This is a genomic window from Sphingomonas sp. 28-62-20, from assembly GCF_002281505.1.
This window is the reverse complement of sequence record NZ_NCGH01000012.1, coordinates 1-56,299: the sequence shown is the minus strand read 5'-3', so window position 1 is coordinate 56,299 and position 56,299 is coordinate 1. Positions and strand designations below refer to the sequence as shown.

59 protein-coding genes, 2 tRNA genes and 1 pseudogene (1 of these 62 cut by a window edge) are annotated in these 56,299 nt (G+C 60.2%); 45 read left to right on the top strand and 17 right to left on the bottom strand.

The genetic code is table 11. The features are described from left to right. The 6 genes from thiD to B7Y43_RS11920 all read left to right on the top strand — a co-directional run. Positions 1-14, top strand: the final stretch of a protein-coding gene (thiD, locus tag B7Y43_RS11945) for a bifunctional hydroxymethylpyrimidine kinase/phosphomethylpyrimidine kinase (RefSeq protein ID WP_374131953.1). Its footprint begins 763 nt before the window's first position; only the last 14 of its 777 coding nucleotides appear in the window; the start codon falls outside the window, past its left edge; its stop codon occupies positions 12-14. Continuing rightward, complete coding sequence (locus B7Y43_RS11940; RefSeq protein WP_374131882.1) at positions 11-568, top strand: ribonuclease HII; 558 nt, start codon at positions 11-13, stop codon at positions 566-568. The genes thiD and B7Y43_RS11940 overlap by 4 nt, the downstream gene beginning before the upstream one ends. A gap of 183 nt (positions 569-751) precedes the next feature. Then, positions 752-1,876 carry a site-specific DNA-methyltransferase gene (locus B7Y43_RS11935; RefSeq protein WP_374131881.1) on the top strand — a complete coding sequence of 375 codons (1,125 nt, stop codon included), beginning with the start codon at positions 752-754 and terminating at the stop codon, positions 1,874-1,876. Between the two features lie 5 nt (positions 1,877-1,881). Continuing rightward, positions 1,882-2,937: a dihydropteroate synthase gene (gene folP / locus B7Y43_RS11930; protein WP_374131880.1), complete on the top strand. Its 1,056-nt coding sequence runs from the start codon at positions 1,882-1,884 to the stop codon at positions 2,935-2,937. Between the two features lie 2 nt (positions 2,938-2,939). After that, positions 2,940-3,251: a putative quinol monooxygenase gene (locus tag B7Y43_RS11925; protein ID WP_374131879.1), complete on the top strand. Its 312-nt coding sequence runs from the start codon at positions 2,940-2,942 to the stop codon at positions 3,249-3,251. A gap of 145 nt (positions 3,252-3,396) precedes the next feature. Next, on the top strand, positions 3,397-3,726 hold the full coding sequence (locus tag B7Y43_RS11920; protein WP_374131878.1) for a hypothetical protein: 330 nt from the start codon (positions 3,397-3,399) through the stop codon (positions 3,724-3,726). A 4-nt stretch (positions 3,727-3,730) separates the two neighbouring features. Here the strand turns inward: B7Y43_RS11920 and B7Y43_RS11915 are convergent, their stop codons facing one another. Further along, the gene (locus B7Y43_RS11915; protein ID WP_374131877.1) at positions 3,731-5,152 is read right to left on the bottom strand and encodes a sigma-54 dependent transcriptional regulator; all 1,422 of its coding nucleotides are present in this window, start codon (positions 5,150-5,152) and stop codon (positions 3,731-3,733) included. 141 nt (positions 5,153-5,293) lie between these two features. On the opposite strand from B7Y43_RS11915, the gene B7Y43_RS11910 reads away from it, so the two are divergent. The 6 genes from B7Y43_RS11910 to B7Y43_RS11885 all read left to right on the top strand — a co-directional run bounded on the left by B7Y43_RS11910 (position 5,294) and on the right by B7Y43_RS11885 (position 9,761). Then, the gene (locus B7Y43_RS11910; RefSeq protein ID WP_374131876.1) at positions 5,294-5,419 is read left to right on the top strand and encodes an aa3-type cytochrome c oxidase subunit IV; all 126 of its coding nucleotides are present in this window, start codon (positions 5,294-5,296) and stop codon (positions 5,417-5,419) included. Between the two features lie 7 nt (positions 5,420-5,426). Then, the gene (locus tag B7Y43_RS11905; protein WP_374131875.1) at positions 5,427-6,548 is read left to right on the top strand and encodes an NAD(P) transhydrogenase subunit alpha; all 1,122 of its coding nucleotides are present in this window, start codon (positions 5,427-5,429) and stop codon (positions 6,546-6,548) included. Positions 6,549-6,562: 14 nt separating this feature from the next. Then, entirely contained in the window at positions 6,563-6,871 is a 309-nt protein-coding gene (locus B7Y43_RS11900) for a proton-translocating transhydrogenase family protein (RefSeq protein ID WP_374131874.1), read from the top strand. A gap of 103 nt (positions 6,872-6,974) precedes the next feature. After that, positions 6,975-8,462, top strand: a complete 1,488-nt coding sequence (locus B7Y43_RS11895) for an NAD(P)(+) transhydrogenase (Re/Si-specific) subunit beta (protein WP_374131873.1) — start codon at positions 6,975-6,977, stop codon at positions 8,460-8,462. Positions 8,463-8,638: 176 nt separating this feature from the next. Next, entirely contained in the window at positions 8,639-9,583 is a 945-nt protein-coding gene (locus tag B7Y43_RS11890) for a MarR family winged helix-turn-helix transcriptional regulator (protein WP_374131872.1), read from the top strand. A gap of 102 nt (positions 9,584-9,685) precedes the next feature. After that, positions 9,686-9,761 (top strand) — tRNA-Val (locus tag B7Y43_RS11885). 17 nt (positions 9,762-9,778) lie between these two features. On the opposite strand, the gene B7Y43_RS11880 is transcribed toward B7Y43_RS11885, so the two are convergent. Beyond that, complete coding sequence (locus B7Y43_RS11880) at positions 9,779-10,363, bottom strand: helix-turn-helix domain-containing protein (protein ID WP_374131952.1); 585 nt, start codon at positions 10,361-10,363, stop codon at positions 9,779-9,781. 99 nt (positions 10,364-10,462) lie between these two features. On the opposite strand from B7Y43_RS11880, the gene B7Y43_RS11875 reads away from it, so the two are divergent. The 6 genes from B7Y43_RS11875 (at position 10,463) to B7Y43_RS11850 (ending at position 15,168) form a co-directional block, all read left to right on the top strand. Then, complete coding sequence (locus B7Y43_RS11875) at positions 10,463-10,945, top strand: DUF6456 domain-containing protein (RefSeq protein ID WP_374131871.1); 483 nt, start codon at positions 10,463-10,465, stop codon at positions 10,943-10,945. Between the two features lie 125 nt (positions 10,946-11,070). Continuing rightward, a complete protein-coding gene (locus B7Y43_RS11870) occupies positions 11,071-11,733 on the top strand; it encodes a glutathione S-transferase family protein (protein WP_374131870.1) in 663 nt (220 codons plus the stop codon). Between the two features lie 29 nt (positions 11,734-11,762). After that, a complete protein-coding gene (locus B7Y43_RS11865; protein WP_374131869.1) occupies positions 11,763-12,155 on the top strand; it encodes a VOC family protein in 393 nt (130 codons plus the stop codon). Between the two features lie 20 nt (positions 12,156-12,175). Continuing rightward, positions 12,176-13,120, top strand: coding sequence for a diaminopimelate epimerase (dapF, locus tag B7Y43_RS11860; RefSeq protein ID WP_374131868.1), 945 nt, complete (start codon positions 12,176-12,178; stop codon positions 13,118-13,120). A 120-nt stretch (positions 13,121-13,240) separates the two neighbouring features. Then, positions 13,241-13,987 carry a response regulator gene (locus B7Y43_RS11855; RefSeq protein ID WP_374131867.1) on the top strand — a complete coding sequence of 249 codons (747 nt, stop codon included), beginning with the start codon at positions 13,241-13,243 and terminating at the stop codon, positions 13,985-13,987. Next, the gene (locus tag B7Y43_RS11850; protein ID WP_374131866.1) at positions 13,984-15,168 is read left to right on the top strand and encodes an ATP-binding protein; all 1,185 of its coding nucleotides are present in this window, start codon (positions 13,984-13,986) and stop codon (positions 15,166-15,168) included. The genes B7Y43_RS11855 and B7Y43_RS11850 overlap by 4 nt, the downstream gene beginning before the upstream one ends. 213 nt (positions 15,169-15,381) lie before the next feature. On the opposite strand, the gene B7Y43_RS11845 is transcribed toward B7Y43_RS11850, so the two are convergent. Then, positions 15,382-16,278, bottom strand: a complete 897-nt coding sequence (locus tag B7Y43_RS11845) for a LysR family transcriptional regulator (protein WP_374131865.1) — start codon at positions 16,276-16,278, stop codon at positions 15,382-15,384. Between the two features lie 109 nt (positions 16,279-16,387). Between B7Y43_RS11845 and B7Y43_RS11840 the strand changes: the two genes are divergently transcribed. The 5 genes from B7Y43_RS11840 (at position 16,388) to B7Y43_RS11820 (ending at position 20,926) form a co-directional block, all read left to right on the top strand. Continuing rightward, positions 16,388-17,005 (top strand): FMN-dependent NADH-azoreductase, encoded by a 618-nt coding sequence (locus B7Y43_RS11840; protein WP_374131864.1) that lies wholly within the window; start codon positions 16,388-16,390, stop codon positions 17,003-17,005. Positions 17,006-17,029: 24 nt separating this feature from the next. Then, complete coding sequence (locus B7Y43_RS11835) at positions 17,030-17,797, top strand: SDR family oxidoreductase (protein ID WP_374131863.1); 768 nt, start codon at positions 17,030-17,032, stop codon at positions 17,795-17,797. Positions 17,798-18,259: 462 nt separating this feature from the next. Beyond that, positions 18,260-18,856: an outer membrane protein gene (locus tag B7Y43_RS11830; protein WP_374131862.1), complete on the top strand. Its 597-nt coding sequence runs from the start codon at positions 18,260-18,262 to the stop codon at positions 18,854-18,856. Positions 18,857-18,998: 142 nt separating this feature from the next. After that, positions 18,999-19,595 (top strand): hypothetical protein, encoded by a 597-nt coding sequence (locus B7Y43_RS11825; protein ID WP_374131861.1) that lies wholly within the window; start codon positions 18,999-19,001, stop codon positions 19,593-19,595. Then, positions 19,592-20,926: a DNA-packaging protein gene (locus B7Y43_RS11820; protein ID WP_374131860.1), complete on the top strand. Its 1,335-nt coding sequence runs from the start codon at positions 19,592-19,594 to the stop codon at positions 20,924-20,926. The genes B7Y43_RS11825 and B7Y43_RS11820 overlap by 4 nt, the downstream gene beginning before the upstream one ends. Here B7Y43_RS11820 and B7Y43_RS11815 read toward each other — a convergent pair. Then, the gene (locus B7Y43_RS11815) at positions 20,923-21,210 is read right to left on the bottom strand and encodes a hypothetical protein (RefSeq protein ID WP_374131859.1); all 288 of its coding nucleotides are present in this window, start codon (positions 21,208-21,210) and stop codon (positions 20,923-20,925) included. The two genes, B7Y43_RS11820 and B7Y43_RS11815, sit on opposite strands and share 4 nt — an antisense overlap. A gap of 89 nt (positions 21,211-21,299) precedes the next feature. Between B7Y43_RS11815 and B7Y43_RS11810 the strand changes: the two genes are divergently transcribed. The 7 genes from B7Y43_RS11810 (at position 21,300) to B7Y43_RS11780 (ending at position 25,257) form a co-directional block, all read left to right on the top strand. After that, complete coding sequence (locus tag B7Y43_RS11810) at positions 21,300-21,962, top strand: spermidine synthase (RefSeq protein ID WP_374131858.1); 663 nt, start codon at positions 21,300-21,302, stop codon at positions 21,960-21,962. A 50-nt stretch (positions 21,963-22,012) separates the two neighbouring features. Continuing rightward, the gene (locus B7Y43_RS11805; RefSeq protein ID WP_374131857.1) at positions 22,013-22,294 is read left to right on the top strand and encodes a hypothetical protein; all 282 of its coding nucleotides are present in this window, start codon (positions 22,013-22,015) and stop codon (positions 22,292-22,294) included. 91 nt (positions 22,295-22,385) lie between these two features. Beyond that, the gene (locus tag B7Y43_RS11800; protein ID WP_374131856.1) at positions 22,386-22,748 is read left to right on the top strand and encodes a hypothetical protein; all 363 of its coding nucleotides are present in this window, start codon (positions 22,386-22,388) and stop codon (positions 22,746-22,748) included. A 24-nt stretch (positions 22,749-22,772) separates the two neighbouring features. Next, positions 22,773-23,075, top strand: a complete 303-nt coding sequence (locus B7Y43_RS11795) for a hypothetical protein (protein ID WP_374131855.1) — start codon at positions 22,773-22,775, stop codon at positions 23,073-23,075. Beyond that, positions 23,072-23,491: a hypothetical protein gene (locus tag B7Y43_RS11790; protein WP_374131854.1), complete on the top strand. Its 420-nt coding sequence runs from the start codon at positions 23,072-23,074 to the stop codon at positions 23,489-23,491. The genes B7Y43_RS11795 and B7Y43_RS11790 overlap by 4 nt, the downstream gene beginning before the upstream one ends. A gap of 16 nt (positions 23,492-23,507) precedes the next feature. Continuing rightward, a complete protein-coding gene (locus B7Y43_RS11785; RefSeq protein WP_374131853.1) occupies positions 23,508-24,011 on the top strand; it encodes a DUF2793 domain-containing protein in 504 nt (167 codons plus the stop codon). Between the two features lie 124 nt (positions 24,012-24,135). Continuing rightward, positions 24,136-25,257, top strand: a complete 1,122-nt coding sequence (locus tag B7Y43_RS11780) for an OmpA family protein (RefSeq protein WP_374131951.1) — start codon at positions 24,136-24,138, stop codon at positions 25,255-25,257. Between the two features lie 243 nt (positions 25,258-25,500). Here B7Y43_RS11780 and B7Y43_RS11775 read toward each other — a convergent pair whose 3' ends face one another. After that, positions 25,501-26,214 carry a folate-binding protein YgfZ gene (locus B7Y43_RS11775; protein ID WP_374131852.1) on the bottom strand — a complete coding sequence of 238 codons (714 nt, stop codon included), beginning with the start codon at positions 26,212-26,214 and terminating at the stop codon, positions 25,501-25,503. 112 nt (positions 26,215-26,326) lie between these two features. After that, positions 26,327-27,058, bottom strand: a complete 732-nt coding sequence (locus B7Y43_RS11770) for a DUF1134 domain-containing protein (RefSeq protein ID WP_374131851.1) — start codon at positions 27,056-27,058, stop codon at positions 26,327-26,329. A gap of 193 nt (positions 27,059-27,251) precedes the next feature. On the opposite strand from B7Y43_RS11770, the gene B7Y43_RS11765 reads away from it, so the two are divergent. Further along, positions 27,252-27,344 (top strand) — tRNA-Ser (locus tag B7Y43_RS11765). A gap of 90 nt (positions 27,345-27,434) precedes the next feature. Here B7Y43_RS11765 and B7Y43_RS11760 read toward each other — a convergent pair. Beyond that, the gene (locus tag B7Y43_RS11760) at positions 27,435-28,577 is read right to left on the bottom strand and encodes a citrate synthase (RefSeq protein ID WP_374131850.1); all 1,143 of its coding nucleotides are present in this window, start codon (positions 28,575-28,577) and stop codon (positions 27,435-27,437) included. Positions 28,578-28,654: 77 nt separating this feature from the next. On the opposite strand from B7Y43_RS11760, the gene B7Y43_RS11755 reads away from it, so the two are divergent. Beyond that, the gene (locus tag B7Y43_RS11755; protein ID WP_374131849.1) at positions 28,655-30,028 is read left to right on the top strand and encodes a CoA transferase; all 1,374 of its coding nucleotides are present in this window, start codon (positions 28,655-28,657) and stop codon (positions 30,026-30,028) included. 100 nt (positions 30,029-30,128) lie between these two features. Here B7Y43_RS11755 and B7Y43_RS11750 read toward each other — a convergent pair whose 3' ends face one another. Together B7Y43_RS11750 and B7Y43_RS11745 are read right to left on the bottom strand one after the other, a co-directional pair. Further along, entirely contained in the window at positions 30,129-30,644 is a 516-nt protein-coding gene (locus tag B7Y43_RS11750) for a DUF1697 domain-containing protein (protein WP_374131848.1), read from the bottom strand. Between the two features lie 151 nt (positions 30,645-30,795). After that, complete coding sequence (locus B7Y43_RS11745; protein ID WP_374131847.1) at positions 30,796-31,440, bottom strand: CDP-alcohol phosphatidyltransferase family protein; 645 nt, start codon at positions 31,438-31,440, stop codon at positions 30,796-30,798. Positions 31,441-32,319: 879 nt separating this feature from the next. Between B7Y43_RS11745 and B7Y43_RS11740 the strand changes: the two genes are divergently transcribed. Next, complete coding sequence (locus B7Y43_RS11740; protein ID WP_374131846.1) at positions 32,320-33,267, top strand: glycosyltransferase family 4 protein; 948 nt, start codon at positions 32,320-32,322, stop codon at positions 33,265-33,267. Further along, positions 33,268-33,531: a hypothetical protein gene (locus B7Y43_RS11735; protein ID WP_374131845.1), complete on the top strand. Its 264-nt coding sequence runs from the start codon at positions 33,268-33,270 to the stop codon at positions 33,529-33,531. It begins immediately after the preceding gene. Here B7Y43_RS11735 and B7Y43_RS11730 read toward each other — a convergent pair. From B7Y43_RS11730 to B7Y43_RS11720, 3 genes are all read right to left on the bottom strand, one after another. Next, positions 33,512-34,813: a glycosyltransferase family 1 protein gene (locus B7Y43_RS11730; protein ID WP_374131844.1), complete on the bottom strand. Its 1,302-nt coding sequence runs from the start codon at positions 34,811-34,813 to the stop codon at positions 33,512-33,514. The genes B7Y43_RS11735 and B7Y43_RS11730 overlap by 20 nt on opposite strands. Positions 34,814-34,818: 5 nt before the next feature. Further along, a complete protein-coding gene (locus B7Y43_RS11725) occupies positions 34,819-36,024 on the bottom strand; it encodes a polysaccharide biosynthesis/export family protein (protein WP_374131843.1) in 1,206 nt (401 codons plus the stop codon). Positions 36,025-36,138: 114 nt separating this feature from the next. Further along, positions 36,139-36,831, bottom strand: a complete 693-nt coding sequence (locus B7Y43_RS11720) for an ABC transporter ATP-binding protein (RefSeq protein ID WP_374131842.1) — start codon at positions 36,829-36,831, stop codon at positions 36,139-36,141. Between the two features lie 214 nt (positions 36,832-37,045). Between B7Y43_RS11720 and B7Y43_RS11715 the strand changes: the two genes are divergently transcribed. From B7Y43_RS11715 to B7Y43_RS11700, 4 genes are read left to right on the top strand one after another with little or no spacing between them, the layout of a single operon-like run. Then, entirely contained in the window at positions 37,046-37,975 is a 930-nt protein-coding gene (locus tag B7Y43_RS11715) for a cyclopropane-fatty-acyl-phospholipid synthase family protein (protein WP_374131841.1), read from the top strand. A 41-nt stretch (positions 37,976-38,016) separates the two neighbouring features. After that, positions 38,017-39,117 (top strand): hypothetical protein, encoded by a 1,101-nt coding sequence (locus B7Y43_RS11710; RefSeq protein ID WP_374131840.1) that lies wholly within the window; start codon positions 38,017-38,019, stop codon positions 39,115-39,117. Then, positions 39,114-39,920 carry an ABC transporter permease gene (locus B7Y43_RS11705; RefSeq protein ID WP_374131839.1) on the top strand — a complete coding sequence of 269 codons (807 nt, stop codon included), beginning with the start codon at positions 39,114-39,116 and terminating at the stop codon, positions 39,918-39,920. Before B7Y43_RS11710 ends, B7Y43_RS11705 begins: the two co-directional genes overlap by 4 nt. A 37-nt stretch (positions 39,921-39,957) precedes the next feature. Next, on the top strand, positions 39,958-41,121 hold the full coding sequence (locus B7Y43_RS11700) for a lipopolysaccharide biosynthesis protein (protein WP_374131838.1): 1,164 nt from the start codon (positions 39,958-39,960) through the stop codon (positions 41,119-41,121). Between the two features lie 235 nt (positions 41,122-41,356). Here B7Y43_RS11700 and B7Y43_RS11695 read toward each other — a convergent pair whose 3' ends face one another. Next, the gene (locus B7Y43_RS11695) at positions 41,357-42,985 is read right to left on the bottom strand and encodes a hypothetical protein (RefSeq protein WP_374131837.1); all 1,629 of its coding nucleotides are present in this window, start codon (positions 42,983-42,985) and stop codon (positions 41,357-41,359) included. A gap of 176 nt (positions 42,986-43,161) precedes the next feature. Continuing rightward, positions 43,162-46,554, bottom strand: coding sequence for a glycosyltransferase family 4 protein (locus B7Y43_RS11690; protein ID WP_374131836.1), 3,393 nt, complete (start codon positions 46,552-46,554; stop codon positions 43,162-43,164). 610 nt (positions 46,555-47,164) lie between these two features. On the opposite strand from B7Y43_RS11690, the gene B7Y43_RS11685 reads away from it, so the two are divergent. Next, on the top strand, positions 47,165-47,839 hold the full coding sequence (locus B7Y43_RS11685) for a class I SAM-dependent methyltransferase (RefSeq protein WP_374131835.1): 675 nt from the start codon (positions 47,165-47,167) through the stop codon (positions 47,837-47,839). Positions 47,840-47,851: 12 nt separating this feature from the next. Here B7Y43_RS11685 and B7Y43_RS11680 read toward each other — a convergent pair whose 3' ends face one another. From B7Y43_RS11680 to B7Y43_RS11670, 3 genes are all read right to left on the bottom strand, one after another. After that, positions 47,852-48,289: a transposase gene (locus tag B7Y43_RS11680; protein WP_374131834.1), complete on the bottom strand. Its 438-nt coding sequence runs from the start codon at positions 48,287-48,289 to the stop codon at positions 47,852-47,854. Between the two features lie 46 nt (positions 48,290-48,335). Continuing rightward, positions 48,336-48,815 carry a transposase gene (locus B7Y43_RS11675; RefSeq protein WP_374131833.1) on the bottom strand — a complete coding sequence of 160 codons (480 nt, stop codon included), beginning with the start codon at positions 48,813-48,815 and terminating at the stop codon, positions 48,336-48,338. Positions 48,816-49,051: 236 nt separating this feature from the next. Next, positions 49,052-49,957 carry an FkbM family methyltransferase gene (locus B7Y43_RS11670; RefSeq protein WP_374131832.1) on the bottom strand — a complete coding sequence of 302 codons (906 nt, stop codon included), beginning with the start codon at positions 49,955-49,957 and terminating at the stop codon, positions 49,052-49,054. A gap of 280 nt (positions 49,958-50,237) precedes the next feature. Between B7Y43_RS11670 and B7Y43_RS11665 the strand changes: the two are divergent. The 6 genes and pseudogenes from B7Y43_RS11665 to B7Y43_RS11640 all read left to right on the top strand — a co-directional run bounded on the left by B7Y43_RS11665 (position 50,238) and on the right by B7Y43_RS11640 (position 56,282). Then, a pseudogene (locus B7Y43_RS11665) lies at positions 50,238-51,149 on the top strand (IS3 family transposase). A gap of 173 nt (positions 51,150-51,322) precedes the next feature. Further along, positions 51,323-51,991, top strand: a complete 669-nt coding sequence (locus tag B7Y43_RS11660) for a hypothetical protein (protein ID WP_374131831.1) — start codon at positions 51,323-51,325, stop codon at positions 51,989-51,991. Beyond that, complete coding sequence (locus B7Y43_RS11655; RefSeq protein ID WP_374131830.1) at positions 51,988-54,234, top strand: glycosyltransferase; 2,247 nt, start codon at positions 51,988-51,990, stop codon at positions 54,232-54,234. Before B7Y43_RS11660 ends, B7Y43_RS11655 begins: the two co-directional genes overlap by 4 nt. Then, positions 54,231-54,752, top strand: coding sequence for a hypothetical protein (locus B7Y43_RS11650; RefSeq protein ID WP_374131829.1), 522 nt, complete (start codon positions 54,231-54,233; stop codon positions 54,750-54,752). Before B7Y43_RS11655 ends, B7Y43_RS11650 begins: the two co-directional genes overlap by 4 nt. 300 nt (positions 54,753-55,052) lie before the next feature. Then, positions 55,053-55,667, top strand: coding sequence for an FkbM family methyltransferase (locus tag B7Y43_RS11645; RefSeq protein WP_374131828.1), 615 nt, complete (start codon positions 55,053-55,055; stop codon positions 55,665-55,667). 114 nt (positions 55,668-55,781) lie between these two features. Further along, the gene (locus B7Y43_RS11640) at positions 55,782-56,282 is read left to right on the top strand and encodes a class I SAM-dependent methyltransferase (RefSeq protein ID WP_374131827.1); all 501 of its coding nucleotides are present in this window, start codon (positions 55,782-55,784) and stop codon (positions 56,280-56,282) included. The last annotated feature ends 17 nt before the right edge of the window (positions 56,283-56,299 follow it).

Below are 56,299 nucleotides of genomic sequence, written 5' to 3'. Positions count from 1 at the left end.
AGGGCGATGCATGATCGCGGGTGTCGACGAAGCCGGTCGCGGGCCGCTGGCCGGGCCGGTGGTGGCCGCCGCTGTGATCCTGTGCCCCGGTGGCATTGCCGGGCTGAACGATAGCAAGAAGCTGAGTGCCGCGCAGCGGGAGCGGCTGTTCGCCACGATTGTCGCGCGCTGCACTATTGGTATCGGCATGGCCAGCGTCGAGGAGATTGATTCGCTCAACATCCTATGGGCGACGATGCTGGCGATGGAGCGCGCGGTTGCCGAGTTGGGGGTGGCGCCTGACGATGTGCTGGTCGATGGCAATCGTTGCCCGACATGGCAGTGGCGGTCGCGGGCGATCATTGGTGGTGATGCGATCGAGCCCTGTATCTCGGCGGCGTCGATTGTTGCGAAGGTCACGCGAGACCACATCATGGTTGCGGCTGATCGCGACTATCCCGGCTATGGTTGGGCGTCGAACAAGGGCTATGGCGCGCGGGTGCAACTCGACGCGCTCGCCCGTTTGGGGCCAACGCCGCTGCATCGACGCTCATTTGCGCCCGTCGCCCGGGCATATCTGGACCGGTGAGTCTTTTGAGTCACACCACCATTACTTGCGATGATGCGCGCTGACGGACTCAATATATCGTTTTGATCGTGAAATGTTCCGCCGCGTTAACGATTTACTCATTGGAATCGTTAACCATTGTTTTCTTGACGGGCGGCAAAAGTTTCGCCCCGATACAAGTCTGAACATTTGGGGGCGGAAATAATGGGCGTATTGGAAAAGGTCAGGACGCCAAGCGCGGCCCCTATCGATGCCGCCTTGCCGCTCGATACGATTATCATGGGTGATTGCATCGCGGCGATGCGCTCGCTGCCCGCCAAGTCGGTCGACATGATCTTTGCCGACCCGCCCTATAATCTGCAGCTCGGTGGCGATCTCAGCCGGCCGGATGGCAGCCATGTCGATGCGGTGACCGATGATTGGGACAAGTTTGACAGCCTGAGTGCCTATGACAAGTTCACGCGTGCCTGGCTGACCGAAGCGCGGCGCGTGCTCAAGGATAATGGCACGATCTGGGTGATCGGGAGCTATCACAATATCTTCAAGGTCGGCTCGGCGATCCAGGATTTGGATTTCTGGATCTTGAACGACATCATCTGGCGTAAATCGAACCCGATGCCCAATTTCAAGGGTACCCGCTTCACCAACGCGCATGAAACATTGATCTGGGCGTCGATGGGCGAAAAGGCGCGCTACACCTTTAACTATCGCAGCATGAAGACGCTGAACGACGAATTGCAGATGCGCAGCGATTGGGAGTTCCCGGTCTGCGGTGGGCAGGAGCGGTTGAAAAAGGGTGGGACGAAGGTTCACCCGACGCAAAAGCCTGAGGCGCTGATCTATCGCATTCTGCTCGCCTGCACCAAGCCGGGCGATGTTGTGCTCGATCCGTTTTTCGGCACCGGGACGACCGGCGCGGTCGCCAAAAGGCTGCGGCGACGCTGGATCGGCATCGAGCGCGAGCTTGGCTATTGCGATGCGGCGATCGAGCGGATCGAGGCGGCCTTGCCGCTCGACGAATCGGCGGTGGTGACGATGCAATCCCCGCGCGCCGCGCCCAAGGTGGCGTTCGGCCTGCTGGTCGAAAATGGGTATCTCGCCCCGGGTCGCGTGCTGAGCGATAGCAAGCGCCGCTATCGGGCGCTGGTCCGCGCGGATGGCAGCCTGGAAAGCGTGTGCGGTGCCGTGGGATCGATCCACAAACTCGGCGCGACGCTGCAAAACGCGCCGGCCTGCAATGGCTGGACCTTCTGGCATTATGACACGCCCGATGGGCTGAAGCCGATCGACATGCTGCGCCAGACCTATTTGCTCGCGACGCAGCCCTAGCGGCGATGCACCTTCGCCCGGTCCAGTTTGTCGACACGCCGGTTGGTCGCGATGGGCAGGTGGCGCGGTTGGCGGGCGGAATGCTGTGGTTCGCCGCTTATGAAGTGATCGACGCAGGGCAGCGCCGTACCGTTTCGATCGCCGACTTCGACACCCACTTCGCGCAAGACGAAACGGCGATGCGGCTTCACCGCGCGGTGATTGCCGCGCGTGCGCCGCTGATTCTTGGCGAGCGCGTGCTCCGGCTCGATCAACCGCATGTTGCCGGCATATTGAATGTCACGCCCGACAGCTTTTCTGACGGCGGCGCGCTGGAGGATGATCCGGTCGCTGCTGCCAATGCCGGGTTCGATATGGTCGCCAAGGGCGCGAGCGTGATCGATCTGGGTGGCGAATCGACCCGGCCTGGCGCGCAATTGGTGTGGGAAGGCGATGAAGTGAAGCGCGTCGTCCCGGTGGTGGAGCGGCTGGTGAAAAGTGGGGCGATCGTGTCGCTCGATACGCGCAAGGCGGCGGTGATGGAGGCTGGCCTGGCGGCAGGCGCCCATCTCATCAACGATGTGTCGGCGCTGCTTTGGGACGATCGCGCGCTGGCGGTGGTGGCGAAGGCTGATTGCCCGGTCATCCTGATGCATTCGCCCGACCCGGCAAAGGGGCCGCATGGCGGCAGCGGCTATGGGGACGTGCTGGTCGAGGTGTTCGACTGGTTGGAGGCGCGGATCGCGGCGGTGGTGGCAGCGGGCGTCGATCGCGCGCGGATTATCGCCGATCCAGGCATTGGCTTTGGCAAGGGGCTGGCAGAAAATCTGGCGCTGCTGAACGGGCTGGCGATGTTCCACGGGCTGGGTTGCCCGATCATGCTGGGCGCTAGCCGCAAACGGATGATCGGCGCGCTGTCGAATGAGGCACCGGTCGGCGAACGACTCGGCGGATCGCTGGCGCTGGCGCTGAAGGGGGCGGAAGCCGGGGTGCAATTGCTGCGCGTCCATGACGTGGCGGAAACGGTGCAGGCGCTCCGGGTGTGGCGCGGATGCAAGGATCAGGCGCTGGTGGGGCGGTAGCCATGGCTGCGATGGTGGTGGTCATCGGCACGATTCGCTTGGCCCCGGGCGCAGTCGACCGCGCGCGGCCAGCGATGGCGCAGATGGTTGCCGCAAGCCGGGCGGAGGATGACTGTATTGCCTATAGCTATGCCGAGGACATCCTTGATGCCGGCTTGATTCGCGTCACCGAGCTGTGGCGCGATCAGGCGGCACTCGATCGGCATTTCACCCTGCCGCACCTCGCGGCCTGGCGGGCGACATGGCCCGATCTCGGGATCAGCGATCGGGTTCTGCGTAGCTACAAAATCGATAGTGAGTTGAATGCTTTATAGATCTGTTAACGATCGGATACCTATAGTGGTTACTGAATAGTTGAGAGGATTTTTTCCGATGCGAGCATTACTTTCGGTTGTTGTTGGCGGAGCGCTTAGTGCCGCGTTGGCGACATCTGCAATCGCTGTTGGGCATGATACACCCATGTATTTGCTGTCGATGGAGATGTCGGATGGCAACCGTCTTGTCGCCAAGCCGACACTCACGTTCAAAGGCGACGAGCCAGCGCAGATCGAAATCGGCGAACAAGATGGCAGCCGCTATAGCATGCAGGTCACGCTTTCACCGCAAGCGGATGGCACCGTGAGCATGGCGTCGACGATTACCGTTGCGCCCGCTGGACGCGCGGCCCATCGGGTGATGCCGGTACTGCGGGTCGGGCTGGGAAAGCCAAGCACATTTGAATTCGGCACCGAAAGCCCGACCGAAAAGCCATTCCGGGTGAACTTTACGGTTGATCGCACGGGCGGGTGATTGCTCAGGCCGCGTTGTCGATCCCCAGTTCACCCAGCTTGCGATACAGCGTCGATCGGCCGATCCCCAGCCGCCGCGCGACTTCGGTCATGCGGCCGCGGTAATGGCCGATGGCGAGGCGGATGACATCGGCTTCGATTTCCTCAAGCGCGCGCATGTTGCCATCTGGGCGGAACAAGGTGACGCCGCCACTGGCGAGTGTGGCCGACGTGCTGGGTCCAGCCGCCCGCTTGGCGCTGAGCGCGGCGATTTGGGGGAAATCGTTGCGATTGAGGGCATTGGCTTCGCACAACACCGCTGCCCGAAACAGCGCATTTTGCAGCTGGCGAACATTGCCCGGCCAATCATAATTGACGAGCAATTGCAGCGCGTCGTCAGTGATGCCGATTGGCCGTAACCCTGGTTGTTGCGCGATTCGGGCGAGCAAATGCCGGGCAAGCGCCGGGATATCCCCGGTGCGTTCGCGCAACGGCGGGATCGTGACCTGGACGACGTTGAGCCGGTAATAAAGGTCCTCGCGGAATCGCCCGGCTTCGACTTCGTCGAGCAGCTTTTTGTTGGTTGCCGCGATCACGCGGACATCGACTTCGCGGGTATGGCGCGCGCCGATCGGCTGAATTTCGCCCGATTGCAGCACGCGGAGCAATTTAACCTGCGCGTCGAGCGGCATCTCGCCAACCTCATCGAGGAAGATCGTGCCGCCATCGGCTTCGACAAAGCGGCCGAGTTTGCGTTCAAAAGCGCCAGTGAACGCGCCCTTTTCATGGCCGAATAATTCCGATTCGACCAGATTGGCGGGGATCGCGCCGCAGTTAACCGTGATCATCGCCTTTTTGGCGCGCGGGCTGGCGGCATGGATTGCTTCTGCAACCACTTCCTTGCCGACGCCGCTTTCGCCCTCCAGCAGCACGGCGACGCGCGCCCGCGCTGCCTTGGCAGCAATGGCTAGCGCCGCGCGAAACATGGGTTCTGACCCGACAATTTCGTCAAAGGCGAGCAGGGCGGGAATTTTCTCCGTCAGCGGGCGCAGTTCGCCAGCGCTGTTGCTCGCCACGGCTGCCTCTAGCGCGCAGAGCAGGCGTTCGGGTGCCAGTGGTTTGACCAGGAAATCCGTGGCGCCTGCGCGCATTGCCGCTACTGCCTGCGCGACTGAGCCATTGGCCGTCAGCATCAGAATTGGCAGCGATGGGCGCCGCAGCCGTAATTCAGTGATGAGCCCGGCGGCATCTGCCTCTGGCGTCCAGTGGTCGATCAGGATCGCATCAAGCTGCATCCCGTCCTGTGTTCCAAGGGTTGCGATCGCCATTTCGCCGTCGCAGGCGAAGACGGAGCGCCATCCGCCACGGGCGGCAAGTGCTGCCACCAGCCGACGCTGGGCGGGCTCATCATCGATCAACATTAGCAGGCGCTGGCCATTGCGCGTCATATAGCCGTCCCCAATCGTCCCTGTTCGAGTGGGTAACCTTAACGACAGGGAGTAAAGGCGGGCTTAAAGCCAGGGCTTGAGGTGTGGGCAGCCCCCGGTTAAGGGCGAAGGGGAATGATTTTGGCTGTGGGGTGAAAGCACATGACCGGCAACGGGAACATCGAGACGCAGCAGGCGACCTATGGCAAGGTGATGGCGTGGCTGAAATGGGGGGCGCTGGGGTCCTTTGCGCTCGCCGCCTTCGTCGTCTGGCTGATTGCGGGCTGACCCGGCGGTGAAGATTGCCCTTTTGAAGGAGCAGGCCGCAGGCGAAAACCGCGTTGCCGGGACACCCGAAACGGTCAAGAAGTTCATCGCCTTAGGGGCGACCGTATCGGTCGAAGCCGGGGCCGGTGCTGGCGCAGCAATTGCCGATACGCAGTTCGCTGATGCCGGGGCGGTGCTGGGGTCGCGGGCTGAAACGCTTGCGGGCGCTGATATCGTGCTTGGCGTGCAGGGGCCTGATCCAGCGAGCCTGGCGGGTGCTGCGCAGGGCGCCTGGGTCGTCGCATCGCTCAATCCCTTTGGGGAGCGCGCGCGAGTCGATAGCTATGCGGCGGCGGGTTTTGAAGCGCTGGCGATGGAATTCATGCCGCGAATCACCCGCGCGCAATCGATGGATATTCTGTCGTCGCAGTCGAATCTCTCGGGCTATAAGGCGGTGCTTGATGCCGCAGCCGAATATGGCCGTGCGTTTCCGATGATGATGACGGCGGCGGGAACGGTGTCAGCCGCGCGCGTCTTCGTGATGGGTGTGGGCGTGGCCGGGCTGCAGGCAATTGCCACCGCGCGCCGCCTGGGCGCGCAGGTTTCTGCCACCGATGTGCGATCGGCGACCAAGGAGCAGATCCAGTCGCTGGGCGCCAAGCCCATTTTCGTTGAGAATGTGAAGGGCATCGAGGGCGAGGGCGCAGGCGGCTATGCTGGCGAGATGAGCCCGGAATACCAGGCGGCACAGGCCGAATTGGTGTCGAGCCACATCGCCAAGCAGGATATCGTCATCACGACGGCGCTGATCCCCGGTCGGCCAGCGCCACGCCTGATCAGCGACGCCCAGATCGCGACGATGCGGCCGGGCAGCGTGATCGTCGATCTGGCGGTCGAAGCCGGTGGCAATGTCGAGGGCGCGGTTGCGGGTGAAGTGGTGACCGTGCACGGCGTGAAGATCGTCGGGCACAAGAATGTCGCCGGGCGGTTGGCAGCGGATTCTTCCGCCCTGTTTGCGCGCAATCTTTTCAACTTTCTGTCGGCCTTTTGGGACAAGGAAAGCGGCAAGCCGGTGCTCGACGAAGAGATTGGCGACGCGATCCGGCTGACCAAGGATGGCAAGGTCGTCAACGCACGGCTGCTGGGCTGATCAAGGGGACGATCATGGATTTTGTTTCTACTCTGTCGGTCTTCGTGATGGCCTGTTTCGTCGGCTATTATGTCGTCTGGTCGGTCACGCCCGCGCTCCACACGCCGCTGATGGCGGTGACTAACGCGATTTCATCGGTGATCATCGTTGGCGCGTTGATTGCCAGCGCAGCTGCCGGGATTGGCTCGGGCGGGGCGATCTCGAAATGGCTGGGGCTGCTTGCGGTGGTCTTGGCCAGCGTCAACATCTTCGGCGGCTTTGCGGTCACCGCACGGATGCTGGCGATGTATAAGAAGAAGGATCGGCCGGCGGCCAAGCACTAACAACATCGTCATCCCGGCACATGTCGGGATCCACCAATCCACCAGCGCGGGCGGCGCGGTGGGCCCCGGTACAAGCCCGGGGCGACGCCAGGGGGTTTTGAGAATGGAACATATCGCGGTTAATCCCTGGGCATCGCTGGCCTATCTGGTGGCGGGGGTATGCTTCATCCTCGCGCTGCGCGGGCTATCGTCGCCGTCGACATCGCAGCGCGGCAACCGCATGGGCATTATCGGCATGACGATTGCCGTGGTAACGACGCTGGTCACGCATGTCCCGCAGGGTGATCTGGGCTTGCTGCCAAGCGATATCGCCGTTTCCTCCACCGTCATCGCGGTGTCCTCAACCTTTAACGCTTTGGGCATGGCGGAAATTGCCATCGCGCTCGCAATCGGTGCCGTGATCGGCATCGGGATGGCGCGCACGATCAAGATGACCGACATGCCGCAATTGGTTGCGGCCTTTCACTCGCTGGTGGGTTTGGCTGCGGTGCTCGTCGGCGCAGCCGCCTATCTCAATCCCGATGCGTTCGGCATTGCCGACGCCGGCGAGATTTTCACCCAGAGCCGGGTCGAACTTGGCCTCGGCGTCGCAATCGGTGCGATTACCTTTTCGGGCTCTGTCATCGCCTTCCTGAAACTCAACGGTAATATGAGCGGCAAGCCGATTATCCTGCCCGCGCGCCATATCATCAACCTGGGCACGCTGGCGGCGATCCTTGGGCTCGTGGCCTATTTCCTGACCGATCAGAGCCCCTGGGTGTTCTTCGCGATCACGGCGCTCAGCTTCGCGATCGGCTTCTTGCTGATTATCCCGATCGGCGGGGCGGATATGCCGGTCGTTGTGTCGATGCTGAACAGCTATTCGGGCTGGGCAGCAGCGGCGATGGGCTTCACGCTCCACAACACGGCGATGATCATCACCGGGGCGCTGGTCGGCTCATCGGGCGCGATTCTGTCGTACATCATGTGCAAGGCGATGAACCGCAGCTTCATCAGCGTGATTGCGGGCGGCTTTGGCGCGGATGGCGGCAGCAGCGGCGGTGGCGAGGCCAAAGAACAGCGGCCCTGGAAGCGTGGTTCTGCAGAGGACGCTGCCTTCCTGATGGGCCAAGCCGAACAGGTCATCATCGTGCCCGGTTACGGCATGGCGGTGGCGCAGGCACAGCATGTCCTGCGCGAGATGACTGACAAGCTGAAGGAGCATGGCGTCAAGGTGAAGTTCGCGATCCACCCGGTCGCGGGCCGCATGCCGGGGCATATGAACGTGCTGCTCGCTGAAGCCAGCGTGCCCTATGACGATGTGTTCGAGCTGGAAGACATCAACAGCGAATTCGCGCAGACCGATGTCGCCTTCATCATCGGTGCCAACGATGTGGTGAACCCGGCGGCCAAGACCGACAAGGGATCGCCCATCTATGGCATGCCCGTGTTTGACGTCGAAAAGGCCAAGACCGTGCTGTTCATCAAGCGATCAATGGGCGGTGTCGGCTATGCCGGGGTCGACAATGATGTATTCTACATGGACAATACCATGATGTTGCTCGCTGATGCCAAGAAGATGGTTGAGGATATCGTCAAGGCTTTGGACTAATTGCTCAAAGCGCAGGCCTGCGGGCCCTGTAGATTGAGCCCAAAGCCTGACAATTGTCTCCATTTTGGCGGCGTTCGCCTGTCAACACCCGGAAACCCCGCCAATTTGGCGCGGTCTTTGCGCAGATTTCCGCCGCAGGTTCGTAAGACTGCCTGCGAAACGAGCGGAGAACGGGCGTGGAAGAAACCGGCGCAAGCTGGGAGTTTAAGGTGCTGCCCAAGGTCTTGTTGATCGCCGATGGTGCTGATGCCGCGCGTGCGGGCAAATCAGTGCTGGCGTTGGTTGGTGCCCACCCGATTGGCCCGGTGGCAATGTCTGCGGCACGGGGGGCGCTTGCGACGCCAGATGGCATTGATGCGATTCTGATCGATGCCGATGGCAGTGACGACGATGCGCTTGAGCTGGTGCTGCATGAGACGGCCAATCTGGTTGCCAACAGCGCGATTGGCGTCGTGATCAATTTTGATGAACGCCGAATCGATCAAGTCAGCGCCCATATGCTGACCGAGCGGGTTCAACTCCTCTGCAATGCACCGCTCACCGAACAGGTATCTGCGCTGGCGATCGCGCTGACCGGCAAGCCCGGCAACCGACTTCGCCAGCGGAGCGATCATCAGGATCGCCACAGCGAGCGGCTCAACCAGTTGAATGCCGAAGTCGCGCGAATCGCTGAAACGCTTGCCCGGCTTGCCAATGCCGAGCCAAGCAGCATGCGACCGCTGTTGGGCGACCGGAAATCGGGCTATCGCGGACCCGATCCCGCAGACGGCACGACCATTTCAGCCAATGACGTCCGCCAAGTTATTCGCGGGCGACGGATCCGCGATCAGTTTTTCGGTGCCGGGCTTTTCGAGGACCCTGCCTGGGACATGCTGCTCGATTTGTTCGCTGCTGACCTGGAGCGCGCGCGCGTCTCTGTGTCGAGCCTTTGCATCGCAGCGGCCGTCGCGCCCACCACAGCGTTGCGCTGGATCAGCAGGATGACCGAAGCGGGCTTGTTCGAACGCGAAGCCGATCCGTTTGATCGACGACGGGCCTTTATGCGGCTGTCGGCTCAAGCCAGAGACAGCATGCGCGATTATTGGCTGGCGGTGAAAGCGGCAGGGGCGGCGATCCGCTAGGGTCGATTGACCCAATTGGCGGTTGAGTCGCGCCGCTTTTTGGATCGCATTGCGGGGAGGGGCTTGCGCAATATCGCGGGCTTTGGCACGGCAGCGCAGGGCGGGCGATTAGCTCAGTTGGTAGAGCGTCTCGTTTACACCGAGAATGTCGGCGGTTCGAGCCCGTCATCGCCCACCATTTTTTTCGACTGTTGGTTACAGCGCACGGATCAGCCGGGTCGCGCGCGCAATCCAGGCAGGATCCGAAACGATCTGCTGCCGGCTGCCCGCGCCGAGTGGCAGCACCTGCAGCTTGCCCGCGCCGCCTTCACTCCCGGCCTGTTCCCGACCGATCAGCCGACCAAACAAGAAGCGACCGGCGACGCGGGGCACCAAGACGTCGCAGTTGAGCGCCTGGTTGAACGATTTGGGGGCAAGCGTCTCGCACCAGATTTCGTCGCCGACCCGGTAATCGCCAAGGCTGGCGCTGACGGTAACTGCCACAAGCCCCGGGGCCGGGCGCGGTGGTGTAAGTGCTGCCGCGCGGCGCGGCGCATAGGCACCGCTGGCGTCCAGAATGGCGGCGACGGCGATATCGCTGTGATTGGGGAGCTTGACCAGATCAGCAGCAGCAACGCCGAGCGCGTCTGCGATACGGTTGAGCCAGCCGACCGATACGGTTCGGGTCCCGGTTTCGAGCCGACCAATTGTTTGCGCTGTCGTCTGCGGCAGGCAGGCGCGCGCGACATCGTCAAGAGTCATGCCTTTGGCCTGGCGAACTTCGCGGATTGCCGTGATCATCATGCGCCCCCACCAATAACCAGATCGGTTTGTTATTTCCTACAAACTATCCCTTATGGCAAGCCCTAGCCCGAGTCACCAGAATGGAAGGGCCAGCAAATGCTTGAATTGGTGGAATGCGAGATCGATGCGGCGGGGATCATGAGCGCACCTGCTGCGACTGCTCGGCGGCGGCGCAGCGTTACCGTCAATGTTGCGGAGTCCCCGCTATCCTGGCTTCGGTCGCGTGGCCTGGTCGATAGTCGCCAGTTCGAAGCCGGTGAGCGCTTGCGGGCCGATTATGAAACGGCGTCGCTTGGTCCCTCTGTGACGATGCGCTGGGAATCCGGCCCGGTGTCGCGCGGCAGGCGCGCCGCTGGCGCGGCAATCGACCCAACACTGGCGCAGCTTATGGCCAAACGGCGGTTCGATGCGGCGATTGCCGCGGCTGGACCGGGGCTGGCCGATGTTGCCTGGCGCGTCATTTGCGCAGGCGAAGCGCTGCCGATGGCGGAGAAGGCGCTGGGATGGCCCGTTCGCGCTGGAAAACTGGTCTTGTGTCTGGCCCTTGATCGGATCGCATCGCATTATCAGCTTCCCTGACGGGGGCGCTTAGGGCGTCAAAGGGGTGGTGCTGCGGGGACAGTGGCGGTCGGGAGCTGGGCGCGCTAGACACCCGGCAATCGATGCACGGTAGGGCCAGCGGCCCGCAACAAAGGAAAGCTGCCATGATTGTTTATGGGTCGACAATTTCGCCCTTCGTTCGCAAAGTGATGGCGTTCGCGGCCGAAAAGGGCCTGGCGCTGACCATCGAAGCGGCCGGGCTGGGGCGCGGCGGGCCTGAATTTCTTGAATCCAGCCCGTTCGGCAAGATCCCTGGCTTTCGCGATCCCGGTGCCGATGGCGGCAAGGATTTCTGCATTTCGGATTCGACGGCGATTTGCGCCTATCTGGAAGCCAAATATCCGGAACCCAATATGATCCCGGTGGCACCCATCGCGCATGCCCGGACGATCTGGTTTGAAGAATATGCGGATTCGATCTTTTTTGCGAGCGCCGCGAAGATTTTCGTTCACCGGCTGCTCTATCCCAAGATGCTCAAACGGCCCTTTGATGAAGCGATTGCTGCCAACGCTGTAGATGTCGAGTTGCCACCGTTGTTTGACTATCTGGAAGGGGTCATTCCACCGAGCGGCTTTCTGGTCGAAGACCGGATAACGCTGGCCGATATCGCCGTCTGCAGTCCATTTGTGAACCTGGCGCATACTGAAATGGTGATCGATCCGGCGCGCTGGCCAACGACTGCTGGCTATGTGAGCGCTATCCTTGCGCGACCGAGCTTCGCCCCGATCGTGGCCGCAGAACGCGCCATGGTCGCTGCACTGGGCTGAAGGGTTTATTCGTCGAAAGGGAGAGCGATATGCTGAATTACGCGACTGTGGGCTCAAACGACCTGGAAAAGGCCAAGGCCTTTTACGACGCACTGCTTGAATCGATCGGGATGAAGACGTTCTTCAACCATCCGAGCGGCGGGCGGCTTTATGGTCGGCCGGGCAAGAGCCTTTTTGGGGTGCTTGGGCCCTATGATGGCAATGAAGCCACAATCGGCAATGGGACATTGGCTGGTTTCGGGCTTGAAAGCCGCGAGGCGGTCGCTGCGTTTCACGCCAAGGCGCTTGCGCTCGGCGCTGTTAATGAAGGTGATCCGGGGCCGCGCGGCGGCGAGGACTCGCCTGCCTATTTCGCTTATTTCCGCGATCCAGATGGCAATAAGCTGTGTGCCTATCATTTTCTGCCGCGGCCAGCGCGCTGACTTTCGCTGGCGAGGATGTGATGCAGGTCGAGATTCTGAAATGCCATGGGTCCGGCAATGACTTTCCGCTGATCGACGCGCGCGCGATGACGCTGACCGATGCCCAATGGTCGGCCGTCGCGCGCGCCCTTGCCGACCGATCAGGCCTGGTCGGCGGCGACGGCCTGTTGCTGCTCGATAAAAGATCCGAAATGGATGTTTTGTCGATGCGGATGTTGAATGTTGATGGGTCGGAGGCGGAGACGTGCCTTAATGGGCTGCGGTGTGTCGCGCGGGCGGGGTTTGAGGCGCTGGGGGTGAGCGAAGCGACGGTTGGGCTGAAAACCAGCCGCGCCGAGGTACAGCTCGACCCGCCGCTCGCCCCAGGCGTGGTGACGGTGCGCGAGACCGTCGGCCCGGCTGATCTGGATGTGGCGCGCTGGCCGCTTGGCGACGCGATCCGGATTGTCGAGGCGGTCATCCCGCTGCTCAACAGCTCCCGAATGTTCACCGCCATCGCGATGCCCAACCCGCATCTGGTGAGCTTTGTCGACCGCATCGATGACGACGAACTGAGCGCGATCGGCGCCCGCTGCGAGGCCGCGCCCGCCTGGCTGCCCAACCGCGCCAATGTGTCGTTCATCGAACAGCGCGGCGGCGATCTGTTCGTGCGCACCTTTGAACGCGGGGTTGGCCTGACCAATAGCTGCGGCAGCGCGATGGCGGCATCGACCTATGCCGCCTGCCTGACCGGCAGGATCGATTATGACCGGATGCTGACCGTCTTCAACCAGGGCGGCATGGTGCGGGCAATGGCGACCCCGGCGGGAATCGTGACGCTATCGGGCAATGCAACATTTGAATGGCGCGGCACGGTGACGATCGATTTCGCCACTGAAAAAGCAACCGATCTGATCATCACCGAACGCCGCGATGATGAAGTGGCGGCCTGGGACGCGGTGATCACGGCGCTGGCGGCGGGGTGAGCGACGGGTGGGGCAGCGGCTCCACATAATCTCCACGATTCGGCCACACGAGCGCAAGCGACAGGCTGGAGATTGGCGCATCGCCCGTGCATGATGCACTGGGCCGCCCAAGGATCCGTGATGTCCCTTCCCGCTCCATCCCCTGCCCCGTCATCCCTGGGCGCAGACACCCGCCGCGACAATGCGCTGATCCTGATCGCTGAGGACGATGCCGATATCGCCCAGATCCTGACCGCCTATCTCGACCGCGAAGGGTTTCGCACCGTGACGGCGGCCGATGGCGAAGTGGCGCTGATGCATCACCGCGCGCTGCGCCCCGATCTGGTGCTGCTCGATGTCCAGATGCCCAAGGCCGATGGCATCCAGGTGCTGAGCGAGATCCGGCGGCGTGGCGGCACGCCGGTGATCATGGCGACGGCGCGGGCCGAGGATCTCGACAAGCTGCTGGGGTTGAGCCTGGGGGCGGATGATTATGTGATCAAACCGTTCAACCCGCTTGAAGTGGTCGCCCGCGTCAAGGCGGTGCTGCGCCGGGCGCGCGGCGAACGGACGGGCGATCGGACGATCCGCTGGGGCCCGATCGAGATCGATCCTGAAAGCTATGTCGCGCGGGTGGTGGACAGCGAGGGAGGCGCAACGCTTGATTTGACGCTGACTGAATATCGCCTGCTCGCCCATCTTGCGCGCAGCCCGTCGCGCGTGTTCACGCGGGCCGAACTACTCGATGCCTGCCTGCCCGAAGGCGACGCGCTGGAGCGGACGGTGGACAGCCATATCAGCAAATTGCGCCGTAAGCTCGACACTGCTGGTGCGACCGGACTGTGCGCCGGGGTACGCGGGATCGGGTATCGGCTGGCAGCGGCGTGAACTGGCGCACACGGCTTCGCCAGCGCTGGTTGCTGTCGACGCAACTGGCGACCGTGCTGGCGGTGTCCGTGCTGATCTGCGCGGCGATCATCATCACCGAGACCCAGATTTATGAGGTTTATGAGCAAACGCGCGTCATGGAATTGCTGTCTCCGGAGGCGCGCAAGGCCGTCGTCGCATTCGAGGCAGGGCGGGTACCAGAGCCCAACCAGTTTCGGGCGATCATGAAGGATCAAGAAAAGATCCAGCAGGGTGTTATCGACAGGTCGAACATTGCGTTGTTCATCTTCACCGTAACGGCAGCGTTGGGGGCCTTCCTTGTCGGTGCATTCCTGTTGCGACGGGTGGGCGGCGGGCTGAACGATGTGGCGGCAGCGGCGCGCGCGGTGGCTGAGGGGCGGCTTGATGCGCGGGCGGGATCGGTGCGCTTCGCCTCGATCGAGGAAGACCAGCTGACGCAGGATTTCAACGCGATGGCAGAGGCGCTGCAGCATGCCGACCGCGAACTGAAGGACAGCACGGCGGCGATCGCGCATGAACTGCGCACGCCGCTGACCGTGCTGAGCGGGCGGCTGCACGGCATTCAGGACGGGGTGTTCGCGGCTGGCCCCGACCAGATCGACAGCCTGATCCACCAGGTCGATTCGCTGACCCGGCTGGTCGATGATCTGCGAACGATGAGCCTGGTCAATTCGGGCCAGCTGGTGCTTGATCTGGCGACGATCGACTTGGCCGAGGCGATCCGGCCCGTGATTGCCGCGATGCGGCCCGATCTGGAAGCGGCTGGCCTGACGATCATCTGCGATCTGGTCCCGGCACCGATGATCGGCGATGCGGGGCGGTTGCGTCAGGCATTGGCGGCGGTGCTGAGCAATGCCATCCGCTATGCGCCCGGCAGCGGCCCGTTATGGATCGAATCCGGGTTTGCCGCGGGCATGGTGCAGCTGCGCGTGATCGATTCAGGCACTGACCTGACCGATGAAGCAGCGGCGCGCGCGTTCGAGCGCTTCTGGCGCGGGGACCGATCCCGTGCGCGATCGAGTGGCGGATCGGGACTGGGGCTGTCGGTCGTCCGCGCAATCGCGGCGGCGCATGGCGGCAGTGTGAGCCTCACCCGGCGGCCGACCGGTGGTGCGGTGTTTGAGATGCTGCTGCCGCCGGTGCAGGGGGTGGGGGCGTGAGGGGGGAGTGTAGCCTCAGCGGCCGATAATGGGCCGTTAGTGGAATGGCGGGACTCAGGAAAAAGATATTGGCTAGCCGCCATTCGCTTACCGAACGGACAGTCTCGGTGCAGGCCCAACGGTTGCCGTTCTTCAACGGCTTCAAGCGTCCGCTGATGCTGGAACCGGTCCGTCAAACGCTCGACAAAGGCCGCTCGGACCGTCGCCGTTGGCTCAGGATCGCCCGATGTGTTGGCGCAGGAAATCAATCATGACGCGCACCTTGTTCGGCAGGAAAGTTCGGCTCGGATAGATCAGCCATGCCCCTGTTGTAAAATCCGTTGCTGTTGCGCGCATCGTCGGAAAACAACGGATCAGGCTGTGGTCACGGATGTTGGGCGCAATCAACCAGTCGGGCAGCAGCGCCGGGCCGAGGCCTGCAATGGCGGCGTCGCGAAGCGCAAGCGCATTGGAAGCAAGAATGTCGCCATCGACCGGCACGGTCAGGATGTCGCCATCCGGCCCTTGGAACAGCCATCGGTCCCGAAAACCGGGAAAGGCAAAGCGGAGCACGCGGTGCCGGGCCAGGTCGTCCAGCGTGTCCATGCTGTGCCCCGCCAGCCACGATGGCGCCGCGACGACGTGATAGTGCGTGTCGAGCAGCTTGCTGGCAATGACGTTCGCCTCGACACTGGGCGCAAGGCGGATCGCCAGATCAACGCCTTCGCCGACCAGATCGACGTTCGAATCGTCCATGACTAACTCGATCTTCATCGCTGGAAAGTCAGCCTGGAAGCGGTGGAGCAGTGGCACGATCATGGTCAGCCCGAACGCGACCGAAGTCGACAGTCGCACTGTGCCGACCGGGCCTCGCCCAAGGACGCGAACTTCCTGCGCCGCTTCCTCGAATTGCGCGATCAACGGCTCAACACGGCTGAGATAGGCAGCACCCGCCTCGGTCAAGGTCAGCTTTCGCGTTGTGCGCTGGAACAGCCGCTCGCCAAGCTCGCGCTCAATGGAAGCCACGACGCGGGACACGGACGAGGGTTCGACATTCTGTGCCCGCGCAACCGCCGAAAAGCCGCCCCCGTGCGCGACTTCGACGAAAATCTTCACAGCCTTGATGTCCATCACACAACCTTTGCATAATTCGCAAAAGTCTAGGTCAAAGAGGCGGGTTTTTCAAGAAAACATGAAGCAATAACTGGGTAGCACTAACCCGCTTTGAAAGGATTTCATCATGGCTACCCTGCTTCGTATCGATGCCAGTGCCCGTACCGAAGGCTCCTATTCGCGCCAGCTCGGCGACAGTTTCGAGACATCGTGGATTGCCCGCAATCCCACTGGCACGGTCGTCCGTCGCGACCTGGCGCTGACGCCGGTGCCGCAGATCGCCAATGAGACGATCGCGGGCTTCTACACGCCAGCCGAGGCGATGACCGATGCGCTGCTTGATGCGACCGCGCTTTCGGATGGGTTGATCGCCGAATTGCGCGCGGCTGACGTGCTGTTGGTGACGACGCCCATGTATAATTTCGGCATCCCCGCCGCGCTCAAAGCCTGGGTCGATCAGATCGTGCGGATCGGCCACACGTTCAGCTACGACGGTACCAGCTTCACAGGGCTCGTCACCGGCAAGCCTGTGACGATCGCGATCGCCTATGGCGCCGGTGGCTATGGCGAAGGCGGCGCGCTTGCCGCGTTAGATCTCGTGCGGCCCTATCTGGCGACGCTGTTCGGCTTCCTCGGCTTTAACGACGTCCGCTTCGCCGTGATCGAGGCGACCACCGGCGACCCGATCGCACTCGATACCGCGCTCAACATCGCGCGGGGCACCATTGCCGCCCTCGCGGCCTGATCCATGCAAACAAGGACAACAACCATGAACAAGATCGATTTATACGGCAGCATTGCGTTCGTCACCGGCGCCAGTCGAGGCATCGGCGCCGCGATTGCGCGGCGTCTGGCAACCGCCGGCGCGCATGTCGTGGTGAGCGGGCGCCAAGAGGCCGCTGCACGGGCGGTCGCGGAAAGCATCCGGTCTGCAGGCGGTGCCGCAGAGTCGACTGGCGGTGACGTTACCCAATTCGGCGATGTCACCGCGGCAATCGGCGGCGTCGCTGCGCGGCACGGCCGGATCGACATCCTCATCAACAATGCCGGGGTAATCGATCCGATTGCCCGACTGGCCGACAGCGATCCGGCGGCGTGGCAAGCCGCAGTCGAGGTAAATTTGCTCGGCGTCTATCACGCCAGCCGTGCCGCCTTGCCGCATATGCTGGCACGCGGCAGTGGTACGATCATCGCGCTGAACTCGGGTGCCGCCAACGCGCCGCTGGAAGGCTGGAGCCATTACTGCGCCACCAAGGCAGCGGTGCAGATGCTGACGCGCCAGATCGACAAGGAATATAGAGAGCTTGGAATCCGGTCTCTTGGGCTTAGTCCGGGGCCAGTCGCCGGGGACATGCAGGCCGCCATCCGCGCGTCGGGGATGAATCCGGTCAGCCGTCTCAACGATGCCGATTACATTCCGCCGGAATGGGCCGCAGAGGCCGTCGCCTGGCTTTGCACCCCGGCAGCCAATGCCTTTTTGGGAACTGATTTTTCGATCAAGACGCAAGAGGGAAGAAAGCTGCTCGGCCTCGATTGATTCCACTCAGGGACTACGGGCCCCGGATTATCGGACCATCTCGGTCGACCGCCCAACAGGTCCAGATCCGACAGATACCGGCCATCATCGCCACAGCGGCGGATGGCCGGACAGTTCCAGGTTTGGACATGCCCGGGGGGTTCGAGGGTCTCGAACCTACGACCGCTTTCGGTGCCATACGAGATAACGCTAAATCACTGACATTGAGGCGCGTAGCTGTCGTCAGCTAAGGGGTCCGCAATTCGGGCTCTATCGGTCCCAAACCCTGACGCATCCCATAGCAACCCCGCCATCGCCGCCGCCCATCGCGCAGGTTCGGCACCCCCGGTCCGGCGATGTTCCCGCACCATGCCGCTTGCGCCAAATCTCCACACGCGGCTGACGCATGCTCCACGGAGTGCCTCCATTGCCCGATCATCAACGGCACTGACGCCGGAGATTTTTATCCAGGGAGGTTTTTCCGTGAAGCTTTATACTGCAGTGAGCGCGTTCGTTCTTTTCGTTGTCCCGCATTTTGCCCAGGCGCAGGAAGCGCCCAGCTTCACTGGGCTGAAGGCGGGGGTCGAAGTCAGTCGCGAGCGGATCAGCGTGCGGAACGATCCGGGCGCGATCGGGGCGACGGGCACGGCGAGCCGCAGTGGCATCGGCTATCGCGGTTATGTTGGGTATGATGTCCAGCTGGGCAATGTCGTGATCGGTGCCGAAGCCGGGCTGGGCGGCGGTGGCAAAAGCGTGCGCCAGACGAGCGTGCGCGGCCAGTATCTCGTCGATCCGGGTCTGACTTATGACCTGACGGCGCGGGCCGGTATTGTCGTCGCGCCGGGGCTGCTGGTTTATGGTCGCGGCGGGTATCGCTGGTTGCAGACCGACCGGATCACCACACCGGTGAACGGCGCGCGGATCGTGCGCGAACAGACCGATGGCGGGGCAACCTATGGCGCGGGTGCCGAAGTGAAGATCGACGAGCATTTCTCGCTCCGCGCCGAATATGACCGCACCGTTTATGATCGCGGGCTGCGCGGCAACAAGTTTGCGGTGGGAGCGGCGTTCAAGTTCTGAGGCTGGCTGGCGCCTGGTCAACGCGCCCGCTCCTCTCAAGGGGGGGGCGTGGTGGCGACCGATTGTCATCGTCTTTACCAAATCGGTTAAAAACACTTGACAGTGTCACGCTGTTTCGGTACATAACAGGAACGCTGAAGAATTGCGAGTCGGGGCGGTCGGGCATGAGCCGGGCCGCCCCTTCTCGTTGGTGCTGGCGGGGCTGCCGCGATTGGCGCGGGCAAGGGGGAGCGGCGGGGTGGCGAGTGATACGCACAAGCGACCGGCAACGCCGACCGTGACTCGCCCGACTGCCTATACCGGCCGCAAATGGGTGCGCTGGACCGCCAAGAAAAAGGCCGCTTTTCTCGATCATCTGGCCGCGACCTGCAATGTGAAGGCGGCGGCGGCGGTGATCGGGGTTGATCCCGCGAGCGTCTATGCGCTGCGGCGGCATGATCTGGACTTTGCCGCTGCATGGCACGACGCGCTGGAGGCGGGCTATGCGATGCTGGAAACCCAATTGGTTGGCCATGCGCTGTCGGGTGGTGGCGCGCGGCTGATCGACAATGGTGCTACTGATTTGACCGGGCCGATTGATGTCGATCTGGCGTTGCGCTTGTTGGCGGCGCACAAGACGCGCGCTGCTGACCGGCCACGGCGCGGCGGCCCGCCCCGGCAGCTGGCGAGCCCTGACGACACTGATGCCGCGATATTGAAGAAATTACGGTCGATGGAGCAGCGAAAGGCGCAGGCGTGAAGGCGGCGGTTGCGGCGGCGGGCGAGGACCGCGCGCTATTCGATCGGCTGCTGGCGCTGTCGGCTGACGAGCAGGCCGAGGTGATCAGGGCGCTGACCAAGCCGCAGCAGCGCGAATTCAACGAACGCTGGTGGCAATGGGCGCATGACGGCCAGCGGGCGCCGCCGGGGGACTGGCGGCTGTGGCTGATCCGTGCGGGGCGCGGCTTCGGCAAGACGCGCGCCGGTGCGGAATGGGTGAGCGCGCATGCCCGGGCGACACCTACCGCGCGGATCGCGCTGGTCGGCGGGAGTATCGATGACGTTCGCCAGGTGATGATCGAAGGGCCGAGCGGGCTGATTGCGGTGGCGCGGACTGGGGAGAGCGTGCGCTGGCGGGCAGCGCAGGGCGAAGTGCAGTTTGCCTCGGGTGCGCGGGCCTTTGCTTATTCAGCCGGCATGCCGGAGCGGCTGCGCGGCCCCGAACATGACCTGGCCTGGTGTGATGAGATTGCCAAATGGCGCGGTCGGCAGGGTGAGGAGAGCTGGAACAACCTGATGCTGGGGCTGCGCACCGGGGACCATCCACGCGCGCTGCTGACAACGACGCCGCGTTCCAATGCGCTGATGCGGCGGATCATGACGCTGCCCGGACTGGTCGAGACGCGGGGCCGAACGCGCGACAATCCGCATCTGCCGACCAGCTTTGTCGCGGCAATGACCGCGGATTATGGCGGGACCCGGCTGGGGCGGCAGGAGCTGGACGGTGAGCTGATCGAGGATCTGGCTGATGCGTTATGGACGCGGGCGATGATCGAGGCGTGCCGGGTGCGGGCGCTGCCGGTGCTGGTCCGTGTGGTGGTGGCGGTTGATCCATCGGCGAGCATTGGCGGCGATGCCTGCGGGATCGTCGCCGTGGCGCTGGGCGGGGACGGTCTTGGCTATGTGCTGGAAGATGCGAGCGTTAGCGGTGCCTCGCCAGAGGGCTGGGCGCGCGCGGTGGCTTTATGCGCTGATCGCCACGGGGCGGACCGGGTGGTGGCGGAAAAGAATAATGGCGGGGCGATGGTCAAAAGCGTGCTCGCCGCCGCCGATGCGACGATGCCGATCACGCTGGTGCATGCCAGCCAAGGCAAAGTCGCGTGGGCGGAACCCGTGGCGGCCTTATATGAAAGCGGCAGAGTGCGGCATTTCGGCGCGTTTCCGGCGCTGGAGGATGAATTATGTGGGTTGATTACCGGGGGCGGCTATGAGGGGCCGGGGCGGTCGCCCGACCGGGCCGATGCTTTGGTGTGGGGCCTAAGCGAGCTGATGCTGCGAAAAAAGGCAGTCGCGGCCGTGCGGTCGCCTTAGCCGCGCTTGCGGCGGCGCCACAGATCATAAACGGGTTTCAGCGTGAAGGCGGCAACGACCCCGCCGATCATCAGCGTATGCGGATCGCGGAACAGCCAGCCGACCACGCCAATCGCCGCTGCATAAACAGGGATGATGAACAGCATATAGCGGCCAAGCCAGCCGAGATAGCGCTTCGCGCTGTCTTCATCGGCGGCAAACCACAGGAACAAGACCACCGGTACTCCAAACAACACACAAAGCGCGGCGGTGATGATCGGCGAGGAGGCAAGGGTGAGCGGCATTCGGCGATCATAGATTGTCGCGCGTAATCCTCAAGCGGTGGGGCTCAAGCGGCGCGACAACGGCGTGGTGCGCGGTTATGGCATGACGCATGATCCCACGCGAAACGATCGATACGACGGCAGTGCCCGGTGGCGGCGAGATGCGGCTGGTGCGGCGCGGAAGCGACTGGTTCATCATGCTGGGGCGTGAGGAATTGATGTCGAGCCGGATGAGCGGCTCCGAAGAGGCGCTCGCGACGCTGGCGTGCGACCGGGTGGGCCCGGATGCGCGGGTGCTGGTCGGCGGGTACGGGATGGGGTTTACGCTTCGGACCTTGCTCGCGCGGCTGGGGCCGGGGGCGAAGGTGACGGTGGCTGAGCTGGTGCCGGCGGTAATCGCCTGGGCGCGCGGGCCAATGGCTGAATTTGCGGGTGGGTGCCTGGATGATCCCCGCGTGGCGGTGGTCGCGGGCGATGTCGGCGCGGAGATCAGGGCCGGGCGCGGACGCTATGAGGCGATCCTGCTCGATGTCGATAACGGCCCCGACGGGCTGACCCGCAAGGGCAATGACGGGCTTTATACGATGGCCGGGCTCACCGCCGCGAAGGACGCGCTGACACCGGGCGGGGTGCTGGCGGTGTGGTCGGCGGCAAGCGACGACGTGTTCGCGCGGCGAATGCGCGATGCGGGGTTCGTGGTGGACGAAGTGGTCGTGCGGGCGCGGGCGAGCGGCAAGGGCGCCCGGCATGTGATTTGGGTGGGGGTGCGATAGCGCCCACCGATATCTTGAAAAATTGGCCATATGTGTGGCATAGGAAGGGCATGAAGACAGCAGACTTTGAGGCTATAGCTACGCGAGTTGCCCAGCGCGAATTAGGGAACGATTTGGTTGATCACGTCAGCGCGCAAGTCGATATGGACGGTGATGGCGAAACGATCTGGCGCTTGGTAGTCGTACTCACCGAGCCAAAAAATGTTGCGGGCATCAAATTGTCAGGATTTGTTAGGCATCTGCGCGCTGAATTGGAGCCTAATGAACCCTATCCTATTGTCAGTTTTCGGTCTGCAAGCGACAATAGGGATGTGACGTCTGCGGCCGCTTGATCTGATCGCGGCTGCACAAGGGCTGATCGACGGGAGCCGACGCCCAAAGGAGGCCCGCCTGCGCAGGGCTCAAAGCACGTTATATTATGCGATGTTCGACTGTCTCGCACGGAGCTGTGCCGACGGTTTTATTGGGCGTGTTCACGCGGTGAGGCGAACGCGTGCTTGGCGCCAGGTATATCGTTCGCTGGAGCATGGCTTTGCCAAAAAGGCGTGCCGCGATAACTTAGTTGCGGGATTTGGCGTTGATATTCAGGATTTTGCAAATGCATTTGCGAATTTGCAAGAACGAAGACATGCGGCGGACTACGATCCTCATTTCAAACTGACGAAGTCAGAAGTCTTGTCTGACATTGAACTTGCAGCAGATGTAATCGAGCGATTTGAGAGCATGCCGATCAGTGAAAAGCGAGGCTTTGCTGCGCACGCGCTGTTCAAAAGCCGGCCAGCCTGAACCCGGAAATATAAAGGCAAAACCATGAAAATCTTCGGCTGGAAGTCAGCCGGGCGCGAGGAATTGCGCCCGGCTTTGTCGCGTTATGCGCTTGGCCCGGGGCCGCTTTTGGGCGAGTGGCCCGCCTCTTACGAAGCGCAATTGCGCGAGGGCTATGCGCGTAATGCAATTGCGCAGCGCAGCGTTCGGCTGGTGGCGCAGGGACTGAGCGGGGCACCGCTAAGCGCGTCGGACCCGGCGATCCTGGCGTTGCTGGCGGCGCGGTCGGGCGGGCAAGTGCTGGCCGAGACGGTGGCGGCGCAGGTGTTGCTGCACGGTATACAGTGAAGCCAATTGATATCGCTGTCGCGTCGATTGGCAGGCCATTGCAGCTGATGGTATCGGGTATCGGTGACCTGACCGGGCCGGTCGCGGCCACAAACGTGCCGGGCGGCCTGTCGGTGCGCCCACCGGCACCGGTGCACCTGCACGTCCAGCCGACCGAGGAGGGCATGCGGATTACATGGGTTCGCCGCAGCCGAGCGGGCTGGCGCTGGATCGACGGCGTCGATGCGCCGTTGATCGAGGAACAAGAGGCGTATCGGTTGGTGATTTCGCCGCCTGGTGGCGTCCCGCAAGCGCTAGATATGCGCGAGTCCAGTTTTTTGATTTCCAACGAGTTCGCGCTCAGCGGCACGATGATCGATGTGCGGCAGCGCGGGTTTGCGGGCGAATCGCTGCCCGGCACGCTTACCCTGACATGACCCCAAGGAGGGAAAGATGAGCGACGATCCGACGCCCCGATTTGCGCTGCCGCTGTTGCAGCCGGGCCAGGCGCAGAAGGAATTGTATCATAATGAAGCATTGGCCCTGATCGATCTGGGGCTTCATCCCTGCGTGATCGCCATGGGGGTCGATACGCCGCCATCTGCCCCCGTCCTGGGCGCGTGCTGGATCATCGGTACGGCACCGACCGGTGTCTGGGCCGCTGCGGCCAACTATCTGGCCGGCTGGACGGCGGGGGGGTGGCGATTCGTTGCACCCCAGGACGGGATGACCGTCTGGAGCCTGCAAGATGGCGTATATGCAAGGTTTGCGGCAGGGAACTGGACGATTGGCGAGGCTCGCTATGCGCGCCTGTTGATTGATTCGGTGCAAGTTATCGGGCCGCAGCAACCATCCATTGCCAATCCCGTCGGCGGCAGCGTGATTGATGGTGAGGCACGAGCCTCGATCGCCACCATTATTGACGCGCTGGCCACCCATGGACTGATCGCGCGGTGAACCAATCGCCCGCCGGTTGTGGCCATTTCGTCACACTTGCTGGTATTTGTATGCTTGCGTGGAAACTAAGCTTTCGGTAGGGAGTTGGGGCTGTCCGTAGTGACACTCAAGAAAGGGGAATATGATGCGGAAGCTAGCCGTTTCACTGGCACTTGCCTCCACCGCGCTCGCCACGCCTGTTTTGGCCCGCGATAATTCGTGGTACGTTGGCGTCGACGCAGGCGGGGTGCTCGTCGAAGATATCAATTACAATATCGCTGGACGTCCGAATGTTTCGAAGGTCGATCATAATTATGGTTACGACATCGATGGCAACATTGGGTATGATTTCGGGGCGTTCCGCGTAGAAGCAGAGGTCGGCTACCGCCGGGCTTCGACAAGCGCATATACGTCGTCCTCGCCGATCCCGCACTTCAACAGCGCGGGCAATCTGGTGAATGCGGCGCCTGGTACGCGCCCAACCAACGGCAGTGATACGGCGCTTAGCTTCATGGCCAACGCCCTGCTCGATTTCGGTGACGACACCGGGGTGCAAGGCTTTGTCGGCGGCGGTGTCGGTGTTGCGCGCGTAAAGGGCCGCATCGTCAACGCGTTCGGCAACGCTCCCCTGAACGATTCGGACACGGTGTTCGCCTATCAGGCGATTGCTGGTGTTCGGGTGCCGGTCACGGATAAGATTGATGCATCGTTCAAGTATCGTTTCTTCACGGCGCCGAATGCGCAATATGTTGATGTCCGTGGCAGCAGCTATACGGGCACTTTCCGTTCGCACAGCTTGCTGTTCGGCCTGACCTATAACTTCAGCGAACCGGCTGCGCCGCCACCGCCGCCACCGCCGCCGCCACCTCCTCCTCCGCCCCCGCCGCCGCCGCCACCACCACCGGTGGAAGTGGTTTGCTCGCCTGGTCCTTTCATCGTGTTCTTTGAATGGGACAAGTCGACGATCACGCCAGAAGCGGCAAGCATTCTTGATAACGCCATCACGGCCTATCAGAATTGCGGCAATGCGCAGGTTATGCTCGCCGGTCACGCTGACCGTTCGGGTACGCCGAAGTACAATATCGCGCTGTCGCAGCGTCGCGCTGATGCTGTGAAGGGTTATATGTCTTCGCGGTCGATCCCAGAGGGTGTCATCACGACCCAGGCGTTCGGCGAAGGCCGTCCGCTCGTCGAGACTGCCGATGGCGTTCGCGAACTGCAGAACCGTCGCGTGGAAGTGACCTATGGCCCAGGTTCGGGCCGCTAAGTCGCAACCTTAACGGGTTAAGATCGGGGAGGTCGGTGTCATGCCGGCCTCCCCTTTTTTTGTGTTTGTTGGTCTGGACTCCAATTCAATCTGACGGAATCGATGACCGTCGAACGCGGCAACCCGGGGTTCCAGGCAGCGTTCTGTGCAGCGCTGCACCCTTGCTTCCGCGCCGGGATTGCACCGCGTCAGTCTAAATGAAGTCGAGTCGAGCGGCCATTGGCGCAGCCCGGCCAGCCAGCGCTAGCCTTTAGGCGATCCATCTTGCAGTGCCCCGGCCAGCCAATCCGGCACCAGTGCATCTCCCAGGGCTTCAACACGGCGCAGGTCGATCATCACCCCCAAATCGGGATAGCTTGCCCGGGTTCGATCGCTTGCGGGGGCAATCGGCGCGACGACAAGCCGCCGATTGACCTTGGCGCGGTGGTGCATACGCGCGGTATTCTCCTGGCCCACATAGCACCCCTTGGTAAAGCTAACCCCACCCAGCTCGCGGGCATTGGCTTCGAGCCATAGTGTTTCGCCACTACCGAGCTCGTCCACGCCTTCGGTCACGCCATGCGCCAGGCGGTGCTTTTGCCAGCCAAAAGCGACCGGACCGGGGGCAGCGAGCCAGCGATAGCCGAGCGCTGCCAAGCGCGGATCAGCCACACCGCGACCCGGTGTGAGCGACCAGTGCACCGCCAAATCTAGCTGATCAATCGTAATCGATCGCCGCAACCGGTAAAGGCTGAGCCGACGGGTAAGGGTCTCAGCCGCTGCCGCCTCGCAATCGATCAGCACCGCGTCGCCATCGGCCCAAAGGATGAAATCGAACAGCGCCTTGCCTTGCGGTGTCAGCAAGCCGCTCCAGAGCGGGCCTGAGTCAAGGCGCGTGACGTCTTGCGTGACCAGCCCCTGGAGAAAACCATGGACGTCTTCACCAGCGAGACGAAGCACGGCGCGATCAGGGAGCATAGTGGCGGAGTCTGTAATCATGGCGCTGAGGTAAGGCAAAAGCGCCGGAATGAAAGAGCGTGGTGGCCGCGATGCCCTAAATTGCCCAGCTTTCTAATCCCAGCATCGCGTTTCAGAACGGCAACCAACGCTGCTTCTTGCGGAATTTCATATAACCGATATTCACCCCGGCGCGCACACCGACGCCCAGCCGAATCGGGATCAGCACAATGTCCCCACGGCGCAAATAGGTCGCTGAAAACCCGCCGACGAAATAAAGATGCCCCTCTCCCTCTGGGAAGCGGCGAAACAGATCTTCAGTGTCGTAGAGATTATAGACCAGCACAAAGACCTTTGAGGCATTGCCGCCCAGGTCGAACCCCACCGATGGCCCCGTCCAAAAAACTGGGCGATCCCCTTCGATCCGATGCGACATTGTGCCTGAGCCATAGCGCAGCCCAACCACCACCGCACCCGATGCTTCTCTGCCGGCAATATAGGCGTTGGGCTCGCCCTGATCCTTCAATATCTTTTCCAGGATGCCCGCGAGCCCCTCTGCGCCCTTGCCAAAGACACGTTCGCCCGCGCTGAAAAGGTCATTGCGTTGATAGGTCGTGCCAGCGCTGGCGGCATCCTTGGTTGCCTGCGGGCTGGCCGGGGCTGCCGATACCGACGTCGCTCGTGGTGCTCCAGGTTCACTCGGGACCAAATCGCCACGCGGATCTGAATTGGCGGTTGATCTCGGCGTCGGCGGCCCGGGGCGGCTCGACAAATCGCCATCAATTGCCTGGTTGGGGTCGATCGTGCGGACCTGCGCCGCAACTGGGGTGGTGCTCGCCACGCCGAGGATGAGGGCCATCATCATCAGCATCAATTGCTTCAACACTATACGCCCTTCCAACAGCCACTGCAGCCAAAGCATAGCGACCGGAGCAATGACCAAGCAATGAACAGGCGACGATGCGAGTCGGATTCGCGCCCGACCGCGATTGCAGCCGCGAATGAGGACAGTTGAACAGTGACGCGTCCGCGTCTATAGCCGCCGCTTGCTGCCAGCCGGAGACGTGGGTGAGTGGCTGAAACCAGCGGTTTGCTAAACCGCCGTACCGGGTTTACTGGTACCGAGGGTTCGAATCCCTCCGTCTCCGCCAATGCTGATTGCCGAATCGCCGATCTTAAGAGGGTCATTTGGGCGCATCGACGCTCGGTGGCATCCTTCGTCGAAGGACGCGTTCTGCCTATTAATCGGTGGGGCTTCTCTCGTCGGGTATGACCCCGACATACCTGCCGCGCGGCCTGATCAGCCCGCCTGTCGAATTTTGCTCCATGATATGCGCGCACCAGCCGATGGTCCGGCCAAGCAGGAAAAGCCGGAACGGTGCCAATGACGGCAGGCCCAGCGCCTTGACCATCACGGCCATTGCAAAATCCGCATTGGGAAGCGCGCCGGTTTGGTCGAGCACAGCATCCGCCAGAACCTGTAATTCGCGCGGTGCGCTGAGCCCTTGCAGCATCGATTGCGCTCGAGGATCGCCCGCTGGGTAGAGGGTGTGGCCAAAGCCCGGTAATGTCCGATCGCGCGATAGCCAGAGCCTGACAGCCTGTGGCGCGCCGATGCGGTCAGCATCCGCCACCATGGCGCCCAGCGCTTCTGCAGCCCCGCCATGACGCGGTCCCGACAAGGTGCAGAGCCCGGCCAAGATACAGGCAGGCAGTGACGCGCCTGTCGACGCGGCGACCCGCGCCGCGAAGGTTGACGCGTTGAGGTCGTGATCCGCCATCAATACCATCGCCTGACGCAAGCGGTCCGCGATGTCGCCACCACAACCCCAGCCTGTGGCGAGCCGCTCATGCAGCGGCCGGCTCCCTGGCGCTGCGCCGCAGACCTGCGCCAGCTGTCCGACGATCGTTGCGGCTTCCCGCGCGAGATTATTTTTACCCCGCCCCAGAATTGGAGGGCTGTCCGCTGCAATCGCGGCAAGGGCTTCAAAGGCGTTGGACCAGCCGACCGTGCCACTGGCAAAACCGGGCGCGCTCTGCACATCCCACAGAAGCTCTGCCGCTTCTTCCACGCTGGCCTGCTGGGCAAGCGTAACAGCATCAACGCCGCGATAATATATTCTGCCGCGATGAACATTGGAGACACTCGTGGTGATTGACGGCTCTCCCCATGCCATCGAACTCGCGGCAATCGCCGCGGGCCTTTTGCCGCGCGCCTTTCGGGTCGCAACACCGTCGACATCCTCCGCATTATAGAGGCTGCGGCGCGCATCGCTCGGGTCAGGAAGCATCCGAATCTGGCCCCGGCTGACATATGCGTACAGTGTTTGCGGCTTGACCATGAGCCGTGCCAGCGCGTCGTCGCGATTGATCCAGGCATGCATATTGATTCTATCTATCAAGATTGATTGGTCGCGTAAATGCAGCAGGAAGGGGGGTGTTTGGAACGACCGGAGGCACCATGACTGACTTAATCGTGGACAGGATTCTCAAGGACATCTTGGTCGCGCTCAATCTGCCAGCGGCATTGGCGAACCGAGTGACCTTTGGTGGCGACGACCGGTTGCCCTCTTGCTTCCCCGTCTCCGATCTCGCTGCCGCCTCAATCGGGGCCGCCTGTGCGGCTGTTGCGACCCTTGCCGCTGCTGGGGGGCGGGTGGCCAATGTTTCGGTCGATTATCGGCTGGCGTCGCTTTGGTTCGGCTGGTCGATCCGTCCCGAAGGGTGGGCCATGCCATCGCCATGGGACTCGATCGCCGGGGATTATCTGGCGTGTGACGGTTGGATCAAGCTCCACACCAATGCGCCACATCACCGTGCCGCAGCATTGTCAGCGCTGGCGTGCGAACCGACCCGCGACGCCGTGGCAGCGGCAGTAGCCGCGCGCCATGCTGATGCGATCGAAGCAGCCGTGGTCGCCGCTGGGGGCTGTGCGGCGAGATTGATGTCCCGGGCGGAGTGGGCGGCCCATCCGCAAGGCCAGGCGGTCGCCAGCGAACCGATCATCCTCTGGGACGATGCCGCGTCTGGCGAACGACGGGGCTGGCAGCCCCTGCCGGACCGGCCGCTTGCGGGCATCAGGGTGCTCGACCTGACTAGGGTATTGGCGGGTCCGGTCGCGACGCGATTCCTGGCCGGCTTTGGCGCAGAGGTGCTGCGCATCGATCCGCCCGACTGGGACGAGCCGGGGGTCATCCCCGAAGTGTCGCTTGGCAAACGCTGCGCCCGGCTTGATCTGCGCATGCCTGCCGACCGCGACACATTCACCCGATTGCTCGCCGGTGCCGATATCCTGGTGCACGGCTACCGGGCCGATGCGCTTGATCGGCTGGGCCTTGGGGCGACGGCGCGACAGGCGATCAGGCCAGGGCTGATCGATGTTTCGCTGAACGCTTATGGTCATGGCGGCCCTTGGTCCAACCGGCGCGGCTTTGACAGCCTGGTGCAGTTCTCGTCGGGTATCGCCGCCGACGGAATGATGTGGCGTGGTGCCAACGCCCCGGTGTCGTTGCCGGTTCAAGCGCTTGACCATGCGACCGGCTATCTGATCGCTGCCGCCGCCATTCGTGGAGTGATCGCAAGGCTTTCGGGGGAGGGATTGACCTGCGCGCGGCTGTCGCTCGCGCGAACCGCAACGCTGCTCAGCGATCACCGGACCCGTCCAGACGATGGGCCGTTCGTGCCAGCGCAAGAGTCCGACTATGCCAACGCAATCGAACGGACCGACTGGGGCCCGGCGCGCCGTTTGCGACCGCCCGCCGCAATCAACGGCATTCCGATGCAGTGGGACAGGCCTGCCGCCCGGCTCGGTTCGTCCGCCGCGAACTGGGATTAGGCTTGCCTGGCTGCGTCGCTATGGAGGCCGAGACTAGCCTGTCGGCTGAAGGCTCCTGCACGCGCGGGCATAGCGATCTGTTCCGCTGCCCGTTGTGGGATTAAGCCACAGCCGCTGCCATCTCGGCGAGCTTGGCTACCGTGTTCATGTTGCGCGCCGTTCCCCGTTTCGCACCGGGTATGCGCAGCCGGGTGTCGGCCATCCCGTCGGGATAGAGCACGAACAAGGAGCGATTTCCCAGGCGCAACTGCTCATTCTTGATCCCTGTCACGCCATCGAGCGGATCGGCCGGAAGCGCCACATCCATGAATAACGCTATGACATGGTTGCTAGGCGAGTCCGGAAAGGGGTTGCGGGCGAGCGTGTCGGCGATCTCGGCGGCCGTCCGCACAATCACGCCGACGCTTTTACCGGCATAGGCATGAAGCTGATCCTCAAGCATGGATCGCACCTGATCCTCCGATCCTGTGCTTTCAAAGACGACGTTCCCACTGGCGATATAGGTTGTCACCTTCGCAAACCCGGCGGTCGCGCACATCTGCGCCAGCGTGGTCATCGGCAGTTTGCCGGTGCCGCCGACATTTACGGCGCGAAGCAGGGCTACATATCCGGTCAATTGCGCGCTCCGCTATTCGACGACTGTCGTCATCGGATGCGTCGCCACGTCCGTTAGATAAGGCACCAGCATTCAGCTAAATACCCCTATATGCGCCTTGCAGGATGGCTTGTTTCAAAGCGTTCCTTGCTGGTGACAGGGCAGGATGGGGCTATTTGTCGAGGATCGGCCGGAATAGCTTCATATCCGACCAAACCTTCCACAGGAAGGCAACAAACACCAGCGACCACAAGCTAAAGATCGTCCCGTCAATGACGCGCACACCCATAAATTGGGCATCAATCAACCCTGGGCCATACCACAGCGCGAACAGCGCCCAGGCAATCACCAACAGGCGTAGCTCGGTTGCGCCCACCCCATAATAGGACAGGTGATGGGTCTTGAGAACCAACACCTTTAGATAAGTGAAGCTGGTCATCAGCAGATACATCGAAAGCGCAAGCTGCGCCGAAAACAAGGTGAAATACGGGGAAAGCCCCATCCCGACGAAGATGAAGGTTTGCGAAATAAGGTCGCAGGAGTGATCTAGGAAATAGCCAAAGTCTGGCCGTTCGATCTTGCGGTAACGGGCGAGCGTGCCGTCAAGCGAGTCCCCGAGCCAGTTCAGGAAAAGCCCTAGGATTGCGACCGAAACGAACCAGGGCGAGACGTTGCAAGCCGCGAATCCCACCAGGACAAGCAAAGCGCCAATTAGACCAAGCAATGTCAGCTGATCGGGGGTCACTGCCGCTGGCGTCCTTACGGCCAGCGATCGCAAGATATTGCGTTCATGGGTTCCCAGAAAGCTGTTGTTCACGCGGACATGGTGGACAGGCTTGCCTGGCCCCTTATCTGGCGCACCGTCATCCGTTGGCGCTGATCTTGGCGTTGGTTCGCTGCTTTGCTGGGGGAGATCCAACTGCGTTGAAGGCGGCTCAGCCAAAGTCGTCTTACGTTCGGCGCGCGGAGGTCCCTGATCGGCTCCATCGCTTTGGGAAAGCTTCAACGACAAATCCTCCGCGGATAACCTCTCAGGGCCTCGACATGGCTCTGCCCGATTTACCTTTTTATGGCGAGTAGCTTATACGATTTTCAGACGCGTCGTACCAATTATCGTTGCTGCAGCGCGCAATTAGCCTGTCAATGCTTTGGAGGCAAGCCGGGTGCGTTTGTGTTGGCGCGCGATCCGTGCCAACCAACCATCGAAATCGGGGCCTTGCATATTAGAACCGGCAATGATTGCCTGCCCTCCGACTTGGCTGCCAATTAATCTGGATGGCGAACGTTAGATAGAAAAAATTATAATAAATATCTTATTGCTGATATAAATAAGAGTAATTCTATGCCCCCCGTTATAGCTTATGACGTGATGAGATTATTCATCGGCCCAGCATTTTTAACGCCGCGGGGAATAGATAGGGTAGATTTGGCGTTTGCACGTCATCTTTTCAGTGATGAATCAAGCCAGAACGTCGGTGTATTGCCAACACCTGTCGGCGTATATGCATTTTCGGCGGCGCAGATCAGGGTTTTTTTGGCGTACATTCAGGCATTATGGGCAGAAGATGTCGGCCCGGCGGGCGATGTCCAGTTGCACGGGTTGCTGAAAAAAATTCTGCGACAGCACGATGATGACTCGCCCGCACCGCCTCCACCGCCCACTCCATCGCTTGAGTTTCGGGACAAGGTTTGGCGCATGCTGCGCATGCTGTACACGACGGGCTTGTTTCCGCGTGGCTTTGCGGGCCGTGCGGTGCCGGCCAACGCCATCTATCTCAACATCGGGCAGCTGGGGCTGGCGATACCATCCTTCTTTGACTGGCTGGCAAAGCGCCCGGACATCATCCGCGCCATGATGGTGCACGATGCCATACCGATTGATTATCCGCATCTGGTTGGGAGCAAGGCGCCCTTGTATCACCGGCAGATGATCCGCACCGCGGCGGAGCATGCGGATTGCCTGATCTTCAATTCCGCTTACACGCGCGCCAGCGTGAGTGCCGTGATGCAGGATTTTGGGCGTGCCTTTCCCCCGGGTCTGGTTCGATCGCTGCCACTGTCATCGGCCTTTATCGATGTCGAGGCTCCCGTGCCCGAGCTCCGCGACACGCGCTATTTTCTGGCCGTCTCGACCATCGAGCCGCGCAAAAATTATGCGTTGCTCCTCCGCGTCTGGCAGCGTTTCGTCGCGACCATGGGCCCGGCGGCACCGCATCTCATCATCGTCGGCGCGTTGGGGAAAGGTGCCGAAACCATTCTGGCGCCATTAAGGTCCGATTCTTCGCTGGCCAAACGGGTTCACCATGTTGCTGGCCTGTCGAGTCCAGCGTTAGCGTCGCTCGTGCTGGGGGCCGCTGGCATGTTGTGCCCCTCGCTTGCCGAAGGCTTTGGCCTGCCCCTGCTTGAGGCGAACGCAATGGGTGTGCCGACCATCGCTTCCGATATTCCAGCCCATCGTGAAGTGGCGACCGCGACGACGGTGTTGTTGCCCACGGATGATGAGCATGGCTGGGCGCGTGCGATCACGGCGTTACCTGACGTGGCGGCGTGCCGTGCTAGAGACATCCCCGCTGCGCTGACCGAAGCCGCCTATTGCGCCGACATTGTGGACTTCGTCAGCGGCGTTCGGGCGAAGACAGCTTAATTGACCGCACTCCTGATCAGGAAAAAGGGAGCGAAGACCTGCGTGATGGTTTGGAGCAGCTTGATCGGCAAGATTGTCGTTCGTCCTCCCCAGCAGCGCCAGTGCCTCGATCAGCCACTCATGCCGGGTGGGAGGCTATCAATTTTACCTATCGTCACTCAATTTATCGCGGCGATTTTCGTCAATAGCTGGCACATTGCCGACGGCTCCCCGTTCAGGGCCACCGAAATGGGCGAACGATCCCTTAAGCTATTCCCAGTTTAGCGTATAATTCTTGCATGCGCTCCCCAAAGCGCGCGTCGCTGAAATTTCGGGCCTGTTCCAGCCCGTCTTTGCTTAGCCTTTCGCACAGGCCCGGCTCATCTTCGAGCCGCCGGATCGCTGCGGCAATGGCGTTGCTCTGATACGGATCAACCAGCAGCGCGGCATTGCCGGCAACCTCCGGCAGCGAGGACGTGGTCGATGTGATCGTGGGAGTACCCAACTGCATGCTCTCGAGGACCGGCAGACCAAAGCCTTCATATAGCGACGGAAATAAAACAGCCTTTGCTGCGCGGATCAGCCGAAAAAGACTGACGCGCGGCAAATATTGCAGCTGGACGATGCGCTTGCCGAGATTACGTCCATAAACACGGCCATCGGCCCCGAGCATTCGCGTTTCATTGGACATTCCCCAGTCGCGCGAACTAACAATGACTAGAGGCAATTTACTTTGTGAAGACAGATAGCCATCGACTATCCTGCCGATATTCTTTTTTGGATCTACGGCACCAAAAAACAGATAATATCCTTTTTCTTTCAGTCCAAAGGTATTGAGAATGAAGCTGGCATCCGCTTCTAACGACCCGTTGATGACCTCAAGGGGTACTGGGCTCGACTGATAGGTATTGGTGACCTTATTTGGATTGGTGTCAGGAAAAATTTCCAAAATGTCGCGACGGCTCGCTTCCGAAACCGTAATAATGTGGTCGCCCATCGCCAAGCATCTGGCGATCAGCCTCTGATAGGATATTTTGTTATCAAGCGTCGCCTGCGGCAGCTTAAGCGGCACCAGATCATGGATTGTGTAGATGTTTCGCGCGTTCTCCAGGCGGATGGGAAGCGGATAGGTCCAGTGCATCACCTGGGGCGGGTTTGGCATGGACACCGTCGTCGTCCGACCGAAATAGACAAAGCGCGCCCAGGCAGCTTCGAATAGCAAAGGGGATGTCCACAAGGCCGAAAAATCGGGGAGCCGAAAGCCAAAGCTTCGCTTATCAACCGCATCGGTGAGTGGAACCTGTATCAACCGGCTAGTCGCGCGCGCCTGCACAGTCTTCAGCGCAACTTTGCGGGCTATCTCTCCGGGCTTCAGGCGATGGCCATGGCCAAAATGATCAAAGAACAGGATCTCGCGCATTTGAGGACGCTTGCCCGCGTCCATCCCGAATACCCCCTCCACCTGGTGGCCGGCTTGGCGCAAGATCGCCGCCAGTGATGCGCCATAATTGGCGACCCCCGTACCATCAACTATTGAAAGATTGAACCCGTCAATCCCGACGCGCATGATATCTATCTCAAAAGGAAGAGCGCAGGGAGAACCGGATTTATAAGCTGCGTTATCAACGTCGCCAGCTTCTGCGTCAAGTTCGACGACGAATTAGAGAACAGGATGACGTCCTTGTCCTTAACCGCGAACATCTGCGCGAGGAAATAGCTCTCTGGCTTCAGCATATTTAGACGATATACTACAGCGCGCGGTTGTTCGTCGTTCGGCCCCTTTTCCAGTCGGAAGACGAAAACGCCGCGCGGGTTGGCTCGGCTGTCAGACGGCCCGGCGGCGCGGGCGGTTGCTTCGGCGAGGTTGACCGAGTTGGCATCTAATGAAATCTGACTGACCTTATCGGTCGCCCCAAAAACGGTGTAGCTGGGCCGCCGCAGGACAACTTCCACGCGATCATCGGGCATCAACTCGAGATTGGCCAGTTCTTCGCTCGATATCTCGTTCAATGGCGCCTGCGCGACCTGCGAACCGCGAACAATCTTGATTTCCACATTGTTAGGATTGTCAGCGGGACCGCCAGCTATCGCGAGCATATCCAGAAGCTTCTCGTGCGCTGCAGTTAAGCGATAGCGCCCTGGTTTCGCAATCGCGCCGGAAATATAAACCACATTGTGTGCTGTATCGGCAATATTGACGATGACCTGCGGGCTTTCCGACACGATTTTCAGCCGACGGCGTAGTTCTTCTGCCAATTTTTCTGGATAAATGCCCGCCGCGCGCACTGTACCCAGATAGGGCAGATCAACGTTACCGCCTTCACGGACAACGGCAACAATCTGTTGGGCTCCTGCAGTCGGCGCGCGAATGATGTCGGCGTTGGCTTGACCAGAAAACAAACCTACTCCAACCTCAAAGACGAGGATCGACAAGGTGTCACCATCGCGGATCATGTCGGCCCGACCACGTTTCGCATTTGACGACAAGATGCCCATTTGGGCTACGCCCAAGCTTTGGGTAGGCGGCAGCGCCTTGATAACCTGAGGCGTAATGTCGACCACCGTGTAGGGCATTTCGGCATTAATGCGCGCGCCACGAATTACTGCCGATGAGGTTGGCCCGCTTGACGGCAGCGTTGCGCACCCGGCCAATGTCGAGCCAAAAAGCATCACAGCAAGTTTCTGAAAACGCCTAATATTGCGCACATCTTGAACGCTAAGAAATTGGCACCGGTCGCCGAAACGAATGACGGGGACGGCAGCGAGGCGATGAATCATGATGCGGCAGTTGCCAGCTTTCCATAGGAGGCGCAACTCTTTTCCACTGGCATTAAACTGCTAGAAATCGGCGAGATTGCGCGAGATTGCGCGAGATAAATCCGCCAGACGGCCTTAGTTTGGCTCGATGCCCCCCGAGGCAGGCGACGGATTGCGCATTTGCAAAGCGTGATGCACTTCATGGGCCTCGGTTACGGTATCAAAAAAAGTCAGGGCACCACCATAGGCCACAGCGCCACGGGCACAATAACGTTCTAACGTTCCCGGATCGTGAGAGGTCATGACCAACGCAGCACGATTCCGTCGAGATAGCAGTTCTTCTTCGCACCGTCGGCGAAAACGAGCATCGCCAACGGAGGTCACCTCGTCAACAATATAGCAATCGAATTCAATCGCGAGCGACACCCCAAAGGCCAGGCGTGACACCATGCCTGACGAATAGTTAACGACCGGCTGATCCATAAAAACGCCGAGCTGCGCAAAATCCTCAACATATGCAAGGACATCTTTCTCATCCCTTCCATAGATCCGGGCAATGAATCGCACATTGTCAGCGCCCGACGTCAAAGTCTGAAAGCAGTTGGCAAGACCGATCGGCCATGAGGTTCGCATATTGCGAGTCACAGTGCCGGCGGTCGGATGTTCGATGCCTGCGATTAGCCGCAGCAAGGTAGATTTACCCGCTCCGTTCGCGCCGCAAATGGCCAAGCTGTCGCGCGGCTGAATAGCGAAATTAAGTTGGTCGAATACCCGGTTGACGAGCCCTGGCGTCCGATACGTTTTCGATACGTCCGTAAACGTGATCATTGAGGCGACCGATCAGTTGGCAGCATTAGCGATAGCGCCCCGGCGGGAGACGAGCGTTTTCTTTTGTAGGTATATGGTACAGGCCGCGTACAAGCTGCAAGCCCCATGGATCCACCCATTAGCAATAAATTATCAACCATGTTGCGTTTGCCATAGATTAGTAGCCAAACGTCACGTAACGCACTCATGATCCGAATCCAAATGCCAGGCCGCCATGGCGATGGCGGCGGCGGTGGCGATGAAGGTTACAAGGATGAAGGTTACAAGGGCGATGTCTAGAATGAAGTCGATTTTTAAGAAAACCCCTTTGTCTGTCGCTTTAACGCCTGGATCGACCGTAGTTGGCGCGCCGACCTTGAACAAGCCCATATCCCAAGCGTGTACGGCGAGCCAGTTCCTTGAACATGAATATGCTTATTGGTGCGGGCAGATTTTTGAGGAACAGAAAACCCACCGCAAGCAATGGGAATATTGCTATATCGCTCAGGCGCTCTCGCTCGCCGGTGTGCTTAGCCCGGGGTGCCGCGGCCTGGGTTTCGGGGTCGGCGCCGAGCCGTTGGCCGCACTGTTTGCCGCGAGAGGTGCGGAAATCGTCGGCACCGACCTTGAACCGGAGCGAGCGCAGGCAGCCGGCTGGATCGAAACCGATCAGCACGCATCGGGCAGGCATGCAATGAACGACCGTGGCATTTGCCCTGCCGACCGGTTCGAGAGCAATGTCAGCTTTCGCTATGCCGATATGAATGACATCCCGGCCGAAATCGGGCAGTTTGATTTCTGCTGGTCGGCCTGCGCGTTCGAGCATCTGGGATCAATCCGCAATGGCCATGACTTTATCCTTAATGCCGCGCGCCTGCTCAAGCCGGGCGGCATTAGTGTGCATACGACGGAGCTGAATTGCTCGTCGAATGACGAGACGCTGTCCTCCGGTTCGACTGTTCTCTTCCGAAAGCGCGATTTTGAGGCGATGATCGCCGACCTCACGAAGATGGGGCTCGAAGTTGCTGTCAATTGGGACTTGGGCGACCAACCACTTGATTATCACGTAGATATGCCGCCCTATTCGGCGGAAAATCATCTCAAGTTGCAGATTGACCGGTGGGTAACTACGTCCTTTGGCCTGATTGCCCGTAAGCCTTTGTGAAAAATGTTCCCAGACGTTATCTTTTACTGGCAATGATGTAAATGCGACCAGTTGACCCCTTTTCTTTTTTCGTAGGGCATGAGAGCATCATAGCCGGGCTGGGTGGATCGACGCCTTCTCCCGATCATCGTTACTGCTTCCATACCAACTATTTGGACATAGTGCCTGGTCGGGCGGTGTTTCACTTAACGATCCATCGGCCGCGGGCTAGCTTTGGCGAGCTGAATATTCGGGTTATGGCGCTGCCAAGTGGACGGGATGCGACGGTTGCAGCGAGCCTAGTCATCGACCTCGAAGGCGTAGAGGCGCACGATCTCCATCGCGGGCTGCGTTTCTTGGCTGTCGAGGGAGTTAAATACGCCCTTTTTGGGTTTGTTAACGATTCTGCTGATCTGAAAGCCGAAGCTCTCGATGTTGCGCTTGAGGAGCTTGGTCCTGCTCACTCGCATGCCAAGCCAGCGGCCGGTGACGAAGCTGGGCAACCTAGGCTGGCGCGCAGTGATCTCAAAAGCACCTCGTCGGCGAGGCGCTTACTCGCCGAGCAGGTACCGACTCCCGATCTCCCATTTGCTCAGCCGATGCAGAAGTATTGCGATGCCATGAATCTGCTTGCCACCCGGTGGCCGCTCGTCGGTGTGGACGGATCGAACACGCTCGACCATTGGAGTAGCTGCATGGCACTCCAGATGCTTGAGTCGGTTGGCTTGTTCGTGCCTGCCAGCCGGGGCCTGCTGGTGGACATGGCGCATGCCGGTTTGGTCGAGACATTGAAGCTTGGTGGGTGCAGCGTTGATCTGATCCAGCTGGATGCCAAGGATGTAGACTTTCTTGCGCTCAATTACCTAGAGGCCGACTATGATTTCGCTGTCGTTACGGCGGCCCAGAAAAGGCAAGCGGCTGGCGGGTTGGAATCGTTGTGTGAAAGAGTGATGGAGTGCCTTGTCAAGGTAGGTTTCATTCTGATGATTGTCGAGATCGAAGGCGGAGGAACCGCAGCGGCGTTTCGCAATCGCATGCAGCAATTGTCGTTGCATTGTATCGGCCAAGGACATGATGTGATGCAATTAGCCCTTCCTAACGGGGATCGGTGGTATCCTCAGGCTGGATCCGCTAGTCGTTTTATGTGGATAGCGCGGAAGTGACTGAAGCCTACAACACCTATCGGTCCTTCATTGCTGGCTGGCTGATCCAGCAGTCGGTTATAAAGGCACTAGCACTGCGTGAGATGCAGACGCGCTACGGTCGTGACAACATCGGCTTTCTTTGGATGGTGGCAGAACCGCTCATGCTGGCCAGCGTCATTACCAGCTTACACCAACTGGCGCCAGCCGGGGAGAACGGAGCTAGTATGGCCCCCTTCCCCTTCGCATTGATCGGATATTGCGTCTTCATCATTTTCCGCAACAGCTTCAACCGAGCAGAGGGTGCGCTTTATGCCGCTGGAGCACTCTCCTATCACGCGCAGATCACCCCTTTCGACATTATGGCATCAAAATCGTTGGTCGAAATGACCGGCGCGGTTCTGGCGTTTACGTTGCTGAGCGGTGTTGGCATCATGCTAGGGCTGATGGAACTGCCAGTGCGCCCCTTGTATCTTTTTGCGGCATTTATCGCCATGGCACTAATGACCCATGGGATGTGCATGATCGTTGCGGCCGTCACTTATACAAATCATGTGCTCGGACGCTTCGTCCACGCCTTCTCCTATTTCATGTTTCCGTTGAGCGGGGCGTTCTTTACGGTGAGCTTTTTACCGCCATGGGCACGTCCTGTGATGTTGTGGAACCCGATGCTCACGATTTTTGAAACGGCGCGTTACGGAATGTTTGTCAATGCCACATCGGCATATATCTATCCCGAATATATCATCGGTTTTACCATGCTTATGTGGTGTTGGGGCTTGGTGTCCATTCGGAACGTAAGAAAATACATTCACGTCAGCTGACAAACCTGCCGTATCCAGACGCAAGGATAATATAATCGTGCTAGGTATTATAACTCCCAGTGTTTCTGACGGCCAGAAACCTGAAAACGATTGGCGCACACGCGGCAAGAAGCTGTTTTTTCTCTATCGATACTTTATCTATTTTGTTGTCTTGCCGATCGCAGTTCTCTCTGCATATTACTACGTTATTGCGTCAGACCAATACGAAACCACCGCCGATTTTGTCGTACGAAAGTCTGATGTCTCAGGCGCGCAGTCAAACACGGGACAGATTTTGGGCTTCAGCCTCGGCGGGTCTAGTGTCTCGTCTGAGGCTTATATGGTCAATGACTATTTGCTTTCCGGCGAAGCAGTTCAAAGGTTGTCGCTTCAGCATGGACTGGTTGATCGGTTCACACGTCCATCAATTGACCTGTTCAGCCGGCTATGGGAAGAATCCCCTCCACCGGAACGACTTCTGAAATATTATCGTAAGCATGTTTCGTTTCATGTTGATTCCGAAACCGGCATTACACAAATGAGTGTCCATGCCTTCAGCCCCGACGATGCCTATGAGATCGGTAATGCACTGCTTCGAATGGGTGAAGAGCAGATCAATCAGCTCAATATTCGGACGTATCGCGACCAGGTGGCGCATGCGCGCAGCGAGGCCGAATTGGCAGAAGCGGCACTTAAGTCGGCTGAGCGCGCGCTAACCAACTATCGACGCACAAATAATGACATTGATCCGGCGGGAAGTGGCAGGGCGCAGCAGTCGATGGTCAGTAACCTCACCGCAGGATTGACCACTGCACGGGCAAGACTTAAGGCAATGGCCGGTCTGATCAGCACGTCGAGCCCACAATATCAGGCGATGGTTTCGCAGGTGCGCGCGCTTGAGGCGCAGGTCGCCGGCCAATCCGGGCGAATTGCCGGTAACGACAGTTCAATCGCTTCGTCCCTCGGTGGATTTGAGAGCTTGCAAGTGCAGCGCGAAGCTGCGGCTCGGCGATACGCTGCGGCCGCTGCCGTATATGACGCGGCACGGAGTGAGGCCGTACGGAAGAAAACCTATCTCATTAGGATCGTCGACGCCAACCGCGCGGTAAAGCCGCTCTACCCGGAACGCGCCAAAATCGTTGGGACAGCTCTGCTCACGCTGGTTTTCGCCTATGCGATCGGCTGGCTGCTGGTGCAAGGTGTGAGAGAGCATGAAATATGATGTGAGCGAATCCGCTGACGTGAACCGCCTCCGCGAGGGGCATTTGGACACTCAAGCTAAGTTTTCAGCGTCCTGAAAATGGGGGCACGTCACCAGCGATAACCAGAGACCGACCATTGTCGTTGCGCAGGAGTGCAGGTGAAGCAAAGGGCGGATTTGAACCCGCCCGTTGCTTTTCTAGTTCGGCGGCGAACGCTGCCGGTGTGGCGTAGCCGAGCGACGAGTGCGGCCGCAATCAGGCGACTAGGCTTTCAATCCCCCGTTTTGCCTGAGCCAATTCGGAGTGCGCGTAGTCACGGTAGTGCGCGACGATCGCCTTTCGTTCGGCAATTACTTGATCGAGCTTGCGGGCGATCAACGCGGAGTTGAGCGGGTCCTCCACAACCAGCCGCGGTGCTAACCAGGGATCGTCACGGAACAGGTGGCTGCTTGGCCCCACTAGGCAGGGCACACCCAGCGCGAAGCTTTCGAGCGGAAGCATTGGCGAACATTCCGATAATGTCACGTAAAGCGTGGCGGCGGTGTCGGCCATTTCACTGTAGAGCTGTGCCCGCGGGATAGGGTTGACCCAGACTTTGCGGACCGGCAGCTTGAGGGTGTCAATCAACCGCCGCGCGACGAAATTGAGCCCACTTGCCTTCAACGGGTGGCTGCGCGATTGCGCAAGCGCGAGCAGCGCCGCATGCGGAAGCTTGCGGTAGTCGCTTGACCCGGAAAGCCAGATGCCAACCGCGCCATCATGCGCCGACGGGCGAATCTCGTCCGGGTTGGTCATGATGACATTGGGAATGAACACGGCATCGACGCCGTGCGCACGAAAGAAGGTGTCGAGTCCGGTTTTGACGATGCCGATCCGGGTCACCAATCCGTCGTTCCACGCAGCCAGCCATTGGCGCAGTACCGCCCAGTCGTGCGGTTCGCCCATTTGTACCCAGTTCGAGTGCCACAAAAGATCGAATCGCACGGCTGGAGAGGTCGCATGGACCGCGCGGATCAGCCGAATGAAGAACAATTCCCCTCCTGAAATCACAAAATGGCGCGCGCCGGTCGCAAGCAGCAGTCGCGCATAACGGGAAATATCGGCGTCTGTTATGGTTTCGGGCGGAGTAGCACTGTTCAGCGGAATCGGCAGGCGCTGCTCAAACAGGTTGAGCGTCGAACTGGCAACGCCCTTCCAGCGCGGTACGTACAACGCCACAGGCAGCACCGGATCGATCCGCGCAAGCAAGGCATCATAGTCAAAATGGTCTTCCTCGAACGCCAGGAAATGGCGCTCGACAGGCATCGTCGCGAGCGTAGCTGCGGTCAGTTCGACCAGCCCTGGCGCCTCGGCTTCAAGCGTCACTCGTCGCGGTCCCGAGCCGGCGTCGACGACGCAAGTTCCTTGGCCAGGTCCTCGGCGCAACGTCAGCTTTGCATCGTCGGCGAGCTGCAGTCTTACTTCGTCGGCGAGCGCCCATCCGCCCTCCGAGTCCGGAGTCAGGGCAGCGCGCTCGCCCTTGAACAGCCGCGGCGGCGGGCCCAGCAGGCGCGTTGCCGGCTTCACGGGTTCGCCGCGTTCGTGCAACGCGGCAATGGCCACAGGACCGATGGAAGCGAGCTTCCAGTCGGCACCGACCTGGCGATGGGCCAGCGCGAACCACAGTTCGTCAGTCTCCACCCGAGTCAGTTCCGCCAGCGCCATCGTCGCAGTGTCGAAGCGGCGCACGCCGGTGTCCGCGGTGTAGAAATCGAGTTTGACCTTGACGTTGTTGACCGCAAACTGCGCGGTTCCGCTCCAAGGGTGCGCCAGAACGAACAGCGACAAGCTTCTGGCGAACGCCCATTCCGCAACGCCGCCCTCGCATTTCATCGCCAGCGGCAACGTGCGATAGTTGCCGATATCGACATCAGCGAGCCCGTGCCAGCGCTCGTCGAAATGATCGGGGTCGAAGCGGATGCGGTCGCCCGGCGCGCTCCAGCCGAGGACGATGAGCTCGCTCCCGCCCGCCTGCTTCGATTGCTGGCCAAGCACTTCGACACGGAGGGTCGGCATCGCGCTCAATCCGCCGACTCGGCTGCGGCGGCCTCGCCCCAAACATCAGCTCGCATGGCAGAGAGGCGATGCAATTCGCCATCGCGCAAGCGATCCCAGGAAGCGGTCGCTGCTGACCAGTCATCGAGCAATGCCTGCGCAGCGGCGGCGATGGTCTGTGCGTCATCCCAATAGTTGACTCGGAAGCGCGCCGCGTCTGCGGCTTCGGGGCCGTCGGTCGCCCAGCGGAAGCAAGCTGGTCCCATCAGCGGCGCATAGCCTAGCGCCGAGGCTTGGAACGCTGCCTCGACGACGATCGGATCCGGATAGACTGCCAGCGCTACCGCGGGTCCGCGCGCCTGGCCAATTTCTGCCAAATCGCCGAATCGTTCGGTCCCGAGCACTTGAAACTCGCCCAACAGTTCACTTCCTGCCGACTCGTCAGCCGGCAGCAGAATACGCACGCCAGTTCCGAGGCGCTTGCGCAGCAGCATTGCCGCAGCAACAAGATGGGTGCGGACATGCGCCATTTGCGAACCGCCAATCACCGCGATCGTCGGAGAGCGCCCGTCCGGCGCCCACAGCGGCGTTGGCAACGATGACGCAAGGCGGTGGAACGGCGCGTCGATCTGTCCGATCGCATCGGCCAGCGTTTCATCCTCGGCTGCGACCGAGAGCGGTTGGCCACGATCGGCGGCATGGCGGGCGAGCATGACAACTGCGCTCGCCGCCATCGTTGCAGCGGAATAGCCGCCCTCACCGGCGAAACGCTCGATTTGGCCGGGGAGCAACGCCGTAACATCGCGCGCTCCCGCATTCACCAACGCGTCGAGCAATTTGAAAGAGGCGTCGCTCTCAACTGCTATTGCCAGCGATCGGACACGACGCTGCCGCTGCCAGCGGCACAACGTCGCCACTGCAGCAGACACCCCTTCTGCGAGCAACTCTTCCGTTGCAATCACGGGGGATCCAAAAGGTATTGCTCGCCGCGCGATCCAGTTTTTGGGATCGGCGATCGTCAGCGTGGCGATCGCCGCAGCGTCAGATAGCCTGGCTTCGAGTCGCAAAACAACCTGGCGATTGGCCGTTTGCGGCAACGCTTGCGGTTCGTCCAAGTTGGCAAAATCGCCCAGTCGCAGCGTGATGCTGGCCGCCGACTCGCGCCGCAGATCGACCAACACCGTCCGGCTGTCGTATTCGATTTCGCACACACCTTCCGTGGGGCCCTGCCGCAGCACGATCATGGTCTCGTCGCCAGCAGGAAACGTTACCGAGCCGCGCTCTGACACAAGTTCCGCTGCTGGCTCTGGAGTGACAGCGATAGCCCTGCGCTTAACCGTAAAGACCCACCAGGATTTCGGCGCGGGCATCTCGCCCTCCGTCGGGACCGCGCGCAGCACCGCGACTTCGCCGGCGGCAAGGTCGGGTCGCGCGACGATCCGGCAAAGTCCGCGTTCTAGCGCCATCGTCGCACGCACGGGCTCGCCGAGCGTGAAACCATCGCGCCAGAATACCGGTTCCATGGCGTGCTTGCGGGCAAGTGCGGGTAATTGCGCCATCAGCGCGCTGTCGAGCCGGTCTGCTTCTGCGATCATTGCCATGCCAACATCGAAGCCGGGCGTGACCACGGCCTCGCGCGAATCGAGCGCAATACGTGGCAGTTCGGCCAACGCCAGCCCGGCTTTGCGGGCGGCGAGTAGCAGTCCGATTTCGCCGGCGTGCTTCATCTGGCCTGCCAATTCTGCGAAAAGCAGCCCCGGCGCGATACGGATCAGACGGCCCAGTCCGATTCGCTCGCTCAAGGCGAGTTCGGGAAGCAGGTGACTGGCGCTTGTGCGCAGCCCCTCACAGGTCAGCCGCCATCCGGCGATCGCACCGAGCCGGGGGTCACTTGCCATGGCGATGCGCGCGGCTTCCAGCCAGCCCGCATCGACGGACTCCCCAGCGCGAAGGCCAATGACCGCCTCGCCGAGTTGAGCCATGTCGACCTCGGCGCGCGGTTGGTCGAAATCATTGCGCCACCGGCTGCCCCCTATCGACCAACCGACGGTGCGGTCATGGCGCAGTATGATCGCATTTACACCCGATTCTTCGAGCGAAGCCAGCGTCCGCGCCTCGGCAGCGAGATCACCGGTCGAGAACACCAGTGCCGTGACCGCTAGCGCGTTTGCAGGATTAGCGATGCGGCGCGGGCGGATTGCTGCAAGGTGCTGGTCGTAGTGGTGCTGATAGTACGCAGCAGCGGCAACGATACCGGCCTGTGAGAGTTGTTCGCGCAAGCCGGAATCCGCTGCGAGCCGCCGCATCTGGAGGGCCAGATCACTTGCGGTTCCGTCAAAGAACACTGCTGATTGCCCGTCGTCGAAAAAATCGCGAAAAGTTGGTAGACTATTCAGGACCAGTGGCGTTCCCGAAACACGCAACTCATGCGCAGCGTAACAAAACGATTCCAGTTTGTTAGCGAATACGGCGAAGCTAACGTCTGGCAATAACTTCTGCAGTTCATCATGACTAATGTGGCCGAGGAAGTGCAGCCGGGCGCGATACCGCTCGGGGACAACCGCGAGCATCTCGTCAAGTGTCAGACCAGTGGCGACGGTTTCCTCTGCGCCAGCAATATTGATCCGACCCACCCAATTTTCGAACACGGGATCGGTCATCGCCAGCGCTAGCCCGCGCAGGAAAGTGTCGAGCCCTTTAAGTGTAGAAAGGCGGCCGTAGAATAGTAGATCGCGCGCATCGGCGCGAGGCGGGCATGGTGCGAAGCCAAGCAGCAGGGGCGGCGAGGCGTGCGCACCCTCAATGCCGAGGAATGGGTAGATGTCGCACACTTCGCGCTCGTAGAAATACTTGCCCGAATACAGCAGCCCATCGGCAAGTCGGAGCTGTTCGCGCTCTTGGTGAAAATGCAGCATGCGCTCCGGCGGCAGGGTTTGCCGTACGCGGCGTGCTATTAGCTCGATTGTCGAGTGCAGTCGTACCGCCATCGCCTGACCCATCAGCTCCGGGCAAGCGAGGGCATGGAAGCCCGGGCCGCAGTAATCGTAGAACTCGACGAGATCGATGTGGTGGCGCTGGGTCAACTCGACCAGGGCAAGCGCGAAACGGATCGAGAGAAGGTAGACGTCGTCGGGGAGATTGTCCGGCAGTTCAACCTCAGCCGGCAACAGGTCCAAGACGTGATAGGAGCGAATATTACCGGCATTCGGAAAGAGGAAGCGGTCGGTGTTTCGAAAGCGGTCCTCGTCCTGCCTACTCGCGCCGAACAAAAATATGACCTCATAACCCTGTTCAAGTAGTGCGTGTGCGGTTTGCGCGATCAAAACACCGGTGCCGCCCGGGGTTGTTGGATAGATTTCAAGCGTGACGAAACAAACAGTGCCGCAAACTTTTTCTTGGGTTTCAATCAGTTCGGGCATCTTTGCGTTACTCTCGATGTCCTGCGGTCATCCGACCTGAGGAGGCTCTAGGCTGGCCTCGGTAGCTGTAAACGAATCGTCAATGGCGCTTCGCTTGTCGGGATGTCACTCGCTTGAAACAACAATCGCATCCGTTAGAATTCACCATTCGATTGGAGTTTTGGAACGGATTCGCGCCTCCTTAAAGTCGGGGCCGGCCGGTAGTTTTGCCGAGCTTATTCTGACAGCGCTTTGCGTTAGGTTGAGCCTAGGTCATGCACTGATAAATCGCTAGCCATGTGGCGCGAGGTTTGATTCAAGCTTCGTGAAGGGAGCTGAGGATGAGCCAGCGCCCCTACGAGCTATCGGATTTCGAGTGGTCGGTGATCGAGCCGTTGTTACCGAACACGCTATGAAGATTTTGCCGGGAGCGGAGGCTTGGTTACCTTGGGTGGACGCAGCTTGAAATCTGTTTTGATTTCGTCCCAATGGGTGGATGCGAACCCCTAGTCACGCCGGGCCACCGATGCCGACCTAGCCAACGAACGCCGCACCAAAATCAGGTTGCATCCAAAAGCCTTTAACCATAATGCTGCCGTTGGTCATGCGCAATCAATAGGCCTTCCGGACAATGTCGCTTGAGCAGAACAAACAACCGAGCTTGAAGCCACCCTTCTCCCTTAAAGACAAAAAAGTAGAACGGACGAAATCCGCGAAGGTATTCGGAGAAATTTTTCGTACAAACTATTGGGGTAGTTCGGAATCAGTGTCTGGGGAGGGTTCCACCTTGGATAATACCTCGGCTATTCGTGCGGCCTTGCCACCTTTGATTGAAGCCCTTCATATTCGATCGATCCTGGATATACCATGTGGTGATTTTCACTGGATGAATGCAGTAGGTCTAGATCTAGACTATCATGGAGGTGATATTGTCGCAGAACTGGTCGCTCAAAATCAGCAACGATATGGCAGTGAAAAGCGTAGATTTTCCCATTTAGACGTGCGCAGTTCGTTTTTACCAAAAGTAGATTTGATTTTGGTGCGCGATTGCCTGGTTCACATGCCGACGAGCGATGTCAGGAAGGCAATATCAAATATTCGTCTATCCGGCGCAAAATGGCTATTGGCGACAACGTTTACGCAACGTTCTGAGAACGATCGCTTGCCCGATTGGCTATGGCGACCGCTGAATATGGAGCTGTCAGACTTTGATCTGGGCAAGGCGGACCGGATTATTAGCGAAGAATTTCTCGCTGATGAAGGCAGGTGGAGCGACAAGAGCTTGGGTCTCTGGCGTATCACTTGACCTAGAGCATTTTCACATTGAGCGTTGATATCCGGCGGCATGGAAGAAGTTGGCGCATTCGTTAGGGGTGAAGCGATCAAGGAGTTGGCCGATCCGTTCGACCAGGCCATCGACGGTTCGCGCGGGTTTCTGACGCAGCAGCGCCTTGAGCTTGGAGAACGCCATCTCGATCGGGTTCATGTCCGAGCTGTAGGGCGGCAGGTAGAAGATCTGGGCGTGGCGTGCGGTGATTGCCTCGCGGATGCCGGCAACCTTATGCGCGGGCAGATTGTCGAGCACCACGACATCACCGCGCCGCAGCGTCGGGGCCAGGACTTGGATGACATAGGCTTTGAAGGCGTCGCCATCCATCGCCCAATCGAGCACCCAGGCGCGGTCATCCCCGAGAGACGCAGGCCAGCGATGAACGTCATCGTCTTCCAATGCCCGAACGGGACGCTGTCGTGGCATCGCTCGCCGACCGGTGCCCCGCCGAAGAGACGCGCCATCCTGGTATTCACGCCGGTCTCGTCGAGAAAGACGAGCGCTTCAGGATCAATAAACGGCTGGGCGGCGCGCCACAGCTTACGCCGCGCTGCCACGTCGGGCCGATCTTGCTCGGCGGCCCGCAGGGCTTTTTTTTGAAAGACTGGCCCAGACGTCGGACCGCATTCCACAGCCCGCCGGTGCTCAGCGTGACGCCGTGATCCGCCTCGAGCCAGGCCTGAGCCTGCGTCAGCGTGATACCCGGTTGCGAGCGGATATGCGCCGCCAGCGCCAGCTCCTGATCGGGCGATAACTTGCGCGGCCGATGTCCTCGCCTCGCCTTCACGCAGCTGTCGCCAGTCAGCCGCCGCCGGAACAACGCCTTATAGATATACGCGATGCTTACCTTGAACAGCGGTGCCACCTGACGCACCAGCATCCCGCCATCGACCGCCGCAATCACCCGATCCCGCAAATCCTGCGAATAACTCTGCCCAGATCGCCAACCCATCGCCGCCTCCTTCGTGACGGCTCCTTATGAATCACACGATCAGCCAAAAGGGGATCCCCCATCGCGATTCCGCTCAACCTGAACCTGCTCTAGGATCACCTTCCGCTTCGTGGATCCACATGCGCAGCAAGTTCGTATGCACATCAAAATCGCGGGCCGGGTGCTGAAAGATAATTACATTATCAATACTATAACAAAGGTTCGTGTGGGGAGAGTAAGGCAATTTCACGCGTGACTTATGCCGCCGAGGCGTATCCGTCCAGAAGCGAGAGACGATCTTCATGGATAAAGAGCTTGTTTGTACCGGAGGGCGTTTCAGACAAGACACCACTTTCTTCGATGATGTGCCAAACCCTGTATCCCGGGCCAAACAGCGCTAGAATTTCCGTCACATGTGCGTCTTCGAGAATTTCAACGATTGCCGTAGGCTTATGCTGACGAACAATATCTTGCATGCCCTTGAGGACGTTGGCTTCAAAGCCTTCCACATCGATCTTTAACAAATCGACGCCATCAAACACGCAATCTATTACGGCCTCTTTGATGTATTCGGATTGATTATTAAGGATATGATCCAAGCTAATGACTGGAACTTTTTCGGTGAACCAAGGATCTGAAATGTGCGATTCAAGAAAACTCTCCCCGCTTGCCATGACGTATACGCCTGAGGGATGGCGCAGTTCCAACTCACCATTCGTATCGGCGACGCCAAATCGCATAGGGGCGATTCTAGCATTGAATTCATTGGCGTGAATGTTGACAAGTAAACGGCTGTAGGTGACGAAAGACGGCTCAAACGCCATCACATAACATTCAGGGTTCGCTGTAACCGCAGCCAACGAAAATACACCAGTAAATGCGCCGATATCGTAAACCCATGATGCACGCTTCGCAAGATGACTCCAAAGTCGCAACGTCCCATGCTCGAAGCTTCCCGGGCCGGAATAATAGTAATATCCTGCTACTACGTCGTCTGCATTAGTGAACATGACGAATGACTCTTCATTATCTGCTGCTACGCAGTTAACGAACCCCCTATAACTGAACTGACTGTAACATTCATGAATATCTGCAGGGCGCATCCCAAACTTTACGAAGTTGTCAGCTTTCGCATTTTTTGTTATAAAATCAAAATAATTCATGACATCTCCACTACGCTTCGGCACGTCTCCTGGCAGCGCGCCTTGAGCAGTTCAATTGTAATTTTGGGTTTAGTCCCAAACTTCACCGTGAGACGCATTTGCCTTTTTCTAACATGAAGGGGGTTTGGGAGAACCAATAATCCGCGACTGACTGGTCATAATCCGCGACTGACTGGTCACCCTACTCTATCGAGGTACATTCCTGGGTGCAACCTAAGAATGAGCTGCACCCGGTTTCGTGGACACCAAGATAAGGTGTTTTTGGAACCGGAGGGTGATGATGCAACGACCGAAGTTCAGCCGGGGGTTCAAGCTCGAGGCGGTGAAGCTCGTATTGGAGCCGGGCGTTTCAGCAGCGCTGGCGGCGCGCGATTTCGACGTGCATGCGGACGGGCTGCGTAAGCGGATCCGCGAAGCTGAAGGCGATCCTGGATCGGCCTTTCCCGGCTATGGTAACCTGCGACCCGAGCAACAGGAGATTGAGCGGCTGCGCCGCGAGTTGGCCGGGATGACGGCGGAGCGCGACATCCAAAAAAAGCGGCGGCCTGCACCGCGTCGAACGGCTGATGCGGGCGCAGAGGTGCAAGGCTCGCCCCCGGCGTCGCGGCCTGCCCAGGGATGAAGGCCAGCGATCAGTGATTGCCGGCAACGCGTTCGATCGTCAGTTCACCGCCGAGGGACCGAACCAGAAGTGGGTGGCAGACTTCACTTACATCTGGATGGCCGAAGGATGGGTATACGTTGCGGCCGTCATCGACCTGTTCTCGAGGCGGGTGGTCGGCTGGTCGATGAGCGACACGATGACGGCGTAGCTCGTCACCGATGCGTTGGTGATGGCAATCTGGCGGCGCGGCAAGCCCGACGCGCTGCTGCATCACTCGAACGAGGGCAGCCAATATACCAGCGAGCAGTTCCAGCGGCTGATGGCCGACATTCCTGTCCTGAGCTTGTCGAAGGGGGTGTCACCTGCTCGATGAGCCGATCCGGCAACGTCTGGGACAATGCCGCGATGGAGAGCTTCTTTTCCTCGCTCAAGACCGAACGGATCGCGCGGAAACCATACCGTTCGCGCAATCAGGCACGGCCAGTCGTGTTCGATTACATCGAGCGCTTCTACAACCCGACACGCAGGCACTCGACCTTGGGGTGTCTTAGCCCCATGGACTTCGAGAAGCAGGCTAATGTAGCCTAACCTCGTGTCCGCAAAACCGGGTGCAGCTCAAACTATGCCACTGACACCGGGGCGCTACCGCTCGCAAATTGTGTTGACTTGCCGCAAGGGAGTATCGAGAAATAACTCACGTTCAGGATCCGAGGCGGGGTGACCTTCTCGCTCGAACCAATCGTTCAAAAGGGAGCGTAGAAATGTCGGTGTCACGCAAGGCCGTGATTGCTTCAATGCAGAAGCTTGCCCGGAATGCAACGACGGACGTTAATGCGTCGCCGGGCGTTGCGCCTGACCTCAGAGTCGATTTTGCCAACCGTGGGCAACTGATCGAATCTTCGCAGCGAGCGGCACTGTCCGACGATAGGTTCATGACGCACGTTAGGTCCGCCGACAAGATGCGCGACGAAGGCAACTGGGTTGCGGCGGAGGCAGGTTATGCCGCTGCCCTGTCGCTTTATCCTTACGAGCGATCCTATTGGGTTCAGCTTGCGCACATGGCCAAAGAGCAGGAAAATTTCATGCGGGCGGAAATCGCGTATCGCACAGCATGCGCTCTCGGGGCCCGGCCGCAAGATGTGGTGGAGCACCTGCAATTCGTGATGGCCCGTCAAAACGCTGACGAGGGCCGGTTTCCAATCCGCTTCTATCGACCCGGGCCGGCCGCGCAGCAGCCTCCCGCGCAGCCGGACGTAGCTCTGCTCGCCAAGCTGGCTTGGCTTGTCGGCGGCATGGACGACCAAGACATGGTCAAATTGCTTCGCACCAATGCGACCTGTGACGCGCTACTTGCGATGATGATCGGTGATCCACGTTTCGAGCGGGCGAACCGCGATTGGATCGAACTTGTCCGGGAAGGCGAACTGTGACCAGATTTCTGAAAGACGAAATGGCCCCGTCGGTCTCGATCGTCATCAATACGCTCAATCGGGCGACACTGCTGGGCGATGCCATAAGTGGCGTGTTCCAGCTGGATTACCCGTCGTTCGAACTGATTGTCGTAAATGGTCCGTCTACGGATAACTCCGAAGCAATCCTTGAAGGCTGGCATGGCAAGATCAAGCATTTACGCTGCAGCGAGGCAAACCTGTCGATTTCACGCAATGTGGGGATCGCGGCCGCTGCCGGGGATATTGTGGCATTCCTCGATGACGATGCGGTGCCTCACCCGCGTTGGCTGCGTTATCTGACGCGCCATTATGCCGACCCGTCAATCGGGGGCGTAGGCGGCTTCACGGTCGATAACACAGGGGTGCGCTGGCAGGTCCGCAAGACGATATGCGACCGCTTCGGTAATGCGGTTTTGGTCGACGATTTCTTCGACGAGCGCAGCCTCAATTTTCCGGGAACGCCGTACTATCCCAGCTTGTTGGGGACAAATTCGAGTTTTCGCCTCGCCGCCTTGCAGGAAATAGGCGGGTTCGACCACACTTTTGCTTACTTGCTTGATGAGACCGACGTGTGCCTGCGGCTGGTCGATGCTGGTTGGCATGTGGTCTACGAGCCGGCAGCGATGATCTTCCACCAGTTCGCCGAGAGCCACACTCGCTCCGCCAATCGCAAGCCGCGCACTCTTTACCCTTCGGTCGTGAGCAAGACCTACTTCACCAATCGTCACGGCCAAGTCGAAGGATTGAGCAGTATTGCGCAAACTATCGAGGATTATCGAGACGAACTGTTCAGGGCCAATGCTTGGCTGGAGGACCATGGTGACATTTCGCACCGACATCGGCTCAGTCTCGACGAAGACGTCGAACATGGAACCCAGGCAGGCTTGAAAGCCAGCTACCGGGCACTTGTCGAGGGCAAGGAGCGGGGCGATCTCTCTTTGGCCAGCAAGCCCGGGGAGTTCCTGCCCGTACAGGAGCCCGCTCGGCTCCGCGTGGCACTCGTGTCGCAGGGCCTCCCGCCGGAAAATGACGCTGGAATTGCCCGCTGGACGAGCCTGCTCGCTGCTGGGTTGCGTAACATGGGGCTTGATGTGCATGTCATCACGCGGGCCAAAGATGAGCCAGCGCGAAGTTATCAAAATGGCATCTGGTATCATGAGGTCGCGCGGGACGCCGCGGGTGCGGATTTAATCTCTGCGAAGTACCATGTACCGGCCAGCGGTGTTGCCGACTGGATGAGCGCAATCTCTCGTGAAATCGACTTCCTAAAGACATTCGGGCTCGATCTCGTCTCTTTTCCGATCTGGGATCTCGAAGCATTGCCGGTGCTCGATGATCCGGACGTCGCAAGCGTGATAAGCCTTCACACCACTTATGCCCTTGCCCGCCCGTACAAGCCGGAATGGACCACCAGAATCGCCTATGGCCGCGGCTTTGTGGACAAGATGATTGCGGCCGAGGCCAAGGCGCTGGGGTTTGCACCTGCAATTCTGGCCAACAGTAACGCCGTGGTCCGTGAAATCGATGAGGCATACGGGCAGCAAATTTCCGACCGTTGCCGCCTTGTTCAGCACGGCACACCGGATATTCTCACTGAAGCTGGCCTTACCGTCGCAGAAAAGATTGCTCGGAAGCGCTCGAACAAAAAGCTCCGCGTGCTCTTCGCCGGTCGGTTCGAGCCGCGCAAAGGCTATGACCTTGCGCTGCGCATGGCGGCCGCGGTCGCAGGGAAGCAGGCGATTCATTTCGACTTTGCCGGATGCGAGCTAACCGAGTCGACGGTTCAGCGCGCGACGGCCCAAAGCGGCGTCGATCCGGGAAGCCTGCGCAATGCCGCATTTCATGGCGACGTGGATCGGGCACGGCTCGATCAGCTGTTTGTGCAAAGCGATGTCGTCATCATGCCCAGCCGGTTCGAGTCCTTCGGCCTGGTCGCAATCGAAGCCATGGCGGCCGGGTCTCCCGTGCTGGCCCTGTCGATCGGCGGCCTCGCCGAGGTGGTTGAAGATGGCATTTCCGGGTACCTTTTTCAAAGCGAAAACGAATTCGTCGAAGCTGGGGCCGACACGTTGACGCGCCTCGCGGAAAACCCGATCGAACTTGAACGGCTGACCAGCGGCGCGTACAGCCAGTTTCAGGAGCGGTTCAGCGTGCCTGAAATGGCCCGGTTGGTGGCTGAGTTTTTCGGTGAGGTCGTCGCGGCACGAAAGGAACGGACATGATCGATCGGAACTGGCTTCAATCCGTCATCTGCCTGGCTGGTGGCGACCTTTGCGGCAAGGACCTTGACCAGCTGTGCGAGGAGCTGAGCGAGCCGGGGGAAGTGCTCCCTTACCTGTTGCTGACGGCCGGATCTTTTTCTGGCTGGCCAACCTCGCAGATGGCCTTCCGCGGGGCTGCCAAGTCGGTCACGCGCCCGACGCAAATGCGCGTTGCACCCACATCGAGAGTGCTTTTGCCGGCACTGAGGCGGGGCCTCCGACAATCGATGGGCGCGATCGTGACGGGGGTGCCAGAAGCAGCTAGCGAACCGGAGACCGCACCAATTGACATCCGCTTGCGAGCCGCCGACGGAGACTCGGAAGACGCGCCGGTCAACATTCGCGTGCAGGCCGATGCTGGCGATCCGAAGGTCGCACCGATCGACATCCGCTTGCGGGCTACTGAAGATATTGCGCGCTTTCGTTCGGCTGCAAGCGGGCTGAACGCGGAGCCGCAGTCATTCATTTCAACCGATTAGCTTGGGTATTACGCTTTTTTCTCGGATGAGAAACGGTAGGGACGTTTCAGGATCGGCCGATGTCTCAAACCCCGATGAAGCGTATACGCAGCTCATGCAGAAATTGCAGCAGATCGAGCAGAAGATCGGCCACGTCTGCGCGCGGGTCGATGAAAGCGCCTGCTCGTCGGGCCCTTTGCGGTAACATTTGCGGATAGATCGCTACTCACCCAGACAATCCATGGAGTTAAGTTCTTCCTCGATCCGGACGATCTGATCATCACACCGAAGATAATTATCTATCGGTAATGGGAAGACGAGTTGTCGGCCCTGTTCCATCTTCTGTGCACCCCGGAAACGGTATTGGTCGATGTCGGAGCGAATTTTGGATATTTCACTGTCCTGGGTGCGAACCTGATCGGCAATCGCAGCACTGGGCGGGTCTTCTGGTTTGAGCCCAATCCAAAGCTCGCTGCGCTTGCTCGGCGCAATCTGGAAATCAACTGGTCAATGGCTCCTGTTACGTTCCACGAGGCTGCAGTTGCGGATTTTTGCGGAAGCGTCACCTTACATATTCCTCCCGGCCACGGCGCCAATGCAAGCCTTTCTGCTTCGGATGCGTTTGATTGCGAGGAGCGGGTGGTGCAGGCGGTACGGCTGGATGATGTTCTTCCCGCAGGCGTCGTGGTCGATCTGCTCAAGGTCGATGTCGAGGGGCATGAGGCTGGCGTTCTGCGCGGCGCACGCGAACTAATTGCTCGCAGTCCCGATCTGCATCTCATTATGGAATGGTCGCAAGGCCAGATGCGGCAGGCTAGCATCGATTCTGCAGAAATCATCACTATGCTAGATGGCTTTACGCCGCACGGGATCGAAATCCGCAGCGACCCGTTGGCGCATCCGGAATCATTCGAGTGGCTGATGGCGCAGGAGTAGACTGACGCCCTGTTCGTCCGCATATGAAAATCAGGCCCGCCAATCAGGGCCAAATCGACAAGGAGTAGTAGGCCAATCGACGATCGTTTGAATTTCGGACTGCGGCAGGCCGACATGACCGCCCGCTGGTACGAAAACGTCAAGGCCACTCATGGCGATGTCGATGCCTATATCCGCACCCGACATTTGGCCTACATGGATCGCTGGAGGGAGGCCGGTCGGTTCATCGCCGACAATTCCACGGTCTTAGATATTGGCGGCGGGAACCTGTTTCCGGAGTTGCTGACCTATTTTAAGTCACGCGGCCTGAAATATAGCTACCTCGATGTCGACCCCGCTGCGGTAGACAGTTCGCGCGCCATGGCCGATCAGGTTGGATTGGCTAACGCAAGCTTTGCCCTTGGTTTCAACGACCAGCTCGACTTCCCTGAGGGCAGTTTCGATGCCGTTTTCAGTTCGCATTGTATCGAACATTCAATCGATCTGTCGGCCACGTTCCGCGAGTTGAACCGCGTGCTCAAAGCGGGCGGGAACCTAGAGCGATTTTCGATCATGCTGCATCGTATCCGCATGGGGCGAAATAATTGGCGCATTCCTGTGGTGAGTAGAGGTTGAGGATGCGACCGATGGCT

Coding starts and splice junctions, on each gene's coding strand:
- B7Y43_RS11940 (WP_374131882.1), top strand. CDS start 11: ATGATCGCGGGTGTCGACGAAGCCGGTCGCGGGCCGCTGGCCGGGCCG.
- B7Y43_RS11800 (WP_374131856.1), top strand. CDS start 22,386: ATGTTCGACTGTCTCGCACGGAGCTGTGCCGACGGTTTTATTGGGCGT.
- B7Y43_RS11760 (WP_374131850.1), bottom strand. CDS start 28,577: ATGCATGCCTGGATCAATCGCGACGACGCGCTGGCACGGCTCATGGTC.
- B7Y43_RS11730 (WP_374131844.1), bottom strand. CDS start 34,813: ATGCGCGTCGGGATTGACGGGTTCAATCTTTCAATAGTTGATGGTACG.
- B7Y43_RS11785 (WP_374131853.1), top strand. CDS start 23,508: ATGAGCGACGATCCGACGCCCCGATTTGCGCTGCCGCTGTTGCAGCCG.
- B7Y43_RS11720 (WP_374131842.1), bottom strand. CDS start 36,831: ATGATCACGTTTACGGACGTATCGAAAACGTATCGGACGCCAGGGCTC.
- B7Y43_RS11910 (WP_374131876.1), top strand. CDS start 5,294: ATGACCGGCAACGGGAACATCGAGACGCAGCAGGCGACCTATGGCAAG.
- B7Y43_RS11725 (WP_374131843.1), bottom strand. CDS start 36,024: ATGATTCATCGCCTCGCTGCCGTCCCCGTCATTCGTTTCGGCGACCGG.
- B7Y43_RS11710 (WP_374131840.1), top strand. CDS start 38,017: ATGCGACCAGTTGACCCCTTTTCTTTTTTCGTAGGGCATGAGAGCATC.
- B7Y43_RS11740 (WP_374131846.1), top strand. CDS start 32,320: ATGCTGCGCATGCTGTACACGACGGGCTTGTTTCCGCGTGGCTTTGCG.
- B7Y43_RS11805 (WP_374131857.1), top strand. CDS start 22,013: ATGAAGACAGCAGACTTTGAGGCTATAGCTACGCGAGTTGCCCAGCGC.
- B7Y43_RS11690 (WP_374131836.1), bottom strand. CDS start 46,554: ATGCCCGAACTGATTGAAACCCAAGAAAAAGTTTGCGGCACTGTTTGT.
- B7Y43_RS11875 (WP_374131871.1), top strand. CDS start 10,463: ATGCTTGAATTGGTGGAATGCGAGATCGATGCGGCGGGGATCATGAGC.
- folP (WP_374131880.1), top strand. CDS start 1,882: ATGCACCTTCGCCCGGTCCAGTTTGTCGACACGCCGGTTGGTCGCGAT.
- B7Y43_RS11770 (WP_374131851.1), bottom strand. CDS start 27,058: ATGATGATGGCCCTCATCCTCGGCGTGGCGAGCACCACCCCAGTTGCG.
- B7Y43_RS11795 (WP_374131855.1), top strand. CDS start 22,773: ATGAAAATCTTCGGCTGGAAGTCAGCCGGGCGCGAGGAATTGCGCCCG.
- B7Y43_RS11935 (WP_374131881.1), top strand. CDS start 752: ATGGGCGTATTGGAAAAGGTCAGGACGCCAAGCGCGGCCCCTATCGAT.
- B7Y43_RS11840 (WP_374131864.1), top strand. CDS start 16,388: ATGGCTACCCTGCTTCGTATCGATGCCAGTGCCCGTACCGAAGGCTCC.
- B7Y43_RS11835 (WP_374131863.1), top strand. CDS start 17,030: ATGAACAAGATCGATTTATACGGCAGCATTGCGTTCGTCACCGGCGCC.
- B7Y43_RS11650 (WP_374131829.1), top strand. CDS start 54,231: ATGATCGATCGGAACTGGCTTCAATCCGTCATCTGCCTGGCTGGTGGC.
- B7Y43_RS11780 (WP_374131951.1), top strand. CDS start 24,136: ATGCGGAAGCTAGCCGTTTCACTGGCACTTGCCTCCACCGCGCTCGCC.
- B7Y43_RS11815 (WP_374131859.1), bottom strand. CDS start 21,210: ATGCCGCTCACCCTTGCCTCCTCGCCGATCATCACCGCCGCGCTTTGT.
- B7Y43_RS11715 (WP_374131841.1), top strand. CDS start 37,046: ATGGCGATGGCGGCGGCGGTGGCGATGAAGGTTACAAGGATGAAGGTT.
- B7Y43_RS11755 (WP_374131849.1), top strand. CDS start 28,655: ATGACTGACTTAATCGTGGACAGGATTCTCAAGGACATCTTGGTCGCG.
- B7Y43_RS11855 (WP_374131867.1), top strand. CDS start 13,241: ATGTCCCTTCCCGCTCCATCCCCTGCCCCGTCATCCCTGGGCGCAGAC.
- dapF (WP_374131868.1), top strand. CDS start 12,176: ATGCAGGTCGAGATTCTGAAATGCCATGGGTCCGGCAATGACTTTCCG.
- B7Y43_RS11880 (WP_374131952.1), bottom strand. CDS start 10,363: ATGATCACGGCAATCCGCGAAGTTCGCCAGGCCAAAGGCATGACTCTT.
- B7Y43_RS11660 (WP_374131831.1), top strand. CDS start 51,323: ATGTCGGTGTCACGCAAGGCCGTGATTGCTTCAATGCAGAAGCTTGCC.
- B7Y43_RS11845 (WP_374131865.1), bottom strand. CDS start 16,278: ATGGACATCAAGGCTGTGAAGATTTTCGTCGAAGTCGCGCACGGGGGC.
- B7Y43_RS11920 (WP_374131878.1), top strand. CDS start 3,397: ATGTATTTGCTGTCGATGGAGATGTCGGATGGCAACCGTCTTGTCGCC.
- B7Y43_RS11775 (WP_374131852.1), bottom strand. CDS start 26,214: ATGCTCCCTGATCGCGCCGTGCTTCGTCTCGCTGGTGAAGACGTCCAT.
- B7Y43_RS11810 (WP_374131858.1), top strand. CDS start 21,300: ATGATCCCACGCGAAACGATCGATACGACGGCAGTGCCCGGTGGCGGC.
- B7Y43_RS11675 (WP_374131833.1), bottom strand. CDS start 48,815: ATGGGTTGGCGATCTGGGCAGAGTTATTCGCAGGATTTGCGGGATCGG.
- B7Y43_RS11680 (WP_374131834.1), bottom strand. CDS start 48,289: ATGCCACGACAGCGTCCCGTTCGGGCATTGGAAGACGATGACGTTCAT.
- B7Y43_RS11925 (WP_374131879.1), top strand. CDS start 2,940: ATGGCTGCGATGGTGGTGGTCATCGGCACGATTCGCTTGGCCCCGGGC.
- B7Y43_RS11670 (WP_374131832.1), bottom strand. CDS start 49,957: ATGAATTATTTTGATTTTATAACAAAAAATGCGAAAGCTGACAACTTC.
- B7Y43_RS11640 (WP_374131827.1), top strand. CDS start 55,782: ATGACCGCCCGCTGGTACGAAAACGTCAAGGCCACTCATGGCGATGTC.
- B7Y43_RS11685 (WP_374131835.1), top strand. CDS start 47,165: ATGTCGCTTGAGCAGAACAAACAACCGAGCTTGAAGCCACCCTTCTCC.
- B7Y43_RS11865 (WP_374131869.1), top strand. CDS start 11,763: ATGCTGAATTACGCGACTGTGGGCTCAAACGACCTGGAAAAGGCCAAG.
- B7Y43_RS11895 (WP_374131873.1), top strand. CDS start 6,975: ATGGAACATATCGCGGTTAATCCCTGGGCATCGCTGGCCTATCTGGTG.
- B7Y43_RS11870 (WP_374131870.1), top strand. CDS start 11,071: ATGATTGTTTATGGGTCGACAATTTCGCCCTTCGTTCGCAAAGTGATG.
- B7Y43_RS11915 (WP_374131877.1), bottom strand. CDS start 5,152: ATGACGCGCAATGGCCAGCGCCTGCTAATGTTGATCGATGATGAGCCC.
- B7Y43_RS11900 (WP_374131874.1), top strand. CDS start 6,563: ATGGATTTTGTTTCTACTCTGTCGGTCTTCGTGATGGCCTGTTTCGTC.